56 protein-coding genes (2 of these 56 running past the window's edge) are annotated in these 55,318 nt (G+C 65.4%); 37 read left to right on the top strand and 19 right to left on the bottom strand.

Annotated features, from left to right (window positions below; translation table 11 throughout):
• Window positions 1–760, bottom strand: the 5' portion of a protein-coding gene (locus tag AC1DCF_RS03440; RefSeq protein WP_477209781.1) for an HhH-GPD family protein. The gene continues 137 nt to the left of window position 1, outside the view; 760 of the gene's 897 nt are visible here — the first part of the coding sequence; its start codon is at window positions 758–760; its stop codon lies beyond the left edge, outside the window.
• Window positions 761–783: 23 nt separating this feature from the next.
• Here AC1DCF_RS03440 and AC1DCF_RS03435 point away from each other — a divergent pair, with 23 nt between their 5' ends.
• Window positions 784–1,386 (top strand): nucleoside/nucleotide kinase family protein, encoded by a 603-nt coding sequence (locus AC1DCF_RS03435; protein WP_477209780.1) that lies wholly within the window; start codon window positions 784–786, stop codon window positions 1,384–1,386.
• A gap of 4 nt (window positions 1,387–1,390) precedes the next feature.
• Here AC1DCF_RS03435 and AC1DCF_RS03430 read toward each other — a convergent pair whose 3' ends face one another.
• Together AC1DCF_RS03430 and AC1DCF_RS03425 are read right to left on the bottom strand one after the other, a co-directional pair.
• Window positions 1,391–2,395 carry a ketopantoate reductase family protein gene (locus AC1DCF_RS03430; protein WP_477209779.1) on the bottom strand — a complete coding sequence of 335 codons (1,005 nt, stop codon included), beginning with the start codon at window positions 2,393–2,395 and terminating at the stop codon, window positions 1,391–1,393.
• Window positions 2,396–2,449: 54 nt separating this feature from the next.
• Window positions 2,450–3,904: a DHA2 family efflux MFS transporter permease subunit gene (locus AC1DCF_RS03425; protein WP_477209778.1), complete on the bottom strand. Its 1,455-nt coding sequence runs from the start codon at window positions 3,902–3,904 to the stop codon at window positions 2,450–2,452.
• Window positions 3,905–3,976: 72 nt separating this feature from the next.
• On the opposite strand from AC1DCF_RS03425, the gene AC1DCF_RS03420 reads away from it, so the two are divergent.
• From AC1DCF_RS03420 to AC1DCF_RS03400, 5 genes are read left to right on the top strand one after another with little or no spacing between them, the layout of a single operon-like run.
• Window positions 3,977–4,600: a TetR/AcrR family transcriptional regulator gene (locus tag AC1DCF_RS03420; RefSeq protein ID WP_477209777.1), complete on the top strand. Its 624-nt coding sequence runs from the start codon at window positions 3,977–3,979 to the stop codon at window positions 4,598–4,600.
• Window positions 4,597–5,574 carry a tRNA pseudouridine(55) synthase TruB gene (gene truB, locus AC1DCF_RS03415; protein ID WP_477209776.1) on the top strand — a complete coding sequence of 326 codons (978 nt, stop codon included), beginning with the start codon at window positions 4,597–4,599 and terminating at the stop codon, window positions 5,572–5,574. The genes AC1DCF_RS03420 and truB overlap by 4 nt, the downstream gene beginning before the upstream one ends.
• Complete coding sequence (locus AC1DCF_RS03410) at window positions 5,571–5,939, top strand: hypothetical protein (RefSeq protein ID WP_441791166.1); 369 nt, start codon at window positions 5,571–5,573, stop codon at window positions 5,937–5,939. The genes truB and AC1DCF_RS03410 overlap by 4 nt, the downstream gene beginning before the upstream one ends.
• 43 nt (window positions 5,940–5,982) lie before the next feature.
• Entirely contained in the window at window positions 5,983–6,480 is a 498-nt protein-coding gene (locus tag AC1DCF_RS03405) for a hypothetical protein (protein WP_477209775.1), read from the top strand.
• Window positions 6,477–7,406: a bifunctional riboflavin kinase/FAD synthetase gene (locus AC1DCF_RS03400; RefSeq protein WP_477209774.1), complete on the top strand. Its 930-nt coding sequence runs from the start codon at window positions 6,477–6,479 to the stop codon at window positions 7,404–7,406. Before AC1DCF_RS03405 ends, AC1DCF_RS03400 begins: the two co-directional genes overlap by 4 nt.
• A gap of 59 nt (window positions 7,407–7,465) precedes the next feature.
• Here the strand turns inward: AC1DCF_RS03400 and AC1DCF_RS03395 are convergent, their stop codons facing one another.
• A complete protein-coding gene (locus AC1DCF_RS03395) occupies window positions 7,466–8,122 on the bottom strand; it encodes a maleylpyruvate isomerase family mycothiol-dependent enzyme (protein WP_477209773.1) in 657 nt (218 codons plus the stop codon).
• 22 nt (window positions 8,123–8,144) lie between these two features.
• Between AC1DCF_RS03395 and AC1DCF_RS03390 the strand changes: the two genes are divergently transcribed.
• Complete coding sequence (locus AC1DCF_RS03390) at window positions 8,145–9,371, top strand: MFS transporter (protein WP_477209772.1); 1,227 nt, start codon at window positions 8,145–8,147, stop codon at window positions 9,369–9,371.
• A gap of 36 nt (window positions 9,372–9,407) precedes the next feature.
• On the opposite strand, the gene AC1DCF_RS03385 is transcribed toward AC1DCF_RS03390, so the two are convergent.
• On the bottom strand, window positions 9,408–10,355 hold the full coding sequence (locus AC1DCF_RS03385) for an ROK family protein (RefSeq protein ID WP_477209771.1): 948 nt from the start codon (window positions 10,353–10,355) through the stop codon (window positions 9,408–9,410).
• Between the two features lie 212 nt (window positions 10,356–10,567).
• Between AC1DCF_RS03385 and AC1DCF_RS03380 the strand changes: the two genes are divergently transcribed.
• The 6 genes from AC1DCF_RS03380 to AC1DCF_RS03355 all read left to right on the top strand — a co-directional run bounded on the left by AC1DCF_RS03380 (window position 10,568) and on the right by AC1DCF_RS03355 (window position 16,812).
• Entirely contained in the window at window positions 10,568–11,542 is a 975-nt protein-coding gene (locus AC1DCF_RS03380; RefSeq protein ID WP_477209770.1) for a sugar-binding transcriptional regulator, read from the top strand.
• 45 nt (window positions 11,543–11,587) lie between these two features.
• Window positions 11,588–12,592, top strand: coding sequence for a deoxyribose-phosphate aldolase (gene deoC / locus AC1DCF_RS03375; RefSeq protein WP_441791159.1), 1,005 nt, complete (start codon window positions 11,588–11,590; stop codon window positions 12,590–12,592).
• A gap of 65 nt (window positions 12,593–12,657) precedes the next feature.
• Window positions 12,658–14,226 carry an aldehyde dehydrogenase family protein gene (locus AC1DCF_RS03370; protein WP_477209769.1) on the top strand — a complete coding sequence of 523 codons (1,569 nt, stop codon included), beginning with the start codon at window positions 12,658–12,660 and terminating at the stop codon, window positions 14,224–14,226.
• Complete coding sequence (locus AC1DCF_RS03365; RefSeq protein WP_441791157.1) at window positions 14,223–15,086, top strand: aldehyde dehydrogenase family protein; 864 nt, start codon at window positions 14,223–14,225, stop codon at window positions 15,084–15,086. Before AC1DCF_RS03370 ends, AC1DCF_RS03365 begins: the two co-directional genes overlap by 4 nt.
• Window positions 15,087–15,303: 217 nt before the next feature.
• Entirely contained in the window at window positions 15,304–16,188 is an 885-nt protein-coding gene (locus tag AC1DCF_RS03360; RefSeq protein ID WP_477209768.1) for a glycerophosphodiester phosphodiesterase, read from the top strand.
• Between the two features lie 63 nt (window positions 16,189–16,251).
• Window positions 16,252–16,812 carry a GDSL-type esterase/lipase family protein gene (locus AC1DCF_RS03355; RefSeq protein ID WP_477209767.1) on the top strand — a complete coding sequence of 187 codons (561 nt, stop codon included), beginning with the start codon at window positions 16,252–16,254 and terminating at the stop codon, window positions 16,810–16,812.
• 165 nt (window positions 16,813–16,977) lie between these two features.
• Here the strand turns inward: AC1DCF_RS03355 and AC1DCF_RS03350 are convergent, their stop codons facing one another.
• Complete coding sequence (locus AC1DCF_RS03350) at window positions 16,978–18,345, bottom strand: M20/M25/M40 family metallo-hydrolase (protein WP_477209766.1); 1,368 nt, start codon at window positions 18,343–18,345, stop codon at window positions 16,978–16,980.
• A complete protein-coding gene (locus AC1DCF_RS03345) occupies window positions 18,342–18,617 on the bottom strand; it encodes a metal-sensitive transcriptional regulator (RefSeq protein ID WP_441791153.1) in 276 nt (91 codons plus the stop codon). The genes AC1DCF_RS03350 and AC1DCF_RS03345 overlap by 4 nt, the downstream gene beginning before the upstream one ends.
• A gap of 173 nt (window positions 18,618–18,790) precedes the next feature.
• On the opposite strand from AC1DCF_RS03345, the gene AC1DCF_RS03340 reads away from it, so the two are divergent.
• Window positions 18,791–19,144, top strand: coding sequence for an SPW repeat protein (locus AC1DCF_RS03340; RefSeq protein ID WP_477209765.1), 354 nt, complete (start codon window positions 18,791–18,793; stop codon window positions 19,142–19,144).
• 75 nt (window positions 19,145–19,219) lie between these two features.
• On the opposite strand, the gene AC1DCF_RS03335 is transcribed toward AC1DCF_RS03340, so the two are convergent.
• Complete coding sequence (locus tag AC1DCF_RS03335; RefSeq protein WP_477209764.1) at window positions 19,220–20,890, bottom strand: SulP family inorganic anion transporter; 1,671 nt, start codon at window positions 20,888–20,890, stop codon at window positions 19,220–19,222.
• 159 nt (window positions 20,891–21,049) lie between these two features.
• Window positions 21,050–23,122 carry a heavy metal translocating P-type ATPase gene (locus tag AC1DCF_RS03330; protein WP_477209763.1) on the bottom strand — a complete coding sequence of 691 codons (2,073 nt, stop codon included), beginning with the start codon at window positions 23,120–23,122 and terminating at the stop codon, window positions 21,050–21,052.
• Between the two features lie 114 nt (window positions 23,123–23,236).
• Here AC1DCF_RS03330 and AC1DCF_RS03325 point away from each other — a divergent pair, with 114 nt between their 5' ends.
• The 4 genes from AC1DCF_RS03325 to AC1DCF_RS03310 all read left to right on the top strand — a co-directional run bounded on the left by AC1DCF_RS03325 (window position 23,237) and on the right by AC1DCF_RS03310 (window position 29,098).
• Window positions 23,237–25,105, top strand: coding sequence for a DUF2207 family protein (locus AC1DCF_RS03325; protein ID WP_477209762.1), 1,869 nt, complete (start codon window positions 23,237–23,239; stop codon window positions 25,103–25,105).
• A gap of 73 nt (window positions 25,106–25,178) precedes the next feature.
• Window positions 25,179–25,535 carry a DUF6804 family protein gene (locus AC1DCF_RS03320; protein ID WP_441791148.1) on the top strand — a complete coding sequence of 119 codons (357 nt, stop codon included), beginning with the start codon at window positions 25,179–25,181 and terminating at the stop codon, window positions 25,533–25,535.
• Window positions 25,536–25,772: 237 nt separating this feature from the next.
• A complete protein-coding gene (locus AC1DCF_RS03315) occupies window positions 25,773–27,959 on the top strand; it encodes a DEAD/DEAH box helicase (protein WP_441791147.1) in 2,187 nt (728 codons plus the stop codon).
• A 110-nt stretch (window positions 27,960–28,069) separates the two neighbouring features.
• Window positions 28,070–29,098, top strand: coding sequence for a 6-phosphofructokinase (locus tag AC1DCF_RS03310; protein ID WP_477209761.1), 1,029 nt, complete (start codon window positions 28,070–28,072; stop codon window positions 29,096–29,098).
• 63 nt (window positions 29,099–29,161) lie between these two features.
• Here the strand turns inward: AC1DCF_RS03310 and AC1DCF_RS03305 are convergent, their stop codons facing one another.
• The gene (locus AC1DCF_RS03305) at window positions 29,162–29,416 is read right to left on the bottom strand and encodes a mycoredoxin (RefSeq protein ID WP_441791145.1); all 255 of its coding nucleotides are present in this window, start codon (window positions 29,414–29,416) and stop codon (window positions 29,162–29,164) included.
• A 118-nt stretch (window positions 29,417–29,534) separates the two neighbouring features.
• Between AC1DCF_RS03305 and AC1DCF_RS03300 the strand changes: the two genes are divergently transcribed.
• The 3 genes from AC1DCF_RS03300 to AC1DCF_RS03290 are packed head-to-tail and all read left to right on the top strand — an operon-like array spanning window position 29,535 to window position 31,666.
• Window positions 29,535–30,116 (top strand): 8-oxo-dGTP diphosphatase, encoded by a 582-nt coding sequence (locus AC1DCF_RS03300; protein ID WP_477209760.1) that lies wholly within the window; start codon window positions 29,535–29,537, stop codon window positions 30,114–30,116.
• Between the two features lie 18 nt (window positions 30,117–30,134).
• A complete protein-coding gene (locus AC1DCF_RS03295; protein WP_477209759.1) occupies window positions 30,135–31,334 on the top strand; it encodes an inorganic phosphate transporter in 1,200 nt (399 codons plus the stop codon).
• Entirely contained in the window at window positions 31,331–31,666 is a 336-nt protein-coding gene (locus AC1DCF_RS03290) for a peptidase (protein ID WP_477209758.1), read from the top strand. Before AC1DCF_RS03295 ends, AC1DCF_RS03290 begins: the two co-directional genes overlap by 4 nt.
• Before the next feature lie 87 nt (window positions 31,667–31,753).
• On the opposite strand, the gene AC1DCF_RS03285 is transcribed toward AC1DCF_RS03290, so the two are convergent.
• Entirely contained in the window at window positions 31,754–33,028 is a 1,275-nt protein-coding gene (locus AC1DCF_RS03285) for a uracil-xanthine permease family protein (RefSeq protein WP_477209834.1), read from the bottom strand.
• Between the two features lie 200 nt (window positions 33,029–33,228).
• On the opposite strand from AC1DCF_RS03285, the gene AC1DCF_RS03280 reads away from it, so the two are divergent.
• The 4 genes from AC1DCF_RS03280 (at window position 33,229) to AC1DCF_RS03265 (ending at window position 38,033) form a co-directional block, all read left to right on the top strand.
• On the top strand, window positions 33,229–34,656 hold the full coding sequence (locus AC1DCF_RS03280) for an NCS2 family permease (RefSeq protein WP_441791141.1): 1,428 nt from the start codon (window positions 33,229–33,231) through the stop codon (window positions 34,654–34,656).
• A 251-nt stretch (window positions 34,657–34,907) separates the two neighbouring features.
• Entirely contained in the window at window positions 34,908–35,288 is a 381-nt protein-coding gene (locus AC1DCF_RS03275) for a DUF4190 domain-containing protein (RefSeq protein WP_477209757.1), read from the top strand.
• 244 nt (window positions 35,289–35,532) lie between these two features.
• Window positions 35,533–37,005, top strand: a complete 1,473-nt coding sequence (locus AC1DCF_RS03270; protein ID WP_477209833.1) for an aspartate ammonia-lyase — start codon at window positions 35,533–35,535, stop codon at window positions 37,003–37,005.
• A 107-nt stretch (window positions 37,006–37,112) separates the two neighbouring features.
• The gene (locus tag AC1DCF_RS03265; protein WP_477209756.1) at window positions 37,113–38,033 is read left to right on the top strand and encodes an alpha/beta fold hydrolase; all 921 of its coding nucleotides are present in this window, start codon (window positions 37,113–37,115) and stop codon (window positions 38,031–38,033) included.
• 1 nt (window position 38,034) lies between these two features.
• Here AC1DCF_RS03265 and AC1DCF_RS03260 read toward each other — a convergent pair whose 3' ends face one another.
• Window positions 38,035–38,778 (bottom strand): glycosyltransferase family 2 protein, encoded by a 744-nt coding sequence (locus tag AC1DCF_RS03260; RefSeq protein ID WP_477209755.1) that lies wholly within the window; start codon window positions 38,776–38,778, stop codon window positions 38,035–38,037.
• Between the two features lie 75 nt (window positions 38,779–38,853).
• On the bottom strand, window positions 38,854–39,729 hold the full coding sequence (locus tag AC1DCF_RS03255; protein ID WP_441791135.1) for a fumarylacetoacetate hydrolase family protein: 876 nt from the start codon (window positions 39,727–39,729) through the stop codon (window positions 38,854–38,856).
• A 176-nt stretch (window positions 39,730–39,905) separates the two neighbouring features.
• Here AC1DCF_RS03255 and gdhA point away from each other — a divergent pair, with 176 nt between their 5' ends.
• The 4 genes from gdhA (at window position 39,906) to AC1DCF_RS03235 (ending at window position 43,962) form a co-directional block, all read left to right on the top strand.
• Entirely contained in the window at window positions 39,906–41,267 is a 1,362-nt protein-coding gene (gene gdhA / locus AC1DCF_RS03250; RefSeq protein WP_477209754.1) for an NADP-specific glutamate dehydrogenase, read from the top strand.
• 84 nt (window positions 41,268–41,351) lie between these two features.
• On the top strand, window positions 41,352–42,752 hold the full coding sequence (locus tag AC1DCF_RS03245; protein WP_477209753.1) for an FAD-binding oxidoreductase: 1,401 nt from the start codon (window positions 41,352–41,354) through the stop codon (window positions 42,750–42,752).
• A gap of 212 nt (window positions 42,753–42,964) precedes the next feature.
• Window positions 42,965–43,336, top strand: coding sequence for an FKBP-type peptidyl-prolyl cis-trans isomerase (locus AC1DCF_RS03240; RefSeq protein WP_441791132.1), 372 nt, complete (start codon window positions 42,965–42,967; stop codon window positions 43,334–43,336).
• A 176-nt stretch (window positions 43,337–43,512) separates the two neighbouring features.
• Window positions 43,513–43,962: a hypothetical protein gene (locus AC1DCF_RS03235; protein WP_441791131.1), complete on the top strand. Its 450-nt coding sequence runs from the start codon at window positions 43,513–43,515 to the stop codon at window positions 43,960–43,962.
• Here the strand turns inward: AC1DCF_RS03235 and AC1DCF_RS03230 are convergent.
• Together AC1DCF_RS03230 and AC1DCF_RS03225 are read right to left on the bottom strand one after the other, a co-directional pair.
• Window positions 43,955–44,803, bottom strand: a complete 849-nt coding sequence (locus AC1DCF_RS03230; RefSeq protein WP_477209752.1) for an SDR family NAD(P)-dependent oxidoreductase — start codon at window positions 44,801–44,803, stop codon at window positions 43,955–43,957. The two genes, AC1DCF_RS03235 and AC1DCF_RS03230, sit on opposite strands and share 8 nt — an antisense overlap.
• A gap of 107 nt (window positions 44,804–44,910) precedes the next feature.
• Complete coding sequence (locus tag AC1DCF_RS03225) at window positions 44,911–46,086, bottom strand: hypothetical protein (RefSeq protein WP_477209751.1); 1,176 nt, start codon at window positions 46,084–46,086, stop codon at window positions 44,911–44,913.
• Between the two features lie 76 nt (window positions 46,087–46,162).
• On the opposite strand from AC1DCF_RS03225, the gene AC1DCF_RS03220 reads away from it, so the two are divergent.
• Window positions 46,163–46,570 carry a RidA family protein gene (locus AC1DCF_RS03220; RefSeq protein ID WP_477209750.1) on the top strand — a complete coding sequence of 136 codons (408 nt, stop codon included), beginning with the start codon at window positions 46,163–46,165 and terminating at the stop codon, window positions 46,568–46,570.
• Window positions 46,571–46,579: 9 nt separating this feature from the next.
• Here AC1DCF_RS03220 and AC1DCF_RS03215 read toward each other — a convergent pair whose 3' ends face one another.
• The 4 genes from AC1DCF_RS03215 to AC1DCF_RS03200 form a co-directional block, all read right to left on the bottom strand.
• Complete coding sequence (locus AC1DCF_RS03215; protein ID WP_477209749.1) at window positions 46,580–46,999, bottom strand: ester cyclase; 420 nt, start codon at window positions 46,997–46,999, stop codon at window positions 46,580–46,582.
• Window positions 47,000–47,073: 74 nt separating this feature from the next.
• Window positions 47,074–47,772, bottom strand: a complete 699-nt coding sequence (locus tag AC1DCF_RS03210; RefSeq protein ID WP_477209748.1) for a M23 family metallopeptidase — start codon at window positions 47,770–47,772, stop codon at window positions 47,074–47,076.
• A gap of 4 nt (window positions 47,773–47,776) precedes the next feature.
• Window positions 47,777–48,055 carry a protealysin inhibitor emfourin gene (locus AC1DCF_RS03205; protein ID WP_477209747.1) on the bottom strand — a complete coding sequence of 93 codons (279 nt, stop codon included), beginning with the start codon at window positions 48,053–48,055 and terminating at the stop codon, window positions 47,777–47,779.
• A 5-nt stretch (window positions 48,056–48,060) separates the two neighbouring features.
• Window positions 48,061–49,239 (bottom strand): M4 family metallopeptidase, encoded by a 1,179-nt coding sequence (locus tag AC1DCF_RS03200; RefSeq protein ID WP_477209746.1) that lies wholly within the window; start codon window positions 49,237–49,239, stop codon window positions 48,061–48,063.
• A 127-nt stretch (window positions 49,240–49,366) separates the two neighbouring features.
• On the opposite strand from AC1DCF_RS03200, the gene AC1DCF_RS03195 reads away from it, so the two are divergent.
• The 7 genes from AC1DCF_RS03195 to AC1DCF_RS03165 all read left to right on the top strand — a co-directional run.
• Window positions 49,367–50,257 carry an LLM class flavin-dependent oxidoreductase gene (locus AC1DCF_RS03195; protein WP_441791123.1) on the top strand — a complete coding sequence of 297 codons (891 nt, stop codon included), beginning with the start codon at window positions 49,367–49,369 and terminating at the stop codon, window positions 50,255–50,257.
• Window positions 50,257–50,712: a PaaI family thioesterase gene (locus AC1DCF_RS03190; RefSeq protein ID WP_441791122.1), complete on the top strand. Its 456-nt coding sequence runs from the start codon at window positions 50,257–50,259 to the stop codon at window positions 50,710–50,712. Before AC1DCF_RS03195 ends, AC1DCF_RS03190 begins: the two co-directional genes overlap by 1 nt.
• A 112-nt stretch (window positions 50,713–50,824) precedes the next feature.
• Window positions 50,825–51,682, top strand: a complete 858-nt coding sequence (locus AC1DCF_RS03185) for a class II fructose-bisphosphate aldolase (RefSeq protein WP_477209745.1) — start codon at window positions 50,825–50,827, stop codon at window positions 51,680–51,682.
• 3 nt (window positions 51,683–51,685) lie between these two features.
• Window positions 51,686–52,510: an HAD-IA family hydrolase gene (locus AC1DCF_RS03180; RefSeq protein WP_477209744.1), complete on the top strand. Its 825-nt coding sequence runs from the start codon at window positions 51,686–51,688 to the stop codon at window positions 52,508–52,510.
• Entirely contained in the window at window positions 52,507–53,190 is a 684-nt protein-coding gene (gene dhaL, locus AC1DCF_RS03175; RefSeq protein ID WP_477209743.1) for a dihydroxyacetone kinase subunit DhaL, read from the top strand. Before AC1DCF_RS03180 ends, dhaL begins: the two co-directional genes overlap by 4 nt.
• Window positions 53,191–53,262: 72 nt before the next feature.
• Window positions 53,263–54,258 (top strand): dihydroxyacetone kinase subunit DhaK, encoded by a 996-nt coding sequence (gene dhaK, locus AC1DCF_RS03170; RefSeq protein WP_477209742.1) that lies wholly within the window; start codon window positions 53,263–53,265, stop codon window positions 54,256–54,258.
• A gap of 153 nt (window positions 54,259–54,411) precedes the next feature.
• Window positions 54,412–55,318, top strand: the 5' portion of a protein-coding gene (locus tag AC1DCF_RS03165) for an acyltransferase family protein (protein ID WP_477209832.1). Its footprint extends 395 nt past the window's final position; the window shows 907 of its 1,302 coding nt (coding positions 1–907); the start codon lies at window positions 54,412–54,414; its stop codon lies beyond the right edge, outside the window.

The raw sequence follows: 55,318 nt of genomic DNA, 5'->3' as shown, positions 1-55,318 counted from the left end.
GGTGCGTCGACCGGAGTTCGGCCATGATCAGGCCGCGCACCTGCCGGTCGCTGCCTTCGTACTTCTTCTGCACGGCCTTCTTCGGCCCGTCGTAAACCGGGTGGCCGGACGCCCGCCAGGCGCAGGCGTCCTTGATCGGGCACACGTCGCAGCGCGGGCTCTTGGCCGTGCAGACGATGGCGCCGAGTTCCATGATCGCCGCATTGAACGCGGCGGCCTCACTTCGATCGTCGGGAAGCAGAGCACTCATCGCCTCCAGGTCACGTCCGCGGCTCGGCGGCGCGGGCTCGCCCTGGCCGGCGACGGCGCGGGCGATCACCCGGCGGGTGTTGGTGTCGACGACCGGATGCCGGTGACCATAGGCGAACGCGGCCACCGCTCGCGCGGTGTAGTCGCCGATCCCGGTGAGAGCGAGCAGTTCGTCGACGTCGTCGGGCACCTCGCCACCGTGGCGTTCCGTGATCTGCACCGCCGCAGCATGCAGCCAAAGCGCGCGGCGCGGGTACCCGAGCGAGGCCCAGGCCCGCACCGCCTCGCTGGCCGGAACGGCGGCGAGAGCGGCGGGAGTCGGCCAGCGGGTCAGCCACTCCTCGAGCCGCGGAATCACCCGGGCGACAGGCGTCTGTTGCAGCATGAACTCGCTGACAAGGGTGCCCCAGGCGGTGAAGCCGTCGCGCCGCCAGGGCAGATCCCGAGCGTTCTCGTGAAACCACGCGGTGATCGATGGGGCGAGATCGGGCCGGGGGAGTGTTTCGTTCATCCCCTCTAACCTAAGCTCGATTCATGAAGCTAGTCGCCACGCCTCGGATCGAGTTCCTGCGCTCGCTGACCACCGAGATTCTGCACAACTATGGGCGTGGCAGACAGATCGTCGCGGTCGGCGGGAATGAGGCGTCGGGGCGCACGGCCTTCGCCGATGATCTGGCCGCCGTCTTCGACGAGCGGGAGCATCCGGTCTTTCGAGCGTCGCTGCGCTACTTTCAGCGCTCACGTGCCGCGCAGGATGCCTTCGGCCCTCCATCGGCGGAACGCCACTATCGGCACGCCTACGACTATCAAACGCTGCGGCGCGCGCTGATCGACCCGTTCCGGATGGGCGTCGCGACCGGTTTCGTGACGGCCCAGTGGGATCCGGACCGGGACACCTGGATCGAGCCGACCTGGTTGACGGCTCCCGTCGACGCAGTGCTGATCATCGACGGCGAGTTCATCAACAGGCGTGAGCTGCACGGTCTCTGGGCGTACAGCATCCGTATCGACAGTGAGCCGGAAAACGAAGCAGACCGCCTCTACCTCGAGGAGGCGAACCCCCGCGGAGTCGTCTCGGCCTTGATCGACAACTCGGATCCCCTGCTGCCGCGGAGGCTGTTTCTCGATAGCTGTTAGCCGGTCAGCGCCGTAGCGCGCCGTACCGGTTCAGCACCGCGGCCGGCGTCAGAAAGTTCCCCGACTCCTCGACCTCATGCACGAGCGCCGTGAGCAACTCGTTCACCGGGGTCGGCACGCCGGCGATGCGCCCCTCCCGCACGACAGCACCGTTCAAGAAATCGATCTCGGTCAACTGACCGCGAGTGACGCTCTGCAGCGTGGAGCCGAGGTTCGGGACCGACCCCATCCGCCGACGCATCTGAAGCGGAAGGATCTGCCCGAGCGCAAGCGGCAGATGCCGGAACGCGCGCAGCTGGGCATCCCCGAGGGCCTGGAACGCGCCGAATCGCACCCCGCGGCCCACCCCGACCTGTACGGCCTCGCGCATGCTCTCGGTCATCACGCGGCGAAGCTGCGCATCGTCGACGACGGCCTGCACGCTCAGTCCGGTGATGGCCGGGAGGGCGTTGAGCATGTTCACGACGAGCTTGGTCCACTGGGCGCCGACGAAGTCAGGCTGGGCAACAGTTGGCACGGCCTCGTTCAGTACTGCCTGCCACCGACGGGTAGCAGCATCGACCGGGCCGGAGCCGCGGCCGAGATACGTCGGTGCCGCCGTGGTGACCCGCACGCGGCCGGGTTCGGTGTAGTTCGCGGCGATGATCGAGAGAGCTCCGAAGCACTCGGAATGAGGGAGCAGTCGCCCGGCGGTCTTCACCCCGTCGAGGCCGTTCTGCACGACGATGACGGCCCCACCGTCGATGAAAGCGGCGTTGTCGGCGATCGCCGCCTCGGCATCCTGCGCCTTCGTGCAGACCAGCGTCAACTCGGGCGACTCAGCCAGCCGTTCGAGCGCGGTCGGCCGGGCGTGAACCGTGCCGAAACCACCGCTCAGCCGGATGCCGTCGGCCTGAATCGCCGCCAGCCCAGCGCCGCGCGCGGTGACCGTCACGTCATGCCCGGCCTGAGTGAGCAAAGCGGTAAAGGTTCCGCCCAGGGCACCGGCTCCGATGACTGCGATTCGCATGGCTCCAGCCTAGATCCCGGACTCCGCTTGGCCAGACAGCTCCGGTCGGTGCCGCTACGCCCCCGAGGACACGAGGTCGGCGTGGACCGCAGACTCCACGGGCTGAGCCGCCAGCCGAGCGTTCGCCCTGGCGGCGCGCTTCGACGGAAGCGCGAGGGCGATCAGAGCGGTCAGCCCGAGCACACCGGCGCCGACCATGATCGCCGGGATGGCGGCGTTCACGTAGCCCGTCGGAGTGAGCTGGCCACCGGCCCCGGTGAAGACTGCGGTCAACACGGCCACACCGAGCGCGACGCCGATTTCCCGAAGCGTGGAGTTCGTGCCAGACGCCTTCGCATGATCGGCCGGGGCCATGTTGGCGAGTACCGCGGTGGAACTCGGTGCGAAGACAAAACCCATTCCGACGCCGGCGAGTAAGAACGCCGGAACCATCTCGCCGTAGGCAACGGTCGGGGACATCGTCGATGCAAGCCAGAACATCGCCACCGCCAAGAAGACAAGGCCGACCACGATCGGCAGTCGTGTTCCCGTGCGCGGGCTGAGCAGGCCAGTGAGGGGAGCGACGATCATCGGGGCGAGAGTCCACGGCATCGTCATCAGGCCGGCCTCAAGCGGGGTGTGCCCCTGCACGATCTGCAGGAACTGAATCAGGATGAACACCGCGCCGAAGATGCCGAAGCTGAACCCGAGACCGACAAGGTTGGTGACGGTGAAGCTGCGGTCGCGAAACAACCGAAGGGGAAGCAGCGGTGCTGCTGCCTTCGTCTCCCAGAGAACGAAGAGCACGAGAAGAATCACGCCGCCGCCCAGGGTGCCGATCACTTCCGCGCTGTCCCAGCCGGCGTCATTGCCGCGCACGATTCCGTAGACGAGACCGAATACACCGAGGCCCGCCAGAACAAGACCGATCACGTCGGCGCGCAGTTTGGCGCCGAAACTATTGGGCAGCGCAAGCAGTACCAGAGGGACCGAGATGATTCCGACCGGAACGTTGAGCCAGAAGATCGCCTGCCAGTTCCAGCCCTCGATCACTGCGCCGCCGATCAGCGGGCCGAGGGCCACACCGAGACCAGAGATGCCACCCCAGATCCCGATCGCAGCCGGCCGAAGCTTGGCGCTGACCGAACCGACCAGCAGGGTGAGCGAGAGAGGCATGAGCGCCGCGGCGCCGACGCCTTGCAGCGCCCGTGAGGCAATGAGCATCCAGGTTTCGTGGCTCAGCGCCGCGAGTATCGAGGCGGCAGTGAAGACGGTGATGCCCACCAAGAAGACGGTGCGGCGGCCGAATCGGTCGCCGAGGGCGACGGCCATCAGCATGAATGTGGCAAAACTGAGCGAGTAGGCGTTGATGACCCACTGCAGCTCTTCGATGGATGCGGAGAGGTCGCGACTGATCACCGGCAGCGCGCCGGTGACGACCAGGTTGTCGAGTGTCGCCATGAACATCGGCAGCGACGCGGCGATGATCGCGAGCCAGACGGGAACGCGGCGGGCGGAGGTGGAAGCCACGGGAAGGCCTTTCGGTGGTAATTGAATGATTACAAAGAGACACGTTAGTAATCGACTGATAACATGTCAAGTGTGAGTGAGACGATAACCGAGCGAATTCCGGCCGCTCTGCGCCGGGAGCAAATCCTTGCCGCCGCCAGCCGTGTGTTCGGAGAACGCGGCTACGCCGGCGCGACGACCGACCAGATCGCCCGCGCGGCCGGCATCTCCCAGCCCTATGTCGTGCGGATGTTCGGCACCAAGGAGAACCTGTTCCTCGAGGTGCTCGAGCGCGCCCAGATCAAGCTGGCCTTCGCCTTCCGAGCGGCGATCGCCGACTTTCCGCCCGTTGATGGCGTGCCGCCCGAGGGGCTGAGTGCGCGGCTTGGCGCCGCCTATGTCGACCTGATCGAAGATCGCGGCATCCTGCTCTCACTCATGCAGGGCTTCATCAGCGGACATGACCCGGTCATCGGACCGCGCGCCCGGGAGGGGTTTCTCGCCACCTATCGGATTCTGCGTGACGAAGCCGGGTTCGCGCCGGACTACGTGCGGGTCTTTCTGGCCGACGGCATGCTGATGAACACTCTGCTCGCGCTGCAGATGCCCGACGCGATCGACGATGATCCGGCGACCAGGGAGATCTTGGCCTGCGCCTTCCAAAGCAAACTTGATTTGGTGATCGACGTCACCGCAGCACAGAAAGAAGATGCATGAGCGCCATCGCAAGCGGCCTGGTCCTGATCGACAAAACCCAGGGCTGGACCAGCCACGACGCCGTCGCCCGCACCCGCCGCCTCGCCGGCACGCGCAAGGTCGGCCACGCCGGAACGCTCGACCCGATGGCAACAGGACTACTCATCCTGGGTATCAACAGCTCGACGCGCCTGCTCACCTTCGTGGTCGGCCTCGACAAGGAATACCTCGCCACCATCCGCCTCGGGGCGTCGACGACGACCGATGACGCCGAGGGCGAGATTCTCGTTTCTGCGGCCCCCGGCAGCGTGGCGGCGATTGAAGCGGATGCCGTGACAGCCGGCATCGCCGCCCTGACCGGGGCCATCGAGCAGGCACCGAGTTCGGTCAGCGCGATCAAGGTCGACGGCAAACGCGCCTATGCTCGTGTGCGCGCCGGTGAAGATGTGCAGTTGCCGAAACGCCCGGTCACCGTCAGCGAGTTCGAACTGCTCTCCAGCACCAAGACCGACGGCTACCTCGACCTCGAGGTGCGTGTCGTGTGTTCCTCCGGCACCTACATTCGTGCCCTCGCCCGCGACCTCGGGGAGGCGCTCGGGGTCGGTGGTCACCTCACGAGCCTGCGCCGCACGCGCATCGGCCCGTTCGGCATCGACGCCGCCCAGACGCTCGAAGAGCTCGACATCCCCTCGGTGCTGATCGGCCCGACCGATGCGGCGACCCTGCTCTTTCCGCGCCTGGACCTGTCGCCCGAACAGGCCGTCGATCTCGGTCACGGCAAGCGCATCGACCTGACCGGCACCTCCGTCAGTGAGATCGCGGCGGATTCCCCGATCGCGGCGGTCGCGCCGGGCGGTCGACTCGTCGGTCTGGTCACGCGCCGGGGGAGTCAGGGAAAGACGCTGGTGAATTTCCCGCCGGATGAGCCCGACGAGCCGGACGAGCCGGCCGGCGCGACGGACACCGCGGCATCCACCCCGGACCTCGCCTCATGATCGAGTGGTTCACCTATCTGCAACTGACGGTGGCGGTGCTCGGAGGCGTGCTCTGCCTCGTGCTCGGCCTCCTGGGACGCAAGCCGAACGACCTCACTCTGGGTGCAGTCGCCCTGGTCGAACTCCTGCTCATCGTGCAACTTGTCGTCGCCCTGATCGCGCCGGCGGTCGGCAATCAACCGACCGGCAGCCTGCTCGAGTTCTACACCTACCTGATCAGTGCGCTGCTGCTTCCGCTGGCCGCCGGGTTCTGGGCGTTGATCGAGCGCAGCCGCTGGAGCACCGTCATCCTGGGGGTGGTCTGCCTCTCTGTGGGAGTGATGGTCTACCGAATGCTGCAGATCTGGACGGCGACGGCCGCCTGAGGCGCCACGACCCGCCTCCGGATGCTGCGATAATTGCCAAGCCATGATCGAAGAACAAACCCAGGCCAACCGCCGCCCTGAAGCCGGAGCCCCCCACCGCGTGACCGGAGTCGGACGACTCCTCATCGCCGTCTACGGCGTGCTGGCGCTCGCCGCGACCGGCCGTTCCTTCGTGCAGATCGTCGCGAAGTTCGAGGAGGCCCCGCTGGCCTACTCGCTGTCGGCGCTCGCCGCAGTGGTCTACATCGTCGCGACCATCGCCTTGATCGCGCGTGGAAAAGTCTGGTATCGCATCGCTTGGGCGACGATCACCTTCGAACTGCTCGGCGTTCTGACGATCGGAACCCTGAGCCTGATCGATCCCGCACTCTTCCCGCACGACACGGTGTGGTCGGTGTACGGCCGAGGCTATCTCTTCATTCCCCTCGTGCTCCCGATTCTTGGCATGTGGTGGCTTGCACGTCACCGCCCGGCGTCTCAAGCCGACGGCACGGCGTCGGCGGCCGACACCATCGCACCGGCGTCAGGAGAAGCTTCGTGAAGACTCTGAACGGGGTCGGCGCCGTTCCGTCGGATTGGCCTGCCTCCGCGGTCAGTATCGGCAAGTTCGATGGAGTGCATGCCGGGCACCGAGCGGTCATCGCCGAGCTCGAATCGCTGGCGAAGCGCGACGGCCTCGCGGCCGTCGTCGTGACGTTCGACCGGCATCCGCTCGCTCTGCTCTCCCCGTCTGACTGCCCGACCGCGCTCGTCAGTCTCGATCAGAAGCTCGAGCTGCTGGCCGAAACGGGAATCGACGCGACACTCGTACTCGAGTTCAACGAAGCCTTGTCGTCGTTGCCGCCCGAAGAATTCATTCGCGGCATCTTGGTCACCGCACTGCACGCGAAGCATGTGCTCGTGGGCCGTGACTTTCGCTACGGTGCCCGCGGCGCCGGCGACGTCGCCCTCTTGCAGCGCATCGGCGCGACCCATGGCTTCGAGGTGCACGTCATCGACGATGTGATGCCCGACAACCGGCACCGGGTCTCGTCGACCTGGATTCGTGAGCTGCTCTCTGACGGAGATATCTCGGCCGCGTCCGCACTCCTCGGCCATGTGCCGTCGGTGCGCGGGGTCGTCGTGCACGGAGCGGCCCGCGGCCGGGAACTGGGCTACCCGACGGCCAACCTCTCGCCCGAGTCAGAGGGACTGATCCCTGCTGACGGCGTGTACGCCGGTTGGCTGACGGATGCCGGCACGCGGTACCCCGCGGCGATCTCGGTGGGCAACAACCCCACGTTCGAAGGTGTCCCGCAAAAGCAGGTCGAGGCGTATGTGCTCGATGAGGACATCGACCTCTACGGTCACGTCGTCACGGTGTCGTTCGTCGAGCGGATCAGAGGAATGGTTGCATTCACCGGAATCGGTCCGCTGATCGAACAGATCGCAGACGATGTCTCGCAGGTGCGCGGGCTCCTGAAATAGGTCGGCGGCCGAGGGTATCGAGACCGGCTCGCGGGATCTCGACAAGCTCGATCACCGGACTAGTCGACCGGCAGTCCGCCTCGTCCGTAGATGAACGGCACGAGTTGCTCGGCAGTGCCGAGCAACTCACGACCGTGACCGACGCGCCACAGCGCATCCGTCGCCACCAGGGTGCGGGTGCGCAGAACCGCTTTGATCTCGGTCGGGGCGATCAGGCTGCCCCGAATCGCGACCGCGCCGGAAGCCGAGGGGGCAATGGGCAGGGTGATCCCGAGCGGGCGGGCAATGTCATATCCGTGCACAACGGCCTCGGTCAGCTCGCCCACGCCGGTGCGCCCGTGGTCGGCAGTCTTCTGGGCAGCGATGGCGCGGATGCTGGCCACCAGGTCCGCCGGAGACGCTGCGGCCGCCGCGCGGCTGAGCACGTCGATCGCCCGATTCGGGTTCACGAAGTGACCGAAGTAGGCGCGTGATCCGGAGGTGATCAGTTCACGGTTGCTGCTGCCGATGCGCCAGACCAGATGGCCGGCGACATCCCGAACCCGCCACTGGCCGCACAGACTCTGGACCTCCCATTGCTCGGGAGTCAGGGCGTCGAGCAGATCGGCCGTCGCGAGCAGGGTCGCGGCGATATGCCCGCCCCAACGGGAGTTGGCGCCGGTTTCATCGACGCTGGGGCGCATGCTGAGCGGAAGGTGTTTGGCGAAGTCGGCCATACACTCAGCCTAGACTTGCCGAATGACCGATCCCGCCCCCCGTCGACTCTGGGCGGGCCGGACGCTCGCTCTGCTCGGCATCATTCTCGTTGCCGCGAACCTGCGCACCGCCGTCACCGCGCTGTCGCCGATTGTCACTCAGATCAGTGTGGACCTACCGCTGAACGCCGTGACGATCGGCGTGCTCGGAATGCTGCCTCCGGTGTGTTTCGCGGTGTTCGGCATTTTCACCCCCGTGCTCACCCGGCGCATCGGCCTGGAGCGCGTGCTGCTTCTGGCGCTCGGCGCCATCATGGTCGGCAGCCTGGTGCGCGGGCTCTCGCCCTCCGTTCTGGTGCTTCTGCTCGGTAGCGTGATCACGTTTGCCGGTCTCGGCGCCGGCAACGTGCTTCTGCCGCCGCTCGTGAAGAAGTACTTCCCCGACCGCATCGGGCTGGTCACCTCGATTTACGCAACGATGCTGTCGGTGAGCACGCTCGTGCCGCCGCTCATCGCCGTTCCCGTTGCCGACTCGGCGGGGTGGCGCACCTCGCTCGGCATGTGGGCGATCCTCTCCCTGCTGGCCATGGTGCCGTGGGTGGCCATGCTGGTGCGGCACCGCACCACTCTGCAGCCGACGCCGGTCATTGAAGAGGCGGATCCCGCACTGCTCAGCAAGATCTGGGGATCGTCGATCGCCTGGGCCATCACGATCGTTTTCGCGGTGTCGGCGATCAACGCGTACGCCATGTTCGCCTGGCTGCCGCAATTGCTGATTCAGACCGCCGGCGTGAGCGTCGCGGAGGCCGGCACACTGCTCTCGCTCTACGCCGCGGTCGGTGTTCCCACCGCGATTTTCATTCCGGTGCTCGCCGCCCGGATGAGGAATGTTGCGCTTCTGGTCTACCTCGGTGTGATTTGCTTCTTCGTCGGCTACGGCGGGCTGATCCTGTTCCCCATGTCGGGCACCTGGTTCTGGGTGGTCATCGCTGGAATCGGCCCGCTGATGTTCCCGCTGGCGCTGGTGCTGATCAACCTGCGCACCCGCACCCATGCCGGATCCGTCGCCCTGAGTGGTTTCATCCAAAGTGTCGGCTACGTGCTCGGCGCGTTCGGTCCGCTCGTGTTCGGTCTACTTCACGATCTGACCGACGGATGGCTCTGGCCGCTGCTGTTCTTGCTGGCGACGGCACTCGCCGCGATTGTTGCCGGCACGGTCATCGGCCGGCCGCACCTGCTCGAGGACGACCTCGCGCGGCGGCATCGCTAGGAAGCGCTCCGCAGCACGAGGAAGCGCTCGGCGCGACTACGCCACCATTGAGGCTCGGTGGATCAGAGCCGCTGCTCCGATGAGCGGTCCCTCGCCCGAGAGCGACGAGTGGGTGATGCGCACCCGTCGTGCATACTCGAATGCCGTGCGCTCGGCGATGGCGATGCGGGCGGCGTCGAACAGCGCGGGGGAGACGTGGGAGAAGCCACCGCCGATCGCGACGAGGTCAAGATCGACCAAGTTGGTGGCCGAAGCGATCGCATGGCCGATTGCCTCACCGCTCCGCTGAACCGCGCGCACGGCAATCGGGTCTCCGACGGCGTGAGCGGCGGCGAGTTCCTCGCCCGTTGACCCGGTCCAGCCCTGCCGGCGTGCCCAGGCCACCGTCTTCGGGCCAGAAGCGATGGCTTCCAGGCAGCCGCGACCGCCACAGGCGCAGGCGTCGTCGAATCCGCCGACCTCAACATGGCCGATGTGTCCTGCGTTGCCGCTCGGGCCGGTGATCGTTCGCCCGTCGAGGATGAGGCCGCCGCCGACACCGGTCGAGACAATCATTCCCATGAGGTTCTGAACACCCTGGCCCGCTCCGACCCAGTGCTCGGCGAGAGTGATGCAGAGCCCATCGAGACGCAACCTCACCGGCGCTTGGGGAACGAGCGAGCTCACGAGATCGGCGAGTGGGAAGTCGCGCCAGACCGGAACGTTCAACGGCGAGATGGCACCGGATGCGACAGTGATCGGGCCGGCGGAACCGATCCCGACTCCCACCAGCGACGCGCCGGCCGGCAGGGAAGATGCAGCCTGCGTGACAACGGCAGTGACGCTCGCCTCGAGTTCTGCGCTCGACGCGGTCGAACCGGTCAGAGCCCGAAAGCGGCTCGGTGTGAACAAGGTGCCCTGTTCGTCGATGAGAGCGGCTTCGACCTTCGTGCCGCCGAAGTCCAAGCCGAGGGCGAAAGCTGCGTGTGTGGGTGCGGGGAGCATTGTCAGATTCTATTGGTCGGTTTCTCTGGCACATCGACGCGACGGTTGTGAGGCCAACAACTGTTGTGATCTCGATCCCCATCCTGCTCTTAAGAGCAAGGTTGCCAACGAGTGTTGAATTGCGCAGCGCGCCGACCTACCCTGGACGAGGGCCATACGCTTCACCGGCCCAACAGAGACAGACCGAGAACGCTACGAAAGGAGTGCGCTGAGTGATCGACACCGACGAGCTGCTTTCGATTCGCGCCGCCGAGCTGTACTACGAAGAGAATAAGACCCAAGACGAAATCGGGTCGATCCTGCGTCTGACCCGTTGGAAGGTCGGGCGCCTGCTCGCCCAAGCGAAGGCGAGCGGATTCATCCGCATCGAAATCGTGCATCCGCGTGCCCGGCGCCTTCCGCTGGAGCGACGCTTGCGCGACGCCATGGGGTTGAAGGCCGCCATCGTCGTCTCGTCAGCCGGTGTCTCAAGTGATGAAGAGCTGCAGTCGCGCACCGCGCAGGCCGCTGCCGATTACCTCACCAGCCTGCGTCCCATCCCGCGCACCCTTGGCCTGAGCTGGGGCCGCACCCTGCACGACGTCTCGCTGCACCTCAAGCAGGGCTGGGCTCCGGGGGTGAACGTCGTACAGATCAATGGCGGCGTCAGCCTCAGCAAGCGCACCGGAACTGCGGCGACCACCGCTGTGATGATCGCCGAGAAGGCCTCGGGGTCGGCAACACTCTTGCCCAGCCCCGCCATCCTCGAACGGCTCGAAACCAAACGCGCGATCGAATCCGACCGGGCGGTCGCCGCCGTGCTGGGCCTCGGAATCGGGGCGTCGGCGTATCTGTACAGCGCCGGCCAAGCGGATGCGAGCTCCGCGCTGGTCGACAGCGGCTACCTGACGGCGGCCCAAATCGACGACCTCGTGCAGCGGGGCGCCGTCGGTGACATCGTCGGGCGCTACATCGACAGCAACGGCTCCATCGTTGACCCGGAACTCGACGACCGCACTCTCGGAATCTCCCTCACCCATCTGCGTCGTGCCCCACTCGCCATCGCCGTCATCTCCGGTCGTCAGAAGCACGCCATTGCGCGCGCCGTCGTGACGAGCGGCCTCTGCACCGTGCTCGTCACCGATGAGGCAACCGCCCTCGCGGTGCTCGGCGACACCACCGGCAGCAGCGATCCCCAATCCTCGTAGTTACGACCAACTCGATCCACGACCGACCCGAACCAAGGACACGTCATGACCAGTACCCAACTCGCCACCCGGGAACGCACCCTCGCGGTGCTCGGCGGTGAAGCCACCGACGCCAATTTGCGACGCTACCTGCACGGCATCCCCGGAATCGACGCCGTCGGTCTCGAACAGCGGGCTGCATCGCTCGGCACCCGCTCGATCAAGACCACCTCCAAAAAGTGGGCGATCGACACCATCATTTCGCTGATCGACCTCACCACCCTGGAGGGTGCGGATACGCCCGGCAAGGTGCGTTCGCTGGTCGCCAAGGCGATGAACCCCGACCCGAGCGACCCAACAACGCCCCGGGTCGCCGCCGTTTGCGTCTACGGTGACATGGTTCCCGACGCGGTTGCCGCGCTCGGGGCCGCTCACTCGAATGGCACCGATTCGGGCATCAACGTTGCCGCCGTCGCTACGGCCTTCCCGAGCGGGCGCGCCTCGCTCGCGGTCAAGCTGTCGGACACCTCCGACGCCGTCGCCGCCGGCGCAGACGAGATCGACATGGTCATCGACCGTGGCGCATTCCTCTCCGGCCGCTACGGCCAGGTGTTCGACGAGATCGTGGCCGTTCGAGAAGCCTGCAAGCGCGCCGACGGAAGCTTCGCGCACCTCAAGGTGATCCTCGAGACCGGCGAACTCAACACCTACGACAACGTTCGCCGTGCCTCCTGGCTGGCGATTCTGGCCGGAGGAGACTTCATCAAGACCTCGACCGGCAAGGTCGCTCCCGCGGCCACGCTGCCGGTCACCCTGTCGATGCTCGAGGTCGTGCGCGACTGGCACCGCCTGACCGGCGAGAAGATCGGCGTCAAGCCGGCCGGCGGCATCCGCACCTCGAAAGACGCGATCAAGTACCTCGTGACCGTCGCCGAGACGGTGGGGGAGGACTGGCTGCAGCCGCACCTGTTCCGCTTCGGTGCGTCGAGCCTGCTCAACGACGTGCTGTTACAGCGTCAGAAGATGACGACCGGCCACTACTCCGGCCCCGACTACGTGACGATTGACTGATCTCGACAAGCTCGATCACCGATAGCCCGAACATGACTATTTCGAATACTGAAGGGTTACCCCTCATGAACTTTCTTGACTACGCTCCGGCGCCGGAGTCGCAGGCGATCCTGAACCTGCGAAGCGACTACGGCCTCTTCATCAACGGCGACTTCGTCGCCGGCCGCGGCACCCCGTTTTCCACGATCAACCCGGCCACCGAAAACCAGATCGCCATGATCGCCCACGCCAACGAAGCGGATGTCGACGCCGCGGTCGCCGCCGCGCGTCGCGCCTACGACACGGTCTGGTCTCGCCTCTCGGGCAGCGACCGTGGAAAGTACCTCTTCCGCATCGCCCGACTGGTGCAGGAACGCGCCCGCGAGCTTGCCGTCGCCGAGAGCCTCGACAACGGCAAGCCCATCAAAGAGAGCCGCGACGTCGACGTTCCCCTCGTCGCTGCCTGGTTCTTCTACTACGCCGGCTGGGCCGACAAACTCGATCACGCCGGTGCCGGCCCGAATCCGTCGGCCCTCGGCGTCGCAGCTCAGGTCATCCCGTGGAACTTCCCGTTGCTCATGCTGGCGTGGAAGATCGCCCCGGCCCTCGCCGCCGGCAACACGGTCGTGCTGAAGCCGGCCGAGACGACGTCACTGACCGCGCTGCTTTTCGCTGAGATTCTGCAGCAGGCCGACCTGCCCGCCGGTGTGGTGAACATCATCACCGGCGCCGGAGACACCGGCTCACTCCTGGTCAATCACCCGGATGTCAACAAGGTCGCGTTCACCGGTTCCACCAACGTCGGACGGGCCATCGCCCGCTCGGTCGCCGGAACCGACAAGAAGGTCACGCTGGAGCTCGGCGGCAAGGCGGCGAACATCGTCTTCGACGACGCGCCGATCGACCAGGCCATCGAGGGAATCGTCAACGGAATCTTCTTCAACCAGGGTCAGGTCTGCTGCGCCGGCAGTCGCCTGCTGGTGCAGGAATCGATTCACGACGACGTCGTCGACCGGCTCAAGCAGCGGCTGTCGACATTGCGCCTCGGCGATCCGCTCGACAAGAACACCGACATCGGCGCGATCAACAGCGCGGCGCAGTTGGATCGCATCCGCACGCTGTCCTACATCGGCGAGCAGGAAGGCGCCGAACGCTGGACTGCCGAGTGCGTGATCCCCGAGAACGGCTTCTGGTTCGCGCCGACCATCTTCACCAACGTGTCGACGAGCCACCGCATCGCCCGTGACGAGATCTTCGGCCCGGTGCTCTCCGTGCTGAGCTTCCGCACCCCGGCCGAAGCGATCGCCAAGGCCAACAACACGCCATACGGGCTGTCCGCCGGTATCTGGAGTGACAAGGGCAGCCGCATCCTCGCCGTGGCTGACAAGCTGCGTGCCGGTGTGATTTGGGCCAACACCTTCAACCGGTTCGACCCGGCCAGCCCGTTCGGTGGCTACAAGGAGTCGGGCTACGGCCGCGAAGGCGGGCGTCACGGCCTCGCCGCGTACCTCAAGCCGGCGAACAGTCGGCCGTCGGTGGTCCAGCATGTCGAACCCCGCGCGGCGGTAACGGCTGCCGCGTCGGCCGAGCTGGCCGCGCCCGTCGAAACCCCTGCTGCACCGAAGCCTGCCTCACGAAAGAAGGCCGCCAAATGACCCGCCTCGCCGTTCCCAAGACCTACAAGCTCTACATCGGCGGAAAGTTTCCGCGCAGTGAATCCGGGCGCGTCTACGAGATCCGCTCGAGTTCCGGGGAGTTCCTCGCCAACGCCGCGCAGGCATCCCGCAAAGATGCCAGGGATGCCGTCGTGGTCGCCCGCGGATCGCTCAGCGGCTGGGCCGGCGCGACGCCGTACAACCGCGGCCAGGTGCTCTACCGCATCGCGGAGTTGCTTGAGGGGCGTCGCGTGCAGTTCGTCGACGAGATCATGCAGTCGGAGGGTGTGACGAAAGCTGTCGCATCCGCTCAGGTCGACGAAGCGATCGACCGCTGGGTCTGGTACGCCGGCTGGGCCGACAAGTACGTGCAGGTTGCCGGAAACATGAACCCGGTCTCCGGCCCGTTCTTCAACATCTCGGTTCCGGAGCCCACCGGCATCGTCGCGATCGTCGCGCCGCAGTCCGGCGGCTCGCTGCTCGGGATCGTCAGCGCGATCGCTCCGGCGCTCGTCGCCGGCAACACCGTCGTGGTCATCGCCAACCAGTCGGCGCCGCTGTCGGCGATCAGCCTCTCGGAGGTGCTCGCCACGAGTGACGTGCCGGGCGGTGTCGTCAACATCCTCACCGGGTCGCCCGCCGAGATCGCGCCGTGGCTGGCCAGCCACGCCGACGTCAATGCGCTCGATCTGCTCGGTGCCGGATCGCTCGACTGGGTCGACCTGCAGATCGCTGCCGCCGACACCCTCAAGCGCGTCCTTCCTCCCGAGAACGGCGAGGATGCCGCGACGCCGTCGCTTGATCGCATCCTGGCGTTCACCGAAACGAAGACGGTCTGGCACACGAAGGCGTTGATCTAGCCACCTGCATCACCCCCCCCCGCGAGAGCGGTTGAATGGCCGCTTCCCCGCACGGGAAGCGGCCATTTTGCCGCTCTCGCGTGCGTTCGCCCAAACCGTCGACGGATGCGCGTGCCCACATTGGGGGCGCGGTTGAAAGGTAACAAAACGGTAACGGCTCGGGTAGTGTTGCTGCACGTCCACCGCACTGTCGCGGCGGCGGGAAGGGATCACCGCGGTGGGACGACCGTCGAGACGACGACTTCTTTCGGTGCTCATGGCCTGCGGCACCACTGCGGTTCTCGCAGCAACCCTGATTCTCGGCGCCGCTCCTGGGCAGGTCTACGCGACCGACGTCTTCGGCGCACTGCGCACACCCGGCGACGGAGCATTCATCGCCGGTCACCGCGGGGACAGGTCGGTGGCGCCGGAGAACACCATGCCCGCCTTCGAGTTCGCCTTCGCGAGCGACATGGATTTCGTCGAAACCGATGTACAGCTCACCAGCGACCACGTTCCGGTGCTGTTTCACGATGTGACCCTCGAGCGTACGACGAACGGCCGGGGAACAGTGGCCGAGAAGACACTCGCGGAAATCACCAAGCTTGACGCCGGTCGCTGGTATGCCCACGAATATGCCGGAACCCGCATCCCGACACTCGAACAGTTCTTCACGCGGCTCGTTGACACTGACAAGAAAGCGCTCGTCGAACTGAAATTCAGTTGGAGCGATGACGACCTGCGCACCGTGATCGACCTGATCGGGCAGCACGGTCTGAGCTCCCGCGTTGTGTTGCAGAGTTTCAGTATCGAGACGATGTTGAACCTGCAGAGAGTCTCGCCGCAGTATCCGCGCATCATGCTCGTTCGCGAGCTGCCGGCGAATCCGGTGCCGATGGCCGAGCGATTCGGAGTGATCGCCCTCGCCACCACGGCGAAGGCGGTGGCTGCGCAGCCGGATGCCGTGACGCGGCTGCACGAGGCCGGGTTCGGGTTGATCTGCTACACGCTCAACACCGAAGACACCTGGGCGGAGGTGCGTCAACTCGGTGTCGACGGAATCATCACCGATACACCGAGTGACCTGGATTCCTGGTTGGCCGCCACCGGTGACGCAACCTGAGAACCTGTCGGAACTCTAGCCAGCGCGTCACGCCTGGAGGCATGATTGATCGGGGAGGGCAAAATGTCAGCGACAGTTGTGTTCATGGGCGACGGCCTGATCGCGGGCGGGCGTTGGGACGAATGGCTGCCCGGCTATGAAGTGACGAACCTCGGAATCAGCGGCGCAACCAGTGACGATGTGCTGAGTCACATCGACCTGCTCGTCGAACAGAATTCCGATGCGGTGGTGCTCGGCATCGGCACGAATGACCTCGGCTGGCGTCGCTCCGACGAGCATGTGGTGCGGAACGTCGAGACGATTCTCGTGACGATTCGGCGGCGACTGCCCGAGACGCGCATTCTGATTCAATCGGTGTTGCCGCGGGAACGCGAGTTCGCGGAGGTGATCAAGTCGGTCAACCGTCACCTCTGGCAGTTCGCACCGACCACGCACGCTCAGTATCTCGACTTATGGCCGGCGCTCGCCGCGGAAGACGGCGAACTCAACCCGGCCTACACCGAAGATCGACTGCACCTCACGAATGAAGGCTACGAGGCGTGGCTGGCCGAGCTGATTCCCGGCCTCGAGACTCTCTTCGAGATTCCACCGTCGAGTTCGGCGATTCCGGTGCAGCACGCCTGACCGCTTCGTCGCACAATCGGGCTCATCCGACCGTCCGCACCGTTTCGGCTAACCCCTGTACACCGACTTGGACGCCGTGACTCGACCCTGGCGTGGGGAATCCCCGACGGCGTGCACCATCTCGCACGCCCAGCGGGATTCCCCACGCCCAAGCGGTGGAGCCCGCTAGCGCGCAGCGATCACCCGGCGGTAGAACTCGATGCCGGCCAGAAACGTCGACACCCGGATGCGCTCGTTCACCGCATGCAGGGTGCCCCGCTCGTCACCGCTCATCTGAAACGGGCTGAACCGGTAGACGAAATTGCTCACCCGGGTGAAGTGGCGGCTGTCGCTCGCCCCGAGCATCACGTAGGGGGTCACGATCGTGCCGGGGTAGGTCGCTTCGATGCTTGCGACGACGAGGTCCCACGCCGGGCCCGTGGTCGGCGACACGGCCGAGGGCTCGTTCGGATGCTCCGCTTCGATGAGGACAAGAGGGTCGCGGATGGCCCGGCGCACGTGTCGAAGCATGGCGGCGACGCTCGACCCCTGGGCGATCCGCACGTTGACCACCGCGCGAGCCTGCTCAGGCAGGGCATTCGCGGCTTGCGCGCCCGACAGCTGGGTGACGGCGGCGGTGGTGCGTACCATCGCGCTCGTCTCGTCGCCGAGCCGCCCGAGCAACGCGGCAAGCGGCAGCGTGAACGCTCGGGCCCGTTCGAAGACGAATCGCAGCGGTTGACTGGAATGAGCGCCGAGCGTCTCAATCATTTCGTAGTTCGTCGCGGTCAGCTGGGCCGGAAAAGGCCGAGCGTTCAGACGCGTGATCGCGCGAGCCAAACGCACCGTCGCCGTCATCCGCGGGGGTGTCGAGGCGTGGCCGCCCCGCTGATTGACCGTCAGCGTGACGCTCGTAATGCCCTTCTCGCTCACCCCGACCACAGCGATCGGTTTACTCACGCCGGGGAAGATGTTCTCGACCACCGCGCCACCCTCGTCGATGACGAGGGCCGGGCGGATGTCGCGGCTCGCCAGCAGATCGACGATCGCCGAGGCGCCGGCGCCGGTGGTCTCTTCGTTGTGACCGAAGCTGAGATAGATGTCGTGCGCAGGCCGGAATCCCGCGACAACCTGCGCTTCGACGGCCTCAAGGATTGCGACGAGCGCACCCTTGTCGTCGAGTGTGCCGCGGCCCCAGATCGATTGGCTCGCTCCCGAGCCCACGAGGGTGGCGTCGAACGGCGGATGCGACCAGCCGTCAGGGGTGGCGGGCACCACGTCATAGTGGGCCATCAGGACTGTCGGGTCGCCGGTCGCCGCGCCCGGCCAGCGGTAGAGCAGCGAGTGCCCGGCCACGATCTCGCGACTGAGCACAGCGTGCATGGCCGGATAGAGCACAGGGAGCGCCTCGATGAAGCGATCGAACTCGGCCCACATCGTCTCAGCTTCGTCGAGTCGCGACATCGTCGGGATGCGGATGAGTTCCTGCAGCCGCGGCACAGCGGGGTCGACCAGGCTCGAGTCAGCGACCCCGGTCGCCGCGAGATCACTCACCGGTTGTTGTTGAGTTCGAAGACACGCAGGAGTTCGGCGATGGCGTCGTCACGTTCCTGGCCGCCGGCATCGAACATGTGGCTGACGTGCGTCTGCAGGTGGTTCTCCACCAGCAGCTTGTTGAGCGAGCCCAGCGACTTCTGGATGGCCAGCGACTGGGTGATGATGTCGACGCAGTAGTCCTCGTTCTCGATCATCTTCTCGAGGCCTCGCATCTGGCCTTCCATGATGCGGGTGCGGTGCAGCGCGCGTCGCTTGATGTCTTCGATCATGGCTCAAGCGTACTGCCAGGGATTGATACCCCTCAAGGGTATTCGAGTCTTGCTCAGCTTCGATTCGAAATGGCAGGACAGAGGGAATATGCCCCTTGAGCGCGGCGGGGGTGGAGTTCAGAATTAACCTGACCCCCGGATTGGGAGCCAACTGACACAGGAGGTTGGTATTGATGAAGAAATGGACGCGTTGGCAGGACTGGGCTGCGGTTGCCGTCGGTGCGTATGCCGCGCTCTCCGTTCTGTGGACGACTCAGGCGGGTTCGTCCATGCCGATCATGATCACGTTGGGTGTCTTGCTCGCTGCCTCGGGCGTGTGGAGCTTGGCGATGCCCGGTCTCGTGGCCATGGAATGGGTGCATGTTGCGATCGGCGCCTTGCTGGTGGTCTCGCCATGGATTGGCGGCTACGCCATGGAAGCCGGGGCTGCATGGACGTCATGGATCTGTGGCGCTGTGGCGATCGTCGTTGGCGCCTTGGCGATTCAGCCGGCCCGACAGGAGCATCGAACCCCGATAGCCCACTGAGTTCAGAACTCGCTCAGGGAATGGGCTGTGCCCGAGGCTCGTCGAGCCTCGGGCACCATTCTGTTCTGAGCTGTTTCATTCAGACGGTGGGGGCGACTCGTCGAGTTGGGCTTGGACGGCGGTGGAAACGTTGCCGTGAATGTTGTCCGCGCCGATGCGCTCAAGCACGCCGTCTCGTTCGAGCGTGGCTATGACAGTCGGTTTCAGGCGGGCGAGGCGAAGTGTGATGCCGGAGTCATTCGCGAGGCTGACGACGTCGCTCATCTTGGCGGAGCCCTGCGAGTCGATGAAGTTGACGCCCGCGCAGTCGAGAACGATGCCGGTCAGGTCTGTGCTCACGTGAATGATCTCGCGCACGCGGTCCTCCAGCGCATCGGACGTCGCGAAGAACAATCCGCCGTCCATGCGAATGACGACGACGCCCGGAATCACTTCGTCGTGCGGATGCTCACTCAGGTCACGGAACACCTGGGTCTTGGCCTTCCGAGCGAGAATCGGGATGTGGGGATGGGTGGCGACGCCAATGAGCCAGAGCAGGGAGAGCCCGATCCCGATCATGACTCCGGCCAGCACGCCGAATGCCAGGGTGCCGACGATCGCGGCGATCGCGACCCAGAAATCGAACGGCTGAACGCGTGCAAGGCGCCGCATTTCAGGGATATCGATCATGCCCATCACCACGGCCTCGATGATGAGTGCGGCCAGCACAGGCTTCGGCAATGAAGAGAACAGTGGGGCCAGGATGAGCAAGGTGAGCAGCACCATGGCGCCGGAGGTGAGCGAGGCCAGTCCGGTGCGGGCGCCGGAACGATCATTGAGTGAGCTGGCAGACAGGCTGGTCGAGACCGGCATCCCTTGAAACAGCCCGGCGCCGGTGTTCGCCAACCCCTGGGCGACCGATTCCTGGTCGATGTCGACCTGGTAGCGGTGCTTGGCCGCAAAAGAACGGGCGTCGCCGGCGGTCTGAGAGAAGCCGATCAGCACCAGCGCGATCGCCGCGATTGCCACGGTGCCTGCGTGATCCCACATCAGTCCGACGCTCGGAAGCTCAAGTGACGGCAAGCCGCGCGGCACATCTCCGACCAGTGCGACGCCTCGGTCGCCGAGCTGAAAAAGCCAGGAGGCTAGCAGCCCGCCGACGACCAGAACCAACGCGCCGGGTACCTGCGGCGCGATCCGTCTGAGACCGAAGACGACGACCAGCGAGAGCACCCCGACGATCACGGTGGCCTGATTCCACTCGCCGGCCGTGCCGAGCCACGACCACAGTTCCTGAAAGGAGTTGGTGCCGCTGGTCGAGCTTCCGGTGAGCTTGGGAAGCTCGCCGATGACGACATCGATGGCCGCGCCGAACAAGAAGCCGGTCACCACCGCGCGCGAGAGAAACCGTGCGATCCAGCCCATCTTGAGCACGGCGAGGAGCAGGAACAGTACTCCAGAGGCGAGGGTGATGCCCGCAACGAACGACGCGATGTCTCCCTCGTCGGTCAGGCCGGCGACGAGCACTGCGCTCGCGGCCACCGCGGCCAGCCCCGAACTCGGGCCCATCGAGATCTGCCGACTGGTTCCGAAGATCCCGTACAGGATGGCGCCGGCCGCGGCTGCGTAGAGACCGTTCTGGAGTGGGATCCCCGCGATACCGGCGTAGCCGAGGTTTTTCGGAACGATCAGCGCCGCGACCGTGACGCCGGCAATCAGATCGCCGCGCAGCCAGCGTCGGTCATAGCTGCGCATCCAACCCAGCATCGGAATCAGCTGGGCAACTCTCCGCCGTGGACTCATGACGCGTTGTGGGGCGTTGGCATCGGCATCGGGCTCGGCCTTCGGTTCGCATCTTCTCGCAGCGACACCCGCGGCAGGCGTAAGTCGGCCCACGTGGATGCTGCGACCGATCTCATGCTGACATCAAACGGCGGCTCCTGCTACGCGTGCACTGACCTCCGGCCGCAAATCGAGACGGCGAAGCAGCTGCGCATTCAGCGCCACGACGATCGTCGAGATCGACATCAGGATCGCGCCCACGGCCATCGGCAACACGAACCCGATTGGCGCCAATACGCCCGCGGCCAAGGGGACCGAGATCAGGTTGTAGCCGGCCGCCCACCAGAGGTTCTGTTTCATCTTGCGGTAGGTCGCGCTCGAGAGATCGATCACCGAGAGCACCGAGCGCGGGTCGTCGCTGGCCAGGATGACGCCGGCCGAGGCGATGGCCACGTCGGTTCCGGCGCCGATCGCGATGCCGACATCCGCCTGAGCCAGCGCTGGGGCGTCGTTGACGCCGTCGCCAACCATCGCGACGGTGCGTCCTTCGGCCTGCAGCTCGGCCACCTTTGCCGCCTTGTCTTCGGGCTTGACGCCGGCGAAGACGCGGTCGATGCCGAGGTCGGCGGCCACCGAATCGGCGACGGCTTGCGCATCACCGGTGATCATCACGACCTGGATGCCCCGCACGCGCAGCGCGTCGACGGCCTGCCGTGACTCCTCGCGCACCTCGTCGGCCAGTCCGATCGCGCCGATCGGAACCCCGTCCTGCAGCACATGGAGGATGATCGCGCCGGCCCGCGTCCACGGCTCGCTGGCTGCGAGCGCCGTCGCGCCGTGACTGGTGAGCAGGTGCGGGCCGCCGACGCTCACCTGGCGGCCGTCGATGGTTCCCATCACTCCGACCGCGGCCTGCGCCACGAAGTCGGTGGCCGTCGGCACCGTGAGACCCCGAAGTGCGGCTGCCTGCATGATCGCCTGAGCCAACGGATGCTCGCTGTCGGCTTCGACCGCCGCCGCCAGCGCGAGAACCTCGTCGTCGGTGTGCCCGGCCGTGACCGAGAGGTGGGTGAGTGCCGGTTCGCCCCGGGTCAGGGTGCCGGTCTTGTCGAACAAGACCGACGTGACGGTGCGCATGCTCTCCAGGGCAAGCCGATCCTTGATCAGCACGCCGCCCTTCGCTGCGCGCTCTGTAGCGATCGAGACGACGAGGGGAATCGCGAGGCCGAGGGCGTGCGGGCAGGCGATCACCAAGACGGTGATGGTGCGAATCACGGCGTCATCGGGGTAGCCGAGCATCGTCCAGACGATGGCGGTGAGCACGCCGGCGCCGAGAGCGAACCAGAACAGCCAGCCGGCTGCCGTGTCGGCGAGGCGTTGAGCGCGCGAGGAGGAGTTCTGCGCCTGCTCGACGAGCCGGGCGATTCCCGCGAGTGCGGTGTCGTCGCCGACCGCGGTGATCCGCACGCGGATCGCGGTGTCGGTGGCCACGGTGCCGGCCACGACGTGAGAACCAGGGCCGCGTTGCACGGGACGCGACTCTCCGGTGATCATCGACTCGTCGACATCCGCCGTGCCCTCGATCACCTCGCCGTCGGCGGGAACCCGGGCGCCGGGCCGCACGATCACCACGTCGCCGAGTTCGAGCGACGAAGGCGGCACGATCACGACGGAGTCGCCCTCGATGCGCTCCGCCTCGTCAGGCAGCAGGGCAGCCAGTGATTCAAGCGCGGTGGATGTCTGGGCGAGTGAGCGCATTTCGATCCAGTGCCCGAGCAGCATGATCACGATCAGCAGCGCGAGCTCCCACCAGAAGTCGAGTTCGTGGTCGAGAATGCCGAGACTGGCGCCCCAGGAGGCGAGAAATGCGACCGTGATTGCGAGGGCGATCAGCAGCATCATGCCGGGCTTGAGGGCCTTCAACTCGGAGACGGCTCCGGTCAGGAACGGGCGGCCGCCCCAGAAATACATGACGGTGCCGAGCACGGGGGAGATCCAGGTGAAGAACGCGGAATCGGGCAGCGAGTAACCGATGATCGACGCGAACATGCCGCTGAACAGCACAACGGGGATCGCGAGAACGAGCATGATCCAGAACAGGGGGCGGAACTGGCCGACGTGGTCGCCGTGCCCGCCGTGACCGGAGTGGTCCATGCCGCCGTGATCCATGGCGCCGTGATCCATCGCGCCGTGTTCCCTGGCGGCGTGGTCCATCATGCTGTGATCCATCGTGGGGGCTGAGTCGTGATCATGATCGTGTCGCGGTTCGCTCATGTCTGCCACGCTATACCCCCTAGGGGTATAGGTCAAGCTGCTCGATAGGCTGGGCCTATGCGCCGCCTGCTCCGTTTCGTTGTTCTCACCGCCTGCGCGACACTCGCGCTGGCCGGACTTGCCAGTGCGGCCCCCGCCGTCGCCTCTCCCGCTGTGATGCCGACGGTGATTGCCGCAGATGCCAACGACTTCAGCTTCGATTCCTGGCATTCAGATCTGCGCCTCGGGCTGACCGCCGAGGGGCACTCCGAGCTCACCACTACCGAGACGATCGTCGCGAGATTTCCCGAGTTCGATCAGAACCACGGCATCAGGCGTGCCATCCCGACGAGCTACCGCGGGCATCCGACCGCACTCGAAATCGAAAGCGTCACCGACGAGAACGGTGTGCCCCTGAGCTACGACACCGAGTCGACCTCCGATGACTCTGGTGATTATCTGGAACTCACCATCGCCTCCGACGATTTCGTGCACGGTGTCCACACGTATCGGATCACCTATCGGCAGACCAACGTCACTTTTGTTCCCGATGATTCGAACGACGATCAGTTCTTCTGGGAGGTGAACGGCACCGGTTGGGATCAGCCGTTCGGCGACGTCTCGGCGACCCTGATCGTCGATCCGGCGATCGCAGGCAAACTCACCGGACAGGTGCGATGCCTGCAGGGCGCCGCGTCGGCTGGAACCGACTGCGCGCATCTGACCAGCGAGGCGGATGGCGACGCCTGGCGCATCGAGGCATCGACCGGGCCGCTGGCCACTCACGAAGGGCTGGCGCTGGTCGTCGGGTTCGAACCGGCAACCTTCGTGCCTCGCGACGACTCATTTCTGGCCGGCCCGTCCCCGAGCATCGGCCTCGCCGGTGCGCTGGCCGCGCTCGCCGGTCTGGTCTTGGCCGTGATCGGACGCGCCGGCCGGTGGCGTAATGCGCCGGGGCGGCCGACGATCATCGCCGAGTATCTTCCGCCGAAGGAAGTCAGTCTTCTCCAGGGGGCCAACGTCACCGGCACCGCGACCAAGCTCATTCCCGCCCTCATCCTCCACTTCGCGGTGCGCGGCAACCTGCGTGTGCTCGCCGAGAAAAACAAGAAGTACACCCTCGAGTTGGTGCACGACGGCGGCCTCGACCCGTCGGAACACGCCATCCTGGCTGATCTCTTCCCGGGCCTTGCACCGGGAACCCGGCGCACACTCGCCAAACGGGACGCGAAATTGTCCGCCGCGCTCCAGAAGAAGCTCGCCGCAGCGCCGCAGCAGAGCATTGCCGCCGGGCTGCGTGTGAAACGCGGCGGGGCACTGCGGGTCTGGGCGATGGCGTTGGCGATCGGGTCGGTGCCATGTGCGTTCTTCGGCAGCATCATGGCGCTGTCCGACCAGATCGGGGGCTTCTGGCCGGTGGTCACGCTGGTCGTCGGTCTCGGGTCCGCCGCGGCCGCGCTGGTGCTGGCATCCGTCGTGCGACCGTTGACCGCCGCCGGGGCGGAATTGCGCGATTACCTGGCCGGGCTGAAGCTCTACATCAAACTGGCCGAAGCCGACCGGATTCGGGTGCTGCAGAGTCCGGAGGGCGCACTGCGCTCGCCGTACCGGCCCGACGGCTCCACCGATCCGCTGCCGGACCCCTCGCGCCAGCTCGACGTGCTGAAGCTGTCGGAGCGACTCCTTCCCTATGCAGCGCTGTTCGGACTTGAGAAGGAGTGGTCGGCCGTGCTCGGCGACTACTACGCCAGAAGTGGTGCAGAGCCTGATTGGTACTCCGGCTCCGGTGCGTTCAACGCCGCATACTTCGGTGCGGCGATCGCCTCGTTTTCCACGGCGACCACCACCTCGTGGGCCGGCACCGCCTCGAGTTCGTCGAGTTCAGGCTTCGGTGGCGGCGCCTCGGTCGGCGGAGGCGGGGGAGGAGGCGGCGGCGGGGGCGTGTAGCCGCCGAACCCGCACGCGCGCTGTCACGCCGGACGCGGTCGGCTCGCGTGCTCTCGCTCGATAGTCTTGAGGGATGCGCGCAGACCGACGTCCCCTGGGAACACCCGCCGAACCGACGTTCTCCCGGTCGGCGCTCGCGCCGGGCCTGCTGGGCGCCATCGCGCTGCTCGCCGGACTCGCGTTGCTCGATTCCGACGGCTACATCGTCATCCGCTACGTGGTCAGCATTCTCGCGGTCATCATGTGCGTCTTCGTGATCCAGGCCAAGTCATGGTGGTGGCTGATCGGGCTCGTGCCGATCGCGATTCTCTGGAATCCGGTCTTCGTGATCGAACTTCACGGGCAGGGCTGGGTCTCGGCCCAGTTCATCGCGGCTCTCGTCTTCATCATTGTCGGCGTGAGAACGAAAGTCCCTGTGCGCCACGAGTAATTCGCGGGCGTACACTGGGTATCGCGCCTGAGAACCCGGTCACCGTCTCGACCGTGCGATTGTTTGTCAGCAACACGACAAGCAACCGACGCGATGCTCGATTCAGGGTTCGGCGTATCGATCGAGCCGGCATCCGCGGATGCCGGTGCCCTTCGAGATTGGTTCCTTGTGGAGCCCGTCGGGAAGCAGCGCCACTCGGGCGCAGCGCCCGAGCTGGCATCCGTGAAGTGGAGAAGAATGCCATACACCCGCCAGCAGTCGTCAGGCTCAAGTAGCCGCGGACCCCGCGCCGACAGCAGCCGTAGCCGGCAGCGCGCGCGCTCCCGTGACGACGACGCGCCCATCATCCCGATTCTCGCCCGCAAGGTGCGCGAGGTCGAGGCGAAGGCGCAAGCCGGCGGCAAGCTCGGCCCGACCAACCGCATCAAATACCAGGTCATCGCGCTGTTGATGCGCGAAGAACGCGCCAGAGTCAAGGCCGACCAGGAGACGACGGATGCGAATCGCGCCGAACTGCTCAAACGTCTCGACGGCATCGCCCAGATTTTGGCGAAGACCGCTGCACGCGACACCAGCCTGATCACCCTGCTCGAACCGGACGCCTCGGTGTCGACGGTCGCCCAGCGATTCCGTCGCGACTGGCTGCTCGAGTCGGGCGCCGAGCTGAGCCCCGACGAACTCATCATCACGCGGGAACCGGAAGCCAAGCCGGAGCTGCCCGAGAACCAGGTCATCCCGCAGTCGGTGAAGGCCCGCCAGCTCGCCAACCCGTTCCTCGCCCCCGACTTCAGCGCCGCGCAGGCCAAGCCTGTCGTCTCGGCGCGCCGACTGGCGAACTGGGAGCTTCTCGGTCCGCTGTTCAAATCGTTCGAATACGGCTCCGGCGGTCAGGCTGCGACGATGAGCCTTCCCGAGGCTCCGAGGCTCGACCGGCTTTCCCCTCCCGGCATGGAGCTGATGCGGCACCAGGCCCGCTTCATCGAAAGCGCGCGCCTCGGCCACCGCAGCTACCTGTTGGCCGATGAGCCGGGTCTCGGCAAGACGGCGCAGAGCCTGCTCGCGGCATCCGTCGCCAACGCCTACCCGCTGCTCGCGATCGTGCCGAACGTCGTCAAGATGAACTGGGCCCGCGAGGTCGAGCTGTGGACGCCGAACCGTCGCGCCACCGTCATTCACGGTGACGGTGACACTCTCGACGCCTTCGCCGACGTGGTTGTCGTCAACTACGACGTGCTCGACCGTCACTTGGCCTGGCTCGGAACCCTCGGGTTCAAAGGCATGGTCGTCGACGAAGCGCACTTCATCAAGAACCAGCAGTCGCAGCGTTCCAAGCACGTTCTCTCGCTCGCCGACCAGATTCGCCGCCGCACGCCGGGTGGAAACCCGTTGCTCATGGCACTCACCGGCACCCCGCTGATCAACGATGTCGATGACTTCCGGGCGATCTGGCAGTTCCTCGGCTGGATCGACGGCGACAAGCCGACTCCGGCACTGATGGCGAAGCTCGAAGCGACGGGTCTGACCCCGGCCGACGTCGGTTTCTACGCCGAGGCACGTGCCGCGGTGATCGACATGGGCATCGTGCGCCGTCGCAAGGTTGACGTCGCTGCCGACCTGCCGGCCAAGCGCATCGCCGACCTGCCGGTCGAGCTCGACGACGACCTGGGCCGGTCGATCAGGCAGGCTGAGCGTGAGCTCGGCGCCCGTCTCGTCGCCCGCTACAACGCACTGGTCACCGCCCGCAGCACCGGCAAAACCAAGCTGGTGCCCGATGCCGAGCAGCGTGAACAGTTCATCCGCGCGGTCGCCCACGCCGAACTCGAAGAGTCGAAGGGGGCAACAACCGGCGAGAACGTCTTCACGATGGTGCGCAAGATCGGTCAGGCGAAGGCCGGCCTCGCCGCCGACTACGCTGCCCAGCTGGCACGCTCGGTGGGCAAGGTCGTGTTCTTCGCGAAGCACATCGACGTGATGGATGCCGCAGAAGACACCTTCGCCAAGCGAGGCCTCCGCACCGTGTCGCTCCGCGGCGACCAGACCGCTCTGGCCCGCCAGGCCGCCATCGACGCCTTCAACAATGACCCAGAGGTCGCTGTCGCGGTCTGCTCGCTCACCGCTGCCGGCGTCGGAGTCAACCTGCAGGCATCCTCGAACGTCGTGCTGGCCGAGCTCAGCTGGACCGCAGCCGAACAGACCCAGGCGATCGACCGCGTGCACCGAATTGGTCAGGACGAGCCGGTCACCGCGTGGCGAATCATCGCAGCGCACACCATCGACGCACGCATCGCCGATCTCATCGGGAGCAAGCAGGGTCTCGCGGCCCGTGCGCTCGATGGCTCGGAGGAGGCCGACACGTCGTCAGACTCGATCCAGGCCAGCGCGCTGATTTACTTGCTCACGCAGGCGCTCGACGGAACGCTGTAGCCGGCGGCCGAGCCCCTGATTTGATCGTTCGGGGCTCGGCCCACCATGATGTGTAGACGGTAATGGCGCCGTTTTTCGATTCCCTCCTGTTCCATGAAAGAGCGGCCACTATGAAAATCGGTATCCTCACCAGCGGTGGAGACTGCCCCGGCTTGAACGCTGTTATCCGCGGTGCCGTTTTGAAGGGCGTGCGCATTCACGACGACGAGTTCGTCGGCATCCGCAACGGCTGGCGCGGCCTCGTCGAGGGCGACTTCATGCCTCTCGACCGTCACAGCGTGCGTGGCCTCTCGAAGCAGGGCGGCACGATTCTGGGCAGCTCCCGCACCAACCCGTTCGAGGGCGAGCACGGCGGGCCGGAGAACATCCAGAAGCGTCTTGACGCTCAGGGCATCGACGCGATCATCGCGATCGGCGGCGAAGGAACGCTTGCCGCTGCACAGCGTCTGACGGATGCCGGAATCAAGATCGTCGGCGTACCGAAGACCATCGACAACGACCTGGCCGCCACCGACTACTCGTTCGGATTCGACACGGCCGTCGAGATCGCAACCGAAGCCATCGACCGCCTGCGCACCACCGCCGAATCGCACGGTCGCTGCATGGTCATCGAGGTCATGGGACGCCACGTCGGCTGGATCGCCCTGCACTCCGGCATGGCCGGCGGCGCTCACGCCATTCTGATTCCCGAGCAGCCGCAAACCATCGAGCAGATCTGCGAATGGGTCGAGCACGTGCGCGACCGCGGCCGTGCGCCGGTCATCGTCGTGTCCGAGGGCTTCTTGCTCGCCGGAATGGAAGAGGCCCACTCGCACAAGGGGCTCGACGCCTTCAACCGTCCGCGTCTCGGCGGGATCAGCGAATTGATCGCCCCGATGATCGAAGAGCGCACCGGAATCGAATCCCGTGCGACGGTTCTCGGTCACACCCAGCGTGGCGGCGCTCCGTCGGCCTATGACCGCGTGCTCGCCACGCGTCTGGGCATGGCCGCCATCGACGCCATCCAGGCCGAGCAGTGGGGCTCGATGGTCTCGCTCAAGGGCACTGAGATCGAGATCGTCAGCATCAAGGAAGCCACCGGCGGCCTGAAGACGGTTCCGCAGGATCGCTACGACGAGGCGGCAGTTCTCTTCGGTTAAGAACCTGCCGACCGGCTGTCGGTCTCCCGACCACGTGGAGGTCGACTGCCGCGCGGCGGGGGTTCAGGCGAGTTTGGCCTGAACCTGCGCCAGCGACGGGTTGGTCGCGGCCGAGCCATCCGGAAACAGCACGGTCGGCACCGTCTGGTTGCCGCCATTCAGGCTCATGACGAGTTCGGCGGTGCCGTCGACGTCTTCGATGTTGACCTCGCTGTAGCCGATGCCGACCTTGTCGAGTTGGGTTTTCAAGCGGCTGCAATAGCCGCACCAGCTCGTGGTGAACATGGTGATGGTTCCTGATTCGGGCACAAAGTCCATGTGCAGAGCCTAACTGAGTCCGCGTGGCAGCCTTCTGTGCGGGGAACTGTGGCGGCCGCACAGGGCGCACTCTGGAATAAGCCAGGTTCGCCCGGGGGTGGCCCGCTACGCTGGAACCATGACGTTGCCTCAGGTTTGCGTGAGCTACCTGCTCCGCCAGACGGGCGACGGACGCACCCAGGTTTTGCTGGGACGCAAGAAGAAGGGCCTCGGCCTCGGAAACTTCGTCGGACTCGGTGGCAAGCTCGAACCGGGGGAGTCCCCGGTCGATGCCGCAGTGCGCGAGATCCACGAGGAATCCGGTCTCACAGTACGAGCGTCAGACCTCGTGCCGATGGGGCGCCTGAGCTATTGGTTCCCGCATCGTTCGGCATGGAGCCAGGAGTCAAGCGTTTTCGTCTGCTCGACCTGGTCGGGAACGCCCACGGAATCCGACGAGTTGAACCCGGAATGGTTCGACCTCGACGCGATTCCGCTCGCAGAAATGTGGGACGACGCGAAGCATTGGCTCCCCGGAGTTCTTGCTGGAATACCGATAGTTGCCGATTTCACGTTCGGAGCGGACCTGGCAACTGTCGTAGAACACTCCGCTCAAGTTGACCAGCCTGGCCGTGAGTGTCAGGATCATACGGGTCCGAATCGCGGCTCCCGTAATACGTCTGAATCCCCGGCTCTCGTAGTCGATCACAACGGTTCATAAACGCAGAGAAAGACGCCGGTGGACTTCACTCTCATCGTCGTGCTGGTCATCGTACTGGCACTTGTATTTGACTTCACCAACGGATTTCATGACACCGCGAATGCGATGGCCACGCCCATCGCCACCGGCGCCATGCGACCGAAGGTTGCAGTTACCGTCGCAGCAATCCTCAACCTGATTGGTGCCTTCCTCTCGACAGCTGTCGCTACGACAATTTCGAACGGGCTGATCAATGAGGGCGAGGGCGGGGTCGCTATCACCCCGGAACTCATCTTCGCCGGTCTGATCGGCGCGATCGTCTGGAACCTGATCACCTGGCTTCGCGGGTTGCCGTCGAGCTCGAGCCACGCCTTGTTCGGTGGTTTGATCGGTGCGGCAATCATCGGTGCCGGGATCGGCGCCGTGAACTTCGACGTCGTGGTGGCCAAGGTCATCCTGCCGGCGCTGATCGCACCGCTGATCGCCGGCCTCGCCGCCTTCGCAGCGACCAAGATCGCCTATGCGGTCACCCGTCGCGACATCGGCAAGCCCGATGGTCGTGGCGGCTTCCGCTACGCACAGATCTTCTCGTCGTCGCTCGTCGCCCTGGCGCACGGAACCAACGATGCACAGAAGACGATGGGTGTGATCACCCTCACCTTGATCTCTGGCGGATTCCTGGCTGCGGGCAGCCAGCCGCCGTTCTGGGTCATCGCGGCCTGTGCTCTCGCGATTGCGGTCGGCACCTACTCCGGCGGATGGCGCATCATCCGCACCATGGGAAGCGGCCTGACCGAGGTCAAGCCGGCTCAGGGCTTCGCCGCCGAGACCAGCACCGCTGCCGCGATTCTCGCGTCCAGCCACTTGGGCTTCGCCCTCTCGACCACGCAGGTCGCCTCAGGTTCGGTCATCGGTTCCGGCCTCGGCCGTCGCGGTTCAACGGTGCGCTGGGGAATGGCCGGCAAGATCGCTCTCGGCTGGGTGCTCACCCTTCCGGCTTCGGCCATCATGGGCGCATTCGCGGCCGGCCTGGCATTGCTCGGCCCGATCGGAATTCTGATTGACGTGGTGCTCGGCACCGTCGTGATCGGCGGTATCTTCCTCTGGTCGCGCAAGGAAAGCATCTCGCACCACAATGCGGTCAACGTGAACGACATCGATGATGCCGGTCAGGTTGTGTCGATCAAGAAGACCCCCCGCAAGCCGTCGCGGAGCGAACGAAAGAAGGTCGCACAGTGAACGAGTGGATCGCCTTCATTCAGGTCGCCGTAGTCACGCTGGTCTCCGCCTGTGTGCTCGTCTTCTTCTTCGCCCTCGGGCTGCGTCTGCTGACCACCGCGGGTCGCATCCCGATGGTCGAGCCGGCCGAGTTCACCGGTGCCATCACAATCCTGACGCCGGCTCGTGCCGCGAAAGAGGCCAAGCGTGCCCGCAAGGCCGCCGCGGCAAACCCGCTCACCGATTCTCAGAAGCGTCTGGCCGTCATCGGTGCATACCTCTGTTTCGCGGTCTGTGGCGCCGCGGTGCTCTACGGCATCTACTTGATCGTGCCGGCGTTGCACGGTTCGTAGCTCCACGTACGCGAACGGCCCGCATCCCTTCGGGGGTGCGGGCCGTTTCGTCTGCCGGGGCGCTGCTGGCCGGCCCCGGCTGCGTGACTACAGGGTTCCGCGCAGGCGGCCGACCCAGTTCATCAGGTGGTAGATCACGATGGCCGCGATCGTGCCGAGTGCGATGCCGTTGAAAGTCAGCGTTCCAATGCTGAACGTGAAGTTGGCGATACCGATGATCAGCGCCGTCGCAGCGGTGAACTGGTTCACCGGGCGCGAGAAGTCCACCTTGTTGTCGAGCCAGATCTTCACACCGATGATGCCGATCAGGCCGTACAAAGCCGTCGTGACGCCGCCGAGGACTCCCGGCGGAATCGTGTTGATGACGGCGCCGACCTTGGGGGAGAGGCCGAGGGCGATCGCGACGATGCCGGCAACCCAGTAGGCGGCCGTGGAGTAGATGCGGGTGGCCGCCATCACGCCGATGTTCTCGCCGTAGGTCGTGGTGGCCGAACCGCCGCCGAATCCGGCGAGAACGGTGGCCAGGCCGTCGGCCATCAGCGCCCGGCCCGTCTGCTTGTTGACGCTCGGGTCGGTCATCTGGGCAACCCCCTTGATGTGTCCGACGTTCTCGGCGATCAGCACGAGCACGACGGGCAGGAAGGCGGGGAGAACGCCGAGCACTGCCGGGTTCGTGAACGGGTTGTCCGGCGAGTTGAACTCGGGGAGTCCGAACCAGGCGGCATCCGCGACGCTGCTGAAGTCGACCTGGCCGAAGAGAACGGCGGCGATGTAGCCGACGATCACGCCGAGGAAGATCGAGAGGCGACCGAGAATGCCACGGAAGACGACGGTGCAGAGGATGACGGCGAGAAGGGTGATCAGCGCGGTGAGCGGTGCCTTGTCGAAGTTGTCGCGAGCAGCGGGTGCCAGGTTGAAGCCGATCAGCGCCACAATGGCGCCGGCGACGACGGGAGGCATCAGTGCGTCGATCCAGCCGGTGCCGGTGAGCTGAACGATCACGCCGACGATGGCCAGCAGCGCGCCGACGACGACGATGCCGAACAGGGCGCTGCCCATGCCGGTCGTTGCGGTCGCCGCAGTGATCGGGGCGATGAACGCAAACGAGGAGCCCAGATAGCTGGGCAGCTTATTGCGGGTGATCAGCAGAAAGAGCAGCGTGCCGATACCGGAGAACAGCAGAGTCGTCGACGGGGGAAACCCGGTGAGAATCGGAACGAGGAAGGTGGCGCCGAACATCGCGACGACGTGCTGGGCTCCGATCCCGATCGTGCGCGGCCAGGTCATTCTTTCGTCGGGTGCGACAACATCCGATACTCCGACAGTCTTACCGTCGCCGTGCAGTTTCCAGGGCAGCGCCATAGTTCCTCGTTCCAATTCGATTTAGATCCTTGCCGATCGTAGTGGGCGCCGGCCGGGTTGAAATGCGGAAAGATACACCGTGGCGGGGTGGACGCGCCAGAGCGTTTAGACTTATTCCCTGAGAATCCGCCGAACTGGCCCAGGAGAAGATCATTACCAGTACACAAACCCCCACGTCCCCGGCAGTGCCGAAAACGGGCATGAAGGCTCGGATCGACAATTACTTCGAGATCAGCTCACGCGGGTCAACCTGGGGCAAGGAAGTGCGCGGCGGTCTGGTGACCTTCGTCACGATGGCCTACATCGTCATCCTGAACCCGCTGATCCTCGGTGGCTTCAGCGCCGACCAGGCACCGCTCGACGTGCTCGGCAACTGGCTGCCCAACTCGCAGGTCGCCGCGGTCACCGCGCTGACCGCCGGTGTGATGACGATCCTCTTCGGTCTCATCGCTCGTTTGCCCTACGGTTTCGCAGCCGGCCTCGGCATCAACTCGTTCCTCGCCGTCAGCGTGGTCGGACAAGTGACCTGGCCGGAAGCTATGGGCCTCGTCATCATCAACGGTCTGATCATCGTGCTGCTGGCCTCGACAGGTCTGCGCTCGCTGATCTTCAACGCCGTTCCGCAGCAGCTGAAGATCGCGATCACCGTCGGTATCGGTATGTTCATCGCCTTCATCGGATTGGTCAACTCCGGTTTCGTGCGTGCCAGCCCCGCCGGTCCTCCGGTTCAGTTGGGCGACAACGGATCCGTCACCACGCTTCCGACGGCAACGTTTGTCATCGGACTCATCCTCATTGGCATCCTGGTCGCCCGGAAGGTGAAGGCCGCGCTGCTGATCGGCATCGTCGCCACGACGGTTCTCGCCATCATCCTCGAGGCCATCTTCAAGGTCGGGCCGTCGCTCGGCACCAACCCTGCCGGCTGGAACCTCAACGCGCCCGTCCTGCCGACCAGCATCGTCTCGGTACCCGACCTCAGCCTGGTCGGCCAGTTCAGCTTCGGCGCCTTCGAGCGCATCGGCATGCTTGCCGCCGTCATGCTCATCTTCACCCTGGTCTTCACCAACTTCTTCGACGCCATGGGCACCATGACCGGGCTCGCCAACGAGTCGGGGCTCGCCGACAAGAACGGCAACTTCCCGCGCCTGAAGTCGGCCCTGATCGTTGAAGGCATCGGTGCTGTCGCCGGTGGCGCGGCATCCGCCTCGTCGAACACCGTCTTCGTGGAGTCTGGCGCCGGCATCGGCGAAGGTGCGCGCACCGGGTTCGCGAACATCGTCACGGGTGTGCTGTTCCTCGCCGCGATGTTCTTCACGCCGCTGACCCAGATCGTCCCGCTCGAGGTGGCCAGTGCCGCGCTGGTGATCGTCGGTGCGATGATGGTGTCGCAGATTCGCTTCATCGACTTCAGCGAGTTCTCGGTCGTGCTGCCTGTGTTCCTCACGATCACCGTGATGCCGCTCACCTACTCGATTGCCAACGGTATCGGCGCCGGCTTCATCAGCTACGTGCTGGTGCGTTCGCTCTCGGGCAAGGCCAAGGAGATCAGCCCGTTGCTCTGGGTTGTCGCGGCCGGCTTCCTGATCTACTTCGTGCGTGGTCCGATCGAGGCGACGCTCGGCTTCTAGCCCGCACTCGTTACGCGCGCCCGCGCCAGTGGCGCGTGCGCTCATATCGTCGGCTCTCCGTCGGGACAGCGACGATGTGAGCGCACGCCCGAGCGAGGCGAGGGGAGCCGGGGGGAGAATCACCGCTCGGATGCGGGGGAGAAGCAGCGCTCGCATTCGGGGGATAGCCCCATGCCGACACGGCTTCGGCATCCGTAACGTTGATCACACGTTGCACAAGCAACTCAACAACGATTCAGGAGAACACCCTCATGTCAACCACAGCCGCCTACCCCGCTCCCGCGCAGGCACCCGCACCGGAATCCGGTCAGGCACCGGCCGCCGAGTTCGGGCACGCACCGGGTCAGGCCTGGAACCCGACCCCCGGCCCCGCGCCGGTGACAGAAGGACGCGCACTCGGCCTGTCGAGCCTCGTGCTCGGGCTGGTGTCGATCTTCGCCGGCTGGACCTTCTTCGCCCCGGTCGCCGGCCTGGTCACCGGAATCATGGCCCTCAGCCGTGAGCCCGCCAACCGCACCATGGCCATTTGGGGCATCGTGTTGAACGCCGTGATGATCGCCGGCTGGGTTCTCCTCGGTTTGCTCTTCGTCGGCCTCGGCCTGGCCCTGGCTCCGTTCGCGTTCGTTCTGTAGCGCTCGCCTTCGCTCGATCGACGGTCACTCTGTCGGATACCGCCGCCAGCCGCACACGATGTGTGCGTCTGGCGGCGTTTTTGTGCGTCAACCACGCTCTACAGGCACGCCTCGGCTTCGGCAACGGTCAGGTGCCCGCGATAGGGTTGATGAGTCAGGAGCCACAAGCTCGCCCCCCATCGGCAATGGAGCCATAGTGTCAACTCGCGTGTCCGAAAACCCGTCAGCGCAGTCGGAGATCATCATCGATTCAACTACCCCACCGGCAGTCGATGCCGACGTGGCCCGACCCGGGTTCCGGCTCGAACGGGATTCGCTCGGAGCACTTGAGGTTCCCGAGAACGCCTATTGGGGTGTGCACACCAAGCGAGCGATGGATAACTTTCCGATCGCCAAGCGGCCGATCTCGGTTTACCCCGACTTCATCGTCGCCCTCGCTTCGGTCAAGCAGGCCTGCGCCCGTGCCAACAAGGAGATCGGCGCGCTGAGCCCCGAGAAGGCCGGTTGGATCGACGCGGCCTGCCAGGACATCATCGATGGCAAGTACCACGATGAGTTCGTCGTCGGTGTCATCCAGGGCGGTGCCGGAACCTCGACGAACATGAACGCCAACGAGGTCATCTGCAACCTCGCGCTCGAACGTGCCGGGTACGCCAAGGGGCGCTACGACATCCTCAGCCCGATCGACCACGTCAACCGCAGCCAGTCGACGAACGACACCTACCCGACCGCGATCAAGATTGCGCTCAACTTCTCGCTGCAGCACCTGCTGCGCGAGCTCAAGCTGCTGCAGGGCTCTTTCTCGGCCAAGGCCGTCGAGTTCAACCACATCCTGAAGGTCGGCCGCACTCAGATGCAGGATGCCGTGCCGATGACGCTCGGCCAGGAGTTCCACGGCTACGCGACGACGCTCGGTGAAGATTACGACCGCCTCACCGAGACCATCTGGCTGCTGGCCGAGATCAACCTCGGCGCGACCGCGATCGGCACCGGCATCACCGCCGACCCCGGTTACGCGGCAGCCGCCATCCGTCACCTCAACACGATCACGGGACTCGACCTCGTCACCGCGCCCGACCTGATCGAGTCGACGAGTGACGCCGGCGGTTTCATGTCGTTCAGCGCCAACCTCAAGCGCAGCGCGATCAAACTGTCGAAGATTTGCAACGACCTGCGTCTGCTCTCGTCGGGACCGCAGGCCGGATTCGGTGAGATCAACCTGCCGCCCAAGCAGGCCGGTTCGAGCATCATGCCGGGCAAGGTCAACCCGGTCATTCCCGAGGTCGTCAACCAGGTCGCGTTCGCCGTGGCCGGGGCGGATGTCACGGTGACGATGGCCGCAGAAGGCGGCCAGCTGCAGTTGAACGCCTTCGAACCCGTCATCGCGCACTCGCTGCTGCAGAGCCTGGCCTGGATGACGCAGGCGATGTGGACGCTGCGTGTGAACTGCATCGACGGCATCACCGCCAACGAAGACCGCCTGCAAGCCATGGTCGGATCGAGCGTCGGCGTGATCACCGCGCTGATTCCGCACATCGGCTACTCGGCTGCAGCAGCTCTGGCGAAGACAGCGCTGCTGACCGGTCGCAACGTGGCCGACCTCGTCGTCGAGTCGAAGCTGATGACCCGCGAAGACGTGATGCGGGAGCTGGAGCCGGCCCGTTTGTCCGGCATGGTCACCGACACGCAGACCAGCACGATTCCGATCATCGAGTAGCGTCATCGAGTAGCGCAGAGTGTGCGGGCGACGGAGTCGACGGCTCCGTCGTTTCGCACGCCGGCTGGTCGCCCGCGCGAATCCCGGGGCAGGCGTAGCCTTGCTCTGTGACGATCTGGGAGCGACGACGCACTCGTGGGCCGACGGCCGACGAGAGTGACTCTGCTGCGGTTCGCGATCGCACTGAACCCGACATCGACTGGCGAATTCTTCCTCCCGGCGCTCGGTCGTTCCAGTTCAACGCGCCGAGCGGTGCACTGGCAGTGGTCTCGTTCGGTGACCCGGACGATGAGCGCGTGGTGCTCGTTCCGGGGGCGACGGGGTCAAAGGAAGACTTCATCCTGGTCGCGCCGCTGCTTGCCGCCGCCGGGTACTACGTTGAGAGCTACGACCTGGCCGGGCAGTACGAATCGGCTGGTGCCGGACCGCCGACCGGGGAGAAGTTCGACTACGACCTCTTCGTCGACGATCTCTTGGCGTTTTTGAACGCCGGACAGGCGCCGGCGCATGTGCTCGGCTATTCCTTCGCGGGGTTCGTCGCCCAGTTGGCCTATCTGCGCCAGCCCGAGATGTTCTTGTCGCTTGCATTTCTCGGGATGCCGCCGCAGCCCGGTCAGAGTTTTCGCGGTGTGAGCTGGATCGGCCCGCTGAGCTATGTCATCACACCGCACGCGATTGCCGGGTTGCTCATCTGGGGGGTCAAGTGGAACCTCAATCGGGCGGCGCCCGGCCGATTGCCGCTCGTGCGTGAACGATTCGACGACACCGTGCGAGCGAGTGTCGACGACATCATCGGGCTGATGAAAAACGCCCCGGATTTGCGCCCGGAACTGGCGGCCAGCGGCCTGCCGATGCTCGTCGCCGTGGGAAGCCACGATCTCTGGCCGGTGCAGATGCAACGGGAGCTTGCCGAGTTCATCCGTGCCGACTTTCGCGAATACCCCACCGGGCACAGCCCGTGCGAGACCACTCCGCATCAGCTGGCCCGCGACCTCGTCGCGTTGTACCGCCGAGCATCCGGCGGGTGAGTCAGGCCCGAGCTGCGCGTCGAACCTGACGCCGCGCTTGCCGGCGATGCATCGGCGATTGATCGGGCCAGTGCAGCTTCATGGTGCGAAACGCCCAACGGATGCGACGGAAGAAGCCGGTGAAACTGTCGAACGGCCGCGCCGAGATCCCCACCCTTAACGATGCCCGGTAGGCCACGACCGTCGAAACGTCGAGGTGATAGCTGAGATCGAGGTCGTCGTGCACGTTCGGCACCCCGCGGTGTACCTGGTCTCGCACGTCCTGCCACAGCCGTTGACGCATCACAAAGTTCGATCCGAAGATCGGCGGCGCGGTCAGCCACCATCCCATGAACCAGAAATAGGCACCGATGTAGAGGTGCTCGCCGAGCACCGCGACGACCGGGCCGCAGTCGTAGAACCGGCCGGGTCCCGTCAACACTTCGATCTCGGGGGAGCGCCGAAACTCGTCCTCGATCTGGGCAAGCCAGTTGGGAGGGGGAACCGAATCCGCATCAATCCGCGCGATCAGATCGCCGGATGCCGCGTCATACCCGGCCGCCGCTGCCGGCCAGATTCCGCGCAGCGGTTCGGACACCACTCGCGCCCCCGCCGCGCGCGCCACGCTCGCCGAGGCATCCGTCGACGCATTGTCGACCACGATCACCTCGTCGGCCCGGCGTTCCTGGGCCGCCAGCGCGGCAAGTGCCTGCCTCAGAAACTGCGCATCGTTGAAGCAGGGAATCACGACCGAAATGGTGACCATCGCCCGCCTTCCTTCTGCCGCGCATGCCGAGTTCATCGGATACTACGCCTGGCAGAGGTCGACGCGTGAAACCGCCTAGATCTCGCGGCAGTGCGTGGTGAGCATGCCGATCTTGTCGATTGTGATCGTGACGGTGGACCCGTCGCGCAAGAACACCTGCGGCTTGCGGCTGTAGCCGGCTCCGCCCGGGCTGCCGGTCGAGATCAGCGTGCCGGGCAGCAGCGTCGCGGTCTTCGAGAGGTAGGAGATGATCTCGGCAACGGTGCGCACCATGTCGCCGCTCGAGGCATCCTGCAGGATGCGCCCGTCAACGTGGGTGGTCAGCCAGACATCCTGCGGGTCACCGATCTCATCGGCGGTGACGACGACCGGGCCGGTCGGAGTGAACCCGTCGAATGACTTGCAACGCGACCACTGGGCTTCGGAGAACTGAATGTTGCGCGCGGTGATGTCGTTGACGACGGTGTATCCGAAGACGTAGTCGAGGGCGTCGGCGACCGACACATTGCGGGCCGGACGGCCGATGATGACACCGAGCTCAGCCTCGTAGTCGACCTCCTGGGTCAGGTCGGCGGGCCAGCTGATCGTCGATTCGTGCCCGGTGAGCGAGTTCGGCCAGAGCGAGAAGATGGTGGCGGCCGTCTCGGAGCGCAGCTTCAGCTCTGAGGAGTGAGCCGCATAGTTCGCGCCGATCGCGAGCACCTGCGGCGGGCGCAGAACGGCCGACGAGTGTCGAAGCTCGCTGATCGGGGTGAGGCTCGTTCCATGGGCGAGTGCGTTGCCGACGAGGGCACGCACCCGGTCGATCTCCTCTTGACCCTTTTCGAGGAGGTCCTGCAGGTCGCGCGGTGCGTCGTCAAGCACCTCGTCGAGAAAGAGGGCTCCGTCTCCGTGGGTGACCGCGAGGCGGGGAACAGACTGGCCTTCAATTCTCAAATGTGCAAACTTCACATATCCAGGCTAGAGCACCAATTGAGGCCAAACCTATGGAATAGGAGCAAAGACAAGGCGAACCCTTGGTGCCAAAGGTACAAGTTTGACCCCGTGCCGAGGCACGCCGTCGAGTCATTCGCGCGCGAGAGTAGCCGGTACTCTGGAAATCTGAAACTGCGAGAAAGATGCGAAATATGAGCACGATTGATCCAGCAATCCAGCACGTCTTTGATGAGGTTCTGCTTCGTAACGCCGGTGAGGTTGAGTTTCACCAGGCAACACGTGAGGTCTTCGAATCCCTCGGACGCGTTGTGCTCCGACACCCGCAGTACGCCGATGCGTCGATTCTGCAGCGCATTTGCGAGCCCGAACGCCAGATCATTTTTCGTGTGCCGTGGATCGACGATTCGAACCGCGTGCAGATCAACCGTGGATTCCGAGTTGAGTTCAACTCGGCACTCGGCCCGTACAAGGGCGGCCTGCGCTTTCACCCCTCGGTGACACTCGGCACCGTCAAGTTCCTCGGCTTCGAACAGATCTTCAAGAACGCCCTGACCGGCATGCCCATCGGCGGCGGCAAGGGCGGCAGCGACTTCGACCCGAAGGGCAAGTCGGAGCTCGAGATCATGCGCTTCTGCCAGTCGTTCATGACCGAGCTCTACCGCCACATCGGCGAGTACACGGATGTTCCCGCCGGCGACATCGGCGTCGGCGGACGTGAGATCGGTTACCTGTTCGGTCAGTACAAGCGCATCACCAACCGCTACGAGTCGGGCGTTCTCACCGGCAAGGGTGTGGGCTGGGGCGGATCCCGCGCCCGCACCGAAGCCACCGGCTACGGCGCTGTCTTCTTCACTGAGCAGATGCTCGCCACCCGCGGCGCAAGCTTCGACGGCGCCCGCGTGCTCGTCTCCGGCTCCGGCAACGTCGCAATCTACGCAATCGAAAAGGTGCACCAGCTCGGCGGCGTCGTCGTGGCCTGCTCCGATTCGGCCGGCGTCGTCTACGACAAGGACGGCATCGACCTCGACCTGCTGCGCGAGGTCAAAGAAAACCAGCGCGGTCGCCTCTCCGACTACGCGGCGCTGCGCGGCTCGGCCTCCGACTACCGTGCCGGCGGAAACATCTGGGCGCTGGCCGCCGAGACCCGCATCGATGTCGCGTTGCCCTGCGCCACCCAGAACGAACTGCATGAAGACGACGCCCGGGTTCTCGCCGCGAACGGCGTGCGCGCGGTCGCCGAGGGCGCGAACATGCCGTGTACTCCGGATGCCGTGCGCGTTTTCGCCGAGGCTTCGGTGCTCTTCGCGCCGGGTAAGGCAGCCAATGCCGGCGGTGTCGCCACCTCGGCTCTCGAGATGCAGCAGAACGCGTCGCGTGACTCGTGGACCTTCGAGCACACCGAGGAGCGTCTCGCCGAGATCATGCGCGGCATTCACGAGAGCTGCGCCACCACGGCGGAGGAATACGGAGAGCCTGGCAACTACGTGCTCGGTGCCAACATCTCCGGCTTCACGCGTGTCGCCGACGCGATGCTCGCGCAGGGCGTCATCTAGCCCAACGTCGGTGGTCGAGCTTGTCGAGGCCTCAAGAGCCGGTCTCGACAAGCTCGACCACCGGTTTTCCGAAAGAATAGGCGCATGACCGCACTCCACCGCCTGCAGGCCGCACTCGGCGCCATCGTCAGCGTCGATCCCCTCGAACTCGACGCCACCCGCGTCGACAAGTCGGGCTGGCAGGCCTCCGGGATGCCGCTGGCCCTGGTTGCGGCGACGTCGGTCGAGCAGGTACAGATCACGCTGCGCATCGCCAGCGAATTCGGGGTGCCTGTCGTCACCCGGGGAGCAGGAACCGGTCTCGCCGGAGGAGCCTGCGGCACCGACGGTTCGATCGTGCTCAGCCTGGCCGGTATGAATCGCATCCTCGAAATCAGACCCGAAGACGAGCTCGCCGTCGTCGAACCGGGCGTCGTCAACCAAGACTTGAACGACGCGCTCGCCCCGCACGGGCTGTGGTTCGCCCCCGACCCGGCCAGCAAAACCATCTCGACCGTCGGCGGCAATATCGCCACCAACGCCGGCGGGCTGCTCTGTGCCAAATACGGGGTGACCAGGGAAGCCGTGCTGGCGCTGCGCGTGGTTCTGGCCGACGGCAGTCTGCTCGACATGGGGCACCGCAGCGTCAAGGGCGTCACCGGCTACGACCTCACCGCCCTGTTCACCGGTTCAGAGGGAACCCTCGGCGTGATCGTCGGGGCGACGGTGCGCACGCCGGCGCGCCCCGCCGGGGACGTCGCGACGATCGGCGCCGTGTTCGCCGACGTCGCCGCCGCCGCCGCCGCATCCGCTTCGATCACTGCGGCACGCCTGCGTCCGGCCGTGATGGAACTGCTCGACCCGTCGGCGCTTCGAGCGATCGCCGACTACCTCGGCCCCGACAAGATGGCGGGCTTACCGCTCGGACACGGCGCCTTTCTGCTGGTGCAGACCGACGGGCCGCTCGCCCACGTCGAGGCAGAGGCGGCGCTGAAGCTTGTGCGTGACGCGGGAGGCGACGCAGAACTATCGACCGATCGGGAATCGGGGGAGAACCTGCTCGCGATTCGCCGGGCCATGCACCCGGCCCTGGCCGCACAGGGCGAGGTTCTGATCGAGGATGTCTCGGTGCCGCGCTCACGGATGGCTGAGATGTTTGAGGAGATCGCCCGGATCAGTGAGCGAACCGGTGTGACAATCCCCACCGTCGCCCATGCCGGCGACGGAAATCTGCACCCCAATTTCGTGATTCCCTTCGACCCGGAGAAGCCAGCGGATGCCCCGCTCGTGCCAGAGCACATCTGGGCTGCCGCCGACGAACTGTTCCGTGCCGCCCTCGCGCTCGGCGGCACGCTGACCGGCGAGCATGGCGTCGGCGTGCTCAAACAGCGCTGGCTGGTCGACGAGCTCGGCGAGACGAGTTTCGGGTTGCAGCGCCAACTGAAAGCAGTGTTCGACCCGCAGGGCATCCTGAACCCGGGTGTCATGTTCGCCGCGGAGAAATAGCGCGAGAGAGCAAAGAATTGGCGCGATATCCGAGGCGGATTCGGGTCGGCGCAGGAGGCAAAAGAGAACCCGCCGCCCGGTCGAGTGGCAATGCCGACTAGCGAACCGGGGCGGCGGGTTTTTCTTACTTAAGGGTGCACCCGCGGGGGTCTATTAAGCAAGCATTTGTTTTTCGGTGTGCGTCAGGTCGCCAAATCCGCTTGGATGGTGGGATGACTGATTTGAATTCAAAACCTGAACTCGACTTCCCCGAAGGCCCCGCGCCCGAGGCTCTCGAAATTGTTGACATCGTGGTGGGCGACGGCGCAGAAGCGACGCCGGGCGCCAAGGTTGACGTGCACTACCTCGGTGTCGAGTTCGACACCGGCGACGAATTCGACTCCTCCTGGGGTCGCGGCCAGTCGATCAACTTCCCGCTGGGCTCGCTCATCGCCGGTTGGCAGCAGGGTATCCCCGGCATGAAGGTCGGCGGACGCCGCAAGCTCGTTGTTCCGCCCCACCTGGCGTACGGCCCCGCCGGCTCGGGACACCGTCTCGGTGGCAAGACGCTGATCTTCGTGATTGACCTGCTGGGCGTCAGCTAACCCGAAGCCTTACTCACGACTCACGCGCGGCGTGGTCACCGAGTTGCCAGAGGCAACCGGGGGCCACGCCGTTTCGCGTTGCAACGACGCCGAGGATCGCGCGTTTTCTGTTGCAGCATGTGAACAATCTGCACATGCGCCCTTTCGCACTGAGCGTCGCGCACAGATAATGAGCCATGATCTCCTCCGATTCGGCTCGGTCCCTGCGTCAGGCCGGCTTGGCCTGGCATCCCGCATCCGGTGACTTCTTTCGCATTGAGCGGCCGGAGTTCGAGACAGATGTTTTCACGGTCAGCGATATGGCGATCGAGTCACACGAGTTCGACACCGGCACCATTCTCGGGTTCAACGGCACGACGGAGTGGGCGCTCGATTCGTTGGCGCTCGAGGATGCCCTGTGGTTGCCCCGCGAAGATCAGCTGCGTGAGTTTCTCGGGCCCCGATTCCACGCGCTTCATCGCTTGGGCGAGAACGAGTACCGCGTCGTGATCGACATCGGGGGAGTGCGGGTCGACTGCGATGCGGCGGATCCGGCTGATGCCTATAGCGCGGCAATTCTCGGTGTTCTTGGCGGGATTCCTCACGGAGACGAAGGCCACGACGAGGACGAGTCAGCCGTCAGCTGACCCAGGCCTCGGTCATCCGTTGCACGGCGCTTCCGTCGAGGTCGGCGAGTTTCACTCCGACGAAGGCCCGTGCGGCAGCCGAGGTCTGCACTCGGAACGGTGGAGTGCTTCCGCTCAGTAGCTGCGCGATGAAACGACCGGCATCCTCAGCCGACTGCGCGTTGTCGAACGCCGTTTCGGTGCGCGCGACGTACGCGCGCAGGGCGTCGGCGTAGGGATCATCGGCGGGGTGGGTGCGCTCTCGGTCGAAGCCGACGTTCTCGACGAAGGCCGAGGCGACGGCGGCCGGTTCGACAACCGTGACCGTGACGCCGGCCGACGCGGCAACCGGGGCGAGGCTCTCCATGAACCCTTCGACGGCGAACTTCGCGGCGCAGTACGCCTCATTGAACGGCTGTCCGATAATTCCACCCACGCTCGTGACCGAGAGCAGACGACCCTTGGTCGCCCGCAGGTGCGGGAGCGCGGCCCGGGTCATGGTGACGGTGCCGAAGAAGTTCAATTCCATCACCGTGCGCAGATCGTCGATGTTCTCGTGCTCGATCGTGCCGATGTGACCGGCTCCCGCATTGTTGACCAGCGAGTCGAGCCGTCCATGGTCGCCGACGACGTCGCCGACGACATCCGTTACCCACTGCGGCTCCGTGACGTCGAGCCGGCGGATGTCGAGGCGCACGCCGAGCGCTGAGGCCGCGTCGCGCAGAGTGTCCGAGCGATCCAGGTTGCGCATCGTGGCCACCACGGTGTGGCCGGCCTGTGCGGCGGCCAGAGCCGTGTGCAAACCGATGCCGGAGGAGGTACCGGTGATCAGTACGACGTGTGGAGTGGATGAAGTGCTCATGCGTCATCGTCCCACCGTCGAGTCGGTTGCGCGAGGGTTTCGTCTGATGCCGCCTGATGCCGCCTGATGCCGTCCGACGCAGCCTGATGCAGGCAGTCGTCACTTGATCAGCGCTGGCCGACCACGAACCAGAGCCCCGCCAGTGCGAGGGCGACGAAGACTGCAACGCCGACCCAGCCGTTCTTGTGCTTCAGCCGACGCCCGGCCGGCGCGACCTCGTCAGCGCCTGGAGCGGCATTGCCCGTTCCGCGTGCCCCGGCCGCAGTCAGCCGTTCATCGCGGTAGCGTTCGGTGCGGCTGAGCGTCTTCGTGCCGACGGTGCCGGCGATGGTGAACATGCGCTGGAGCGTTGCCGGATCGGTCATCGTGAAGGGCGTCCGGCGGTAGATGAACATCCAGTCGTCGATGATCTCGACGTCGAAGCCTCCGGCATTGTCAATCAGCAACGCCATCAGGTCCGGCGTGAACACATACAGGGCATCCGGCTCGTACGCGTGCGGGCAGTAGAGCGTGAAGTAGGAGTTGAAGTCCCCTTCGAGACGCAACTGTTGATTGCGTGCGACGCTGATCGGCAGGTTCGTGGTGCCGAACAACCCGTGGTTCGAGCGGGAATCAAGCAGCATGTGTGGCAACCGCCGATCAAGCTGCAACGCCAGATATCCCCAACTGTGGGTGGTGCGCTCGTCGCCGGACCCCGTCGTGTACCGATAGTTGCCGAGATCAAGCGTGCGACCACCGTTCGAGTGGATGCGGTCGAAACCGGCGCGCGCACTTCCGCGACCGAAGATCGCACCCGGATAGTCGAGCGAGGGGGAGAGCGGTTCGGCGACGAGTCGGTTCGCCTGCGCGAAGCGGTCGAGGAGGTACCAGTTGGCCCATTTGCCGCGTGGGCCGGAGCGCACAGCCCAGACCGCGACGAGCACGGCGACGACGAGGAGCGCGGCGACCATCATCCACCATTCGAACCCACTGTTACCCTCGACAGCCCCCTGTCTCGAGCCGGATGACCAGAAGTCGGCGATCACGCTCACGGTGGCCGCCGCGATGGCACAGACCACGAACCCGACGATCACGATCAGTACGATGGCCAGAACGCGCACTGCTCGCCGCTCGGCCCAGGCGGCGTGCCTCTGCCGGGACTGCCGCCGGTAGTCGCGAACCGCGGGCCGATCGACCGGGCTAGTGAGAGCACGGTAATCGAGTCCGCTGACTCCCCACGCGCCGAGCGGCCCTGCGGCAGCCGGCCCGCCTGGAGTTCGACCGATCTCGATGTCGTCGCTCATCTTCATCAGACTAGGGCCAGCGGGTTCAGCCGAGGGGAAAAGTCGTCGAAGACGGGTTGTCCATTACAGTGACGGTGTGTCTTATCCCGTTAGCCTCATTCGCTCGGCCGCCCTGTCGGACGTTGCTCAGTATGCGTATGCGTCGACAGCCCCCGCCGGCTCACGACTCATCTTTCTCGCCGGTTCCTGCCCGCTGAACATCGACGGGAGTACGGCAGGCGTCGGCGACTACGCCGCGCAGGCGGCCAAGGCCGTGGAGAACCTCGTGATCGCTTTGGCTGCGGCAGGAGCCGACCTGGGCAACGTTCTGAGCACCCGGGTTCTCGTCGCATCGGCCGAGCGAAGCGACTTAGGCGAAGCCTGGGAAGTCGTGCGCGACGCATTCGGCGATCACGACGTTCCGAGCACACTGCTGGGTGTCACGGTTCTCGGCTACGAGGATCAGCTGGTCGAGATCGAGGCCGTCGCAGCCGTTTTCGACTGAGCGACGCAGCTACGCGGGCGGTCCCGCGGGAATGGCACCGATCTGCTGCATCATCGCGAGGGCGTCATAAACCCCCCAATGCTCATGCACGAGTCCGTCGCTGCCGAGGCGAAAGATGTCGATGAGTTGCACATCGACGCTCTTTCCCGAGGCCGCCATGCCCATGAAATCTCCCTGGTTGGTTCCCGTGAATCTCGCGCGCACGACCACCTTCTCGCCGCTCTCCACAAGATCTTCAACAGTGATCTTCATGTCGGGGAATGCCGCCTGTTGCATCCGAAAGAAATCCTTCACTCCTGCTTTCGTCGGTTCAAAACCTGGTGTCACTTCGTACTCGATGAAATCGTCGGCAATGAATTCACCGAATTTGTCGATCTCTCCGGAGTTCAGGTTGTCGTAGAGGCTTCGTGCCGTCGTCGCGTTGTCCATTTCTTCCTCCTCGCAAGGGCTTCTACCGGAGAGTGTGTCCTTCGTCGTGGTGGCCGTCTACCCCGACCAAACGACTATCCGCCACTGTCCGCAGCCGCGACGGGCAGCGGTTCAACGACGGCACCCTCGGCAGGAACTCCGGATTCCCGAATCTCGAAATGCCGGGCGCCACGCGCCGATTCGCGATAGCGCCGGAATCGCATCGGCAGGCCGCTGGCGAGGGCAAGGTCGGGGCTGTCCATGATCTGCAGGTGCAGGTGGGGCTGAGTCGAGTTGCCTGAATTCCCGCACGCTCCGATCGGTTGCCCGGTCGTCACGGTGTCGCCGGGTACGACGCTCAGGGAGCCAGCACGCAGATGAACGAGGGCGACGAATGCGTCGCCAGACGTCTTGATGATCAGAAAGTTGCCGGCGATTGCTTCAACGCCCTGCCGCACCCGAGCGCCCTGTCCTAGCGCGTAGGGCACCAGCGCGAGCTGAGATCGCCGCGCCTCATGATCGATTTCACCATCGTGGGCCTCGACGACGGTGCCGTCGACCGGCGAAAGAATCGCGCGCCCGAAGGCGAAAAACCGCTCCGGTGGTTCGGTGGCCAACAGGGTGCGCCAGTCGCGGAACGGCGAAGTGCGCCGACGGGCGTCGACGCCGACGAAGTCGATGGCGTACCGCTCGCCCCACACATCGGTGCCATGGCTCGGCACCCGACGTGCCGGACTGTTCTGCGCCAGCCAGAGGCCGGTGAAGGGCAGTGCGATGATGATCGGTGCGCTCACCGGGTTACTTCGCGGGCGGAGACGGGTGCGCTCGTTGCACTCGCTCGACCAGTTCGCGCCACGGGCCGTCCAGATCTGGTTCGGCCAACTCGACCGTCTGAGCGTTGCACCGGATGCGGTAGATGAATCGGTCGGGTTGCGGTGCGCTTCGCGGGGTGTCACTCCACGGCAGCGTGCTGATGAGTGCGAGCCAATCGGCCGGATCGGGCTGGTCGTCGACCAGAACCTCCCAGCTGATCTGGATGCCTGCGATCCCGCCGCTTCTCGTCACGATGACTCTCATGTCGGCTACTTCGATTCGATAAGGGCCACGCCGACGGTGCGCCAGGCGGTCACGACGGCCTGCCGCTCGGCTGAATCCGCCCCGAACCGGGCGACGGCGGCCGTCTCCGTCGCCCGAGCGAACGCGGCGAAATCAGCATCCGGCGGCAACGGGCTACCGGCTGGTGGGAGGTTGGCCGGCGTGCTATCCGATGTGCTGACCGTCGGCCTTCCGCCGGTCAGCGCGTCGTACCAAATCTGACCAGGTGACTCCCAGGCGTTACCGCCGAGGGCATCCGCCACCAGATAGAAGGCGCGATTGGGGATGCCGGAGTTCAGATGAACACCGCCGTTGTCGAGCTCGGTGTCGACGTAGCCGGCCATCTCTGACGGCTGGGGGTCTTTTCCGAGCACGTCGTCGTTGTACGCGGTGCCCGGTGCTTTCAAGGAACGGAGCGCCGTGCCCTCGACCTCGTCGGTGAAGAGCCCCTGCCCGATGAGCCAGCTCGCCTGGCTTGTGCTCTGACCGAACGCGAACTGTTCGACCAACGAGCCGAACACGTCGGCGATCGACTCATTGAGCGCCCCGGATTGGCCCTGATAGTTCAGATTCGCGGTGTGTTGCACGACGCCGTGGGTGAGCTCATGCCCGATCACCGTGAGCGACAGGGTGAACCGGTTGAAGACCTGGCCGTCGCCGTCGCCGAACACCATGCGTTCGCCGTTCCAGAACGCGTTGTCGTAGCGCTCGCCGTAGTGCACCGAAGCGTTGAGCGGCAGCCCGGCGCCGTCGATGGAATCCCGTTGGAATTGTGTCCAGAACAGCAGATGGGTGGAGCCGAGTCCGTCATAGGCCTCGTTCGTTGCAGTGTCGGCGACGGGAGGCTGACCCTCTCTGCGCACAACGCGACCGGGGAGCAGTTCGCGGCCGCCGGCATCCGCCACCGTGCGATCGATCGACCCTGGTCGGCGCCCCGCCCGCGCGGCGACAGCGGCACGAGGCGGACCGGCCAGAGGAGACGGAGGCTGCCCCGGCACCCGGAGTTCACGAAGCGGCTGGTCGCGGAGCAGCGACTGACGCGCCGCTTCGGCCGCTCCGGCGAAGCGCGGATCGGTGAGCCGGGCGAGCCGCACGAGAAGGTAGGGCGGAACGATCGTGCAACGCGCGAGGCAGCTCGTCGCGAGTGCTGGCGTCGTGCCGGTCATGAGCTGAGTCTGCCACCCGCGGGCGTTGTCGCAACAGCCTCAGTTCGATCCGGGTGGAGTCTCGGAGTTGCCGGATGCTCGGGGGCGCCCACGCCGAATCCGCCCGGCGTATCCGTAGACTCGCACCATGCGCTTTGGAATAGTGATTCTCCCGCAAGACACCTGGCGTCATGCCCGCCGCAAATGGCAGGCGGCCGAGGACTTCGGGTTTGACCATGCTTGGACCTACGACCACCTCTCGTGGCGCACCCTCGCCGATCAGCCCTGGCAGGCGACGGTGCCGACGCTGGCCGCGGCGGCCGCGGTGACCACCGAGATCAAGCTCGGCACGTTCGTGGCGTCGCCGAATTTTCGTCATCCGGTCACCTTCGCCAAAGAGGTGGCGACGATCGACGACATTTCCGACGGGCGATTTCTGCTCGGGGTCGGCTCGGGCGGCACCGGCTTCGATGCCTTCGTGTTGGGCCAGGCCGAGTACACGCCGGCCGAGCGGCATGGCCGGTTCGCTGAGTTCGTGACCAGCCTCGACTTGCTGCTCCGGCATGAAGAGCCGGGCAGCAACGGTGTGAGCTTCTCGGGCGACTGGTTCACGGCGGTCGGCGCGCGCATGGTCGGGCGACCGGTGCAGAGCCCGCGAGTTCCCTTTGTCATTGCTGCCAACGGGCCGCGCGGTCTGGGACTCGTTGTGCAATTCGGGTCAGGCTGGGTGACCACTGGCGCCGAGGGTGTCGTCGGAGATGAGTGGTGGGCCGGCGTCGGCCAGATGGTCGACCGGTTGGAGAACGCTGCGGATGCCGCGGGGCGGGATCCGCAGACCATCGACCGCTACCTGTCGCTGGACAGCGGCGGTACCTATTCTTTGGAGAGCGTCGGCGCCTTCGAGGATGCCGTCGGCCGCGCGGCCGAACTCGGCTTCACCGATGTGATCAGCCACTGGCCACGGGCCGACGGCATCTATGCCGGCTCCGAAGATGTACTCGGCGAAGTCGTCGAGAAACTAGACGGATTGCGCGGCTGATGGCTGAGACGTTGATGGAAGAGATCGGCCCGGGACTGTCGGGCATTGAACAGCTGCGCGCCCTGATCGCCTCGGGGCGCCGTCCCGGGATCGCCGAGTCGCTTGACTTCGACCTCGTCGAGGTCGGCGAGGGGAGTGCCGTGTTCGCCGGCACTCCGGGGCCGCACGCCTACAACCCGATCGGTTCCGTGCATGGCGGCTATGCGGCATCCCTGCTCGACAGTGCCTGCGGTTGCGCGGTGCACTCCCGGCTGAGCGCAACGCAGGGTTACACCACGCTGGAGCTGAAGGTGTCGTATCACAAGGCAATCACCACCGATACGGGGCCGATGCGCGCTGAGGCGTCGCTGATCTCGATCGGTCGACGCGTGGCATTCGCCGAGGCTAAGTTGGTGGATGCGTCGGGGCGCGTCTACGCGAGCGCCACGTCGACCCTGCTGGTGTTCGAGAGGTAGCTCGCCCCACCTCTTTACAGCTGCCGAGCCATCCGCTGAGCCATCCGCCGAGCCATTGTCGGCCATGAGGTTCCGGCTTACCATGGCCCGCACAGGGGCGAGGAGGCACCAGGTGGCTGTTTCGACATTGAAAGACATCGTCGATCGGGCGTTTGCCGAACGTTACGGTGTGCCGGCCATCAATATCGTCAACGACCTGACCATGGAAGCGGTCCTGGCCGGCGCCGTCGAAGCACGCTCGCCGGTGATTCTGCAGACGTCGGTGAAGACGGTGAAGTCGATCGGCTCCGACGTGCTCTTCGCGATGTGGGAGTCGATGACCAAGGGGATCGACGTCCCGGTCGCCCTGCACCTCGATCACTGTCCGGAGCGTGCGGTCATCACCGAATGCCTGCAACGCGGCTGGAACTCGGTCTTGTTCGACGCGTCGACGTTGCCGGTCGAAGAGAATCAGCGCCAGACGATCGAGGTCGTCGCCGAGGCGCGCCGGTATGGGGCACACGTCGAGGGGGAGATTGAATCGATCCGCGGCGTCGAAGACGGCGTCGGCTCCGACGCGGAATCCAACCGGCAGACCCTTGAGGTGTCGCTTCGGTTTCTGGAGGCGACCGGGGTGGATGTCTTCGCCCCGGCGATCGGCAATGCGCACGGTGTCTACAAGCGCGAGCCCGTGCTCGACTTTCAACGGGTGACCGACCTGGTCGAGGCGCATCCGGTGCCCATCGCGTTGCATGGCGGCAGCGGTCTGACCGACGCCCAATTCCACGACCTGATCGCGCGCGGTTGCGCGAAAGTCAATATTTCCACGGCGTTGAAGATCACCTATATGAAGTCGAACCTGACTTTTCTGAAGGATGCCGAGGCCCGCGACAAATGGGATCCACCGTCGCTCTTCGCCCATGTGCGCGCCGACATCGTGGCGATGACCCGGGACCTGGCCCACCAGTTCGGCAGCGCGGGCAAGGCCTGAGCGATGCCCGCCTTGATCTTCGACTGCGACGGGGTGCTGGCCGACACCGAACGGGATGGACACCTTCCCGCGTTCAACCAGACATTTCGCGAGTTCGCCGTTCCGGTGCACTGGAGCGACGCCGACTATGCCGAGAAAGTGAAGATCGGTGGCGGCAAAGAGCGGATGGCCAGCATCCTCACCCCGGAGTTGGCCGCCGAACTCGGGCTCGGTGACGATCCGTCGTCGTGGTCAGACACCGTTGCCGCGTGGCACCGGCGGAAGACGGAGATCTACACCCAGATGGTTGCCGCCGGGGTGTTGCCGGCGCGGCCCGGCATCCGGCGCATCGTGCAAGAAGCAGCCGGTGCCGGCTGGACACTGGCCGTCGCCTCGACCTCGGCCGAGGCTTCGGTGCGCGCCGTGCTCAGCCACAGCGTCGGTGAGAACCTCGCCAGCAGGTTCAGCGTCTTCGCGGGTGACCGGGTGACCGCGAAAAAACCCGCCCCCGACATCTACCTGCTGGCCCTGGCAGAACTCGGAGTCGACGCCGACGACGCGCTCGTCATTGAAGACAGCGAGAACGGCCTGCGCGCGGCGCTCGCCGCGGGGCTGCTCACCGTGGTCACGGTCAGCGGCTACACCGCGGAAGAGAATTTCGACGGGGCCGCGCTGGTGGTGAGTTCGCTCGGTGACCCGAGCGGCCCGGCCGCGGTCGTGCTCGACGACCCGCTCGGGATCCACCCGGGGCAGTGGATTGAATTGGCCGACCTGAGCGCGCTGCTTCGCCTCGTCGACGAAGAACGAGAAGAACGAAAAGAACGAGAAGAAAGAGATGGGGAGAAATGACGACCGATTCCGAATCCACTTCTGAATCCGCCTCCGATTCCCGTTCGGGTTCCAGCCTTGCCGACACCGAGTTCGTGGTGCGCAGCATCGCCCAGACCGCGGTCGACAACGAGCGGGAGTTCGGTGATCTCGACGCGGTGGTCGGAGACGGCGACTTTGGGTACTCCCTCGCCCGCGGCTTCGAGATCGTGCTCGCCGAATGGGACGATTTCGACAGAAGCAGCCCCTCGGCCTTCATTCAAAAGGTCGCGATGGTCATCGCCGGTCGAATCGGCGGCACGTCTGGCCCGCTCTGGGGCACTGCATTCCTGCGGGCATCGGGCGCGGTGCGTGGCCAGGACGAGCTCGCCGGCAGCGACGTTGTCGCCATGCTGCGAGCGGCAATCGAGGGAATCAAGGCCCGTGGCAGCTCAGATCTCGGTGACAAGACCCTGCTCGACTCTCTCGTGCCGGCGACCGATGTTCTTGAGGTTGAAGTCGCATCCGGATCCGACGCCGGGCCATCCATTGCCCGGATGGCTGAGGTGGCGCGAGTCACCGCCGATGCGACGAGCAGCATGCTCGCCAAGCGCGGGCGAGCCAGCTACACGGGGGAACGCAGTATCGGGTCCCCGGATCCCGGAGCGGTTGCGGTGGCAGTGATCCTGGAGCGCCTCAGCACGGAGTGGGCGGCCAGATAGCGGCCGAGCTCATCATCAAGCTCCCGTGCCGGGGCGGTACGGGTCATCCCGAATACACCTGGAGTGCGCGCCATGAAGAAATTCGTCAATGATCCGCAGCAGTATGTCGCCGAAATGCTGACTGGAATCGCCTTGGCGAATCCGGACACCCTGAAGTACGTGCCCGCCTACAACCTGATCATTCGTACCGATGCTCCGAACCCGAACAAGGTGTCGATCGTTCAAGGCTCCGGCTCCGGGCACGAACCCGCGCACGTGATGGTGGTCGGCAAGGGCATGCTCGATGCGGCCTGTCCCGGCGACGTCTTCGCCGCCCCGCCGATGGATTACGTCTACGAGACGACCAAGCTCGTCGCCTCGCCGAAGGGAGTGCTGCTGCTGGTCAACAACTACACCGGCGACAAGATGGCCTTCGAGATGGCCGAGGAGATGAGCGCGGCCGACGGGATTCTGGTGAAGACACTGTTCATCGACGATGACGTCTCGGTGAAGGATTCCACCTACACCGTCGGCCGCCGCGGAGTCGCCGGCAACTTCTTTGTGATGAAGGCGGTCGGAGCCGCTGCCGAGAACGGCGCCGACCTCGATGAACTCGTGAGAATCGGCGAGAAAGTGAACAGCGTCACCCGCACGATGGGGATGGCGCTCACCTCGTGCACACCTCCCGCTAAGGGCTCGCCACTGTTCGAACTCGGCGAAGACGAGATGGAGATGGGAGTCGGCATCCATGGCGAGCCGGGGCGTCGGCGGGCGAAGCTTGCCAGCGCGAACGAGATTGTCGACGAGTTGCTCGAAGCAGTGGTCAGTGACCTCCCGTTTGCCTCAGGTGATCGGGTCGCTCTGATGATCAACGGCCTCGGCGGAACACCGATCAGTGAGCTGTACATTTTGTACGGGCGCGCTCACGCGCAGCTCGCCGAGCGCGGCATCACCGTCGGACGGAGCTACGTCGGCGAATACTGCACCTCACTGGACATGGCCGGGGCCTCACTCACCCTCGTCAAGCTCGACGATGAAATCGAGGCGCTCCTCGCGGCGCCGGCCGAGGTCGCGATTCGAATCTTCTGATTCGAATCTTTTCCGGAGGATTGCTGCTAGCTCAAGCACGGATGTCGGTGCCACACTGAGCAAAGGAGAGAATTGCAGCCTGTGCGGAGGTAACAATTGAACCGGGTGAATGAGCCCCATTCCGCTGTCATGCGGAGTGGGCGAGACCCTGTGATGGACATCGCGCGGGTCGGCTGCCTGGTGTTTGTCGTGCTGGGCCATTTGCTCTTGCTTGGCGCCTCCTTCAGCCCGCGCCACGACCTCATCCTAGTGCGCACGGTCGAGCTTCAGGCGTGGTTCGCCCCCGTCACCTGGGTCACCCAGATCATGCCGTTGCTCTTCGTGATCGGGGGCTATGTCGGCGCTTTGGCCTGGCGGAGAACTGAGGCACGCGGCGGAACAGCGGCCGAGTTCATTCGCGGGCGCGTACTGCGCCTGGCGCGGCCGGCGGTGCCGTTCTTCGCGTTTCTCGCGGCCGCCATTCTCGTGATGCTGCTCAGCGGGCTTGATGCCGAAACCGTTGGAAAGATCACGTTCGGAGTCGCCTCGCCACTGTGGTTTCTCGCTGCGTACACCTTTAGCCAGTCGTTCGTGCCAGGAATGGTGGCGCTGCACGAACGCGCCCCGATCATTACCCTGGTCGGTCTGGCCGGAGCGGCGATCGCACTTGACGTGACGCGGTGGGCATCCGGAATTCCGGAAATCGGTCTGTTCAACATGATCTTCGTCTGGTTGTTCATCCAGCAACTCGGTGTGTGGGCCGCCGACGGTTGGTTCGCGGCGCGGCCCCGGTGGATACTGGCGCTGCTCGTCGTCGGTAGTTTCGGTACCCTGACCGCGCTCACCGTGCTCGGGGCGTATCCGGCCGACATGCTCAATAACCTCAATCCTCCGACCGTGGCTCTGTGCCTGCAGGGGATCGCACAGTTCTCGCTGCTGATGCTCTGTCACCCGTTGCTCGAACGGATGATGCGCGTCACCGTGATCAGGCGCATGGTGATGGCCGTGGGCAGCCGGTTGATGACGATCTACCTCTGGCACCTGCCGGTGATCGCGCTCATCGTCGGTCTGCTGCTGCTTT

It is taken from the genome of Leifsonia sp. 10L418 (assembly GCF_056395445.1).
The sequence above is the reverse complement of the archived record's forward strand: the minus strand, read 5'-3'. Positions and strand labels throughout refer to the sequence as shown.

Excerpts from the sequence above, each read along its gene's own strand:
- AC1DCF_RS03430 (WP_477209779.1), bottom strand. The coding sequence starts at position 2,395 with ATGCGAATCGCAGTCATCGGAGCCGGTGCCCTGGGCGGAACCTTTACC.
- AC1DCF_RS03405 (WP_477209775.1), top strand. The coding sequence starts at position 5,983 with ATGATCGAAGAACAAACCCAGGCCAACCGCCGCCCTGAAGCCGGAGCC.
- dhaK (WP_477209742.1), top strand. The coding sequence starts at position 53,263 with ATGAAGAAATTCGTCAATGATCCGCAGCAGTATGTCGCCGAAATGCTG.
- AC1DCF_RS03385 (WP_477209771.1), bottom strand. The coding sequence starts at position 10,355 with ATGCTCCCCGCACCCACACACGCAGCTTTCGCCCTCGGCTTGGACTTC.
- AC1DCF_RS03230 (WP_477209752.1), bottom strand. The coding sequence starts at position 44,803 with ATGAGCACTTCATCCACTCCACACGTCGTACTGATCACCGGTACCTCC.
- AC1DCF_RS03200 (WP_477209746.1), bottom strand. The coding sequence starts at position 49,239 with ATGACCGGCACGACGCCAGCACTCGCGACGAGCTGCCTCGCGCGTTGC.
- AC1DCF_RS03325 (WP_477209762.1), top strand. The coding sequence starts at position 23,237 with ATGCGCCGCCTGCTCCGTTTCGTTGTTCTCACCGCCTGCGCGACACTC.
- AC1DCF_RS03280 (WP_441791141.1), top strand. The coding sequence starts at position 33,229 with ATGAAGGCTCGGATCGACAATTACTTCGAGATCAGCTCACGCGGGTCA.
- AC1DCF_RS03310 (WP_477209761.1), top strand. The coding sequence starts at position 28,070 with ATGAAAATCGGTATCCTCACCAGCGGTGGAGACTGCCCCGGCTTGAAC.
- AC1DCF_RS03305 (WP_441791145.1), bottom strand. The coding sequence starts at position 29,416 with ATGGACTTTGTGCCCGAATCAGGAACCATCACCATGTTCACCACGAGC.
- AC1DCF_RS03215 (WP_477209749.1), bottom strand. The coding sequence starts at position 46,999 with ATGGACAACGCGACGACGGCACGAAGCCTCTACGACAACCTGAACTCC.
- AC1DCF_RS03335 (WP_477209764.1), bottom strand. The coding sequence starts at position 20,890 with ATGCTGGGTTGGATGCGCAGCTATGACCGACGCTGGCTGCGCGGCGAT.
- AC1DCF_RS03410 (WP_441791166.1), top strand. The coding sequence starts at position 5,571 with ATGATCGAGTGGTTCACCTATCTGCAACTGACGGTGGCGGTGCTCGGA.
- AC1DCF_RS03390 (WP_477209772.1), top strand. The coding sequence starts at position 8,145 with ATGACCGATCCCGCCCCCCGTCGACTCTGGGCGGGCCGGACGCTCGCT.
- gdhA (WP_477209754.1), top strand. The coding sequence starts at position 39,906 with ATGAGCACGATTGATCCAGCAATCCAGCACGTCTTTGATGAGGTTCTG.
- AC1DCF_RS03300 (WP_477209760.1), top strand. The coding sequence starts at position 29,535 with ATGACGTTGCCTCAGGTTTGCGTGAGCTACCTGCTCCGCCAGACGGGC.
- AC1DCF_RS03320 (WP_441791148.1), top strand. The coding sequence starts at position 25,179 with ATGCGCGCAGACCGACGTCCCCTGGGAACACCCGCCGAACCGACGTTC.
- AC1DCF_RS03240 (WP_441791132.1), top strand. The coding sequence starts at position 42,965 with ATGACTGATTTGAATTCAAAACCTGAACTCGACTTCCCCGAAGGCCCC.
- AC1DCF_RS03225 (WP_477209751.1), bottom strand. The coding sequence starts at position 46,086 with ATGAGCGACGACATCGAGATCGGTCGAACTCCAGGCGGGCCGGCTGCC.
- AC1DCF_RS03260 (WP_477209755.1), bottom strand. The coding sequence starts at position 38,778 with ATGGTCACCATTTCGGTCGTGATTCCCTGCTTCAACGATGCGCAGTTT.
- AC1DCF_RS03180 (WP_477209744.1), top strand. The coding sequence starts at position 51,686 with ATGCCCGCCTTGATCTTCGACTGCGACGGGGTGCTGGCCGACACCGAA.
- deoC (WP_441791159.1), top strand. The coding sequence starts at position 11,588 with ATGACCAGTACCCAACTCGCCACCCGGGAACGCACCCTCGCGGTGCTC.
- AC1DCF_RS03355 (WP_477209767.1), top strand. The coding sequence starts at position 16,252 with ATGTCAGCGACAGTTGTGTTCATGGGCGACGGCCTGATCGCGGGCGGG.
- AC1DCF_RS03370 (WP_477209769.1), top strand. The coding sequence starts at position 12,658 with ATGAACTTTCTTGACTACGCTCCGGCGCCGGAGTCGCAGGCGATCCTG.
- AC1DCF_RS03340 (WP_477209765.1), top strand. The coding sequence starts at position 18,791 with ATGAAGAAATGGACGCGTTGGCAGGACTGGGCTGCGGTTGCCGTCGGT.
- AC1DCF_RS03315 (WP_441791147.1), top strand. The coding sequence starts at position 25,773 with ATGCCATACACCCGCCAGCAGTCGTCAGGCTCAAGTAGCCGCGGACCC.
- AC1DCF_RS03235 (WP_441791131.1), top strand. The coding sequence starts at position 43,513 with ATGATCTCCTCCGATTCGGCTCGGTCCCTGCGTCAGGCCGGCTTGGCC.
- truB (WP_477209776.1), top strand. The coding sequence starts at position 4,597 with ATGAGCGCCATCGCAAGCGGCCTGGTCCTGATCGACAAAACCCAGGGC.
- AC1DCF_RS03435 (WP_477209780.1), top strand. The coding sequence starts at position 784 with ATGAAGCTAGTCGCCACGCCTCGGATCGAGTTCCTGCGCTCGCTGACC.
- AC1DCF_RS03330 (WP_477209763.1), bottom strand. The coding sequence starts at position 23,122 with ATGATGGACCACGCCGCCAGGGAACACGGCGCGATGGATCACGGCGCC.
- AC1DCF_RS03195 (WP_441791123.1), top strand. The coding sequence starts at position 49,367 with ATGCGCTTTGGAATAGTGATTCTCCCGCAAGACACCTGGCGTCATGCC.
- AC1DCF_RS03395 (WP_477209773.1), bottom strand. The coding sequence starts at position 8,122 with ATGGCCGACTTCGCCAAACACCTTCCGCTCAGCATGCGCCCCAGCGTC.
- AC1DCF_RS03275 (WP_477209757.1), top strand. The coding sequence starts at position 34,908 with ATGTCAACCACAGCCGCCTACCCCGCTCCCGCGCAGGCACCCGCACCG.
- AC1DCF_RS03365 (WP_441791157.1), top strand. The coding sequence starts at position 14,223 with ATGACCCGCCTCGCCGTTCCCAAGACCTACAAGCTCTACATCGGCGGA.
- AC1DCF_RS03245 (WP_477209753.1), top strand. The coding sequence starts at position 41,352 with ATGACCGCACTCCACCGCCTGCAGGCCGCACTCGGCGCCATCGTCAGC.
- dhaL (WP_477209743.1), top strand. The coding sequence starts at position 52,507 with ATGACGACCGATTCCGAATCCACTTCTGAATCCGCCTCCGATTCCCGT.
- AC1DCF_RS03205 (WP_477209747.1), bottom strand. The coding sequence starts at position 48,055 with ATGAGAGTCATCGTGACGAGAAGCGGCGGGATCGCAGGCATCCAGATC.
- AC1DCF_RS03285 (WP_477209834.1), bottom strand. The coding sequence starts at position 33,028 with ATGGCGCTGCCCTGGAAACTGCACGGCGACGGTAAGACTGTCGGAGTA.
- AC1DCF_RS03345 (WP_441791153.1), bottom strand. The coding sequence starts at position 18,617 with ATGATCGAAGACATCAAGCGACGCGCGCTGCACCGCACCCGCATCATG.
- AC1DCF_RS03190 (WP_441791122.1), top strand. The coding sequence starts at position 50,257 with ATGGCTGAGACGTTGATGGAAGAGATCGGCCCGGGACTGTCGGGCATT.